This is a genomic window from Pseudarthrobacter sp. CCNWLW207 (assembly GCF_037203945.1).
In the GTDB taxonomy this organism is placed as follows: Bacteria; Actinomycetota; Actinomycetes; order Actinomycetales; family Micrococcaceae; genus Arthrobacter.
Genome location: NZ_JBBCBS010000011.1, coordinates 55,974 through 111,224, shown reverse-complemented (window position 1 = coordinate 111,224; position 55,251 = coordinate 55,974). Strand labels below are relative to the sequence as shown.

General features: G+C 64.7%; 58 protein-coding genes (2 of these 58 running past the window's edge). 31 read left to right on the top strand and 27 right to left on the bottom strand.

The window, feature by feature from the left end; all coding sequences use genetic code 11:
• The 4 genes from V9L17_RS17635 to V9L17_RS17620 all read right to left on the bottom strand — a co-directional run.
• Positions 1-441: the 5' portion of an FAD binding domain-containing protein gene (locus tag V9L17_RS17635; RefSeq protein ID WP_337352306.1), read on the bottom strand. 513 nt of this gene lie to the left of the window's left edge; the window shows 441 of its 954 coding nt (coding positions 1-441); it begins with the start codon at positions 439-441; its stop codon lies beyond the left edge, outside the window.
• Positions 432-1,676, bottom strand: coding sequence for an XdhC family protein (locus V9L17_RS17630; RefSeq protein ID WP_337352305.1), 1,245 nt, complete (start codon positions 1,674-1,676; stop codon positions 432-434). Before V9L17_RS17630 ends, V9L17_RS17635 begins: the two co-directional genes overlap by 10 nt.
• A 113-nt stretch (positions 1,677-1,789) precedes the next feature.
• Positions 1,790-3,292: an NCS2 family permease gene (locus V9L17_RS17625; RefSeq protein ID WP_337352304.1), complete on the bottom strand. Its 1,503-nt coding sequence runs from the start codon at positions 3,290-3,292 to the stop codon at positions 1,790-1,792.
• A 15-nt stretch (positions 3,293-3,307) separates the two neighbouring features.
• A complete protein-coding gene (locus V9L17_RS17620; protein WP_337352303.1) occupies positions 3,308-3,802 on the bottom strand; it encodes a nucleoside deaminase in 495 nt (164 codons plus the stop codon).
• A gap of 408 nt (positions 3,803-4,210) precedes the next feature.
• Between V9L17_RS17620 and V9L17_RS17615 the strand changes: the two genes are divergently transcribed.
• Together V9L17_RS17615 and ligD are read left to right on the top strand one after the other, a co-directional pair.
• Complete coding sequence (locus tag V9L17_RS17615) at positions 4,211-5,581, top strand: 8-oxoguanine deaminase (protein WP_337352302.1); 1,371 nt, start codon at positions 4,211-4,213, stop codon at positions 5,579-5,581.
• 64 nt (positions 5,582-5,645) lie between these two features.
• Positions 5,646-6,890: a non-homologous end-joining DNA ligase gene (gene ligD / locus V9L17_RS17610; protein ID WP_337352301.1), complete on the top strand. Its 1,245-nt coding sequence runs from the start codon at positions 5,646-5,648 to the stop codon at positions 6,888-6,890.
• A 123-nt stretch (positions 6,891-7,013) separates the two neighbouring features.
• Here the strand turns inward: ligD and V9L17_RS17605 are convergent, their stop codons facing one another.
• On the bottom strand, positions 7,014-7,193 hold the full coding sequence (locus V9L17_RS17605) for a hypothetical protein (RefSeq protein WP_337352300.1): 180 nt from the start codon (positions 7,191-7,193) through the stop codon (positions 7,014-7,016).
• A 360-nt stretch (positions 7,194-7,553) separates the two neighbouring features.
• On the opposite strand from V9L17_RS17605, the gene pucL reads away from it, so the two are divergent.
• Both pucL and V9L17_RS17595 read left to right on the top strand, forming a co-directional pair.
• Positions 7,554-8,462, top strand: a complete 909-nt coding sequence (gene pucL / locus V9L17_RS17600) for a factor-independent urate hydroxylase (protein ID WP_337348868.1) — start codon at positions 7,554-7,556, stop codon at positions 8,460-8,462.
• A 178-nt stretch (positions 8,463-8,640) separates the two neighbouring features.
• Entirely contained in the window at positions 8,641-10,140 is a 1,500-nt protein-coding gene (locus V9L17_RS17595; RefSeq protein ID WP_337352299.1) for a nucleobase:cation symporter-2 family protein, read from the top strand.
• A 58-nt stretch (positions 10,141-10,198) separates the two neighbouring features.
• On the opposite strand, the gene V9L17_RS17590 is transcribed toward V9L17_RS17595, so the two are convergent.
• Both V9L17_RS17590 and V9L17_RS17585 read right to left on the bottom strand, forming a co-directional pair.
• A complete protein-coding gene (locus V9L17_RS17590) occupies positions 10,199-10,435 on the bottom strand; it encodes an SCO4226 family nickel-binding protein (RefSeq protein WP_197497113.1) in 237 nt (78 codons plus the stop codon).
• Positions 10,436-10,581: 146 nt separating this feature from the next.
• Positions 10,582-11,337, bottom strand: a complete 756-nt coding sequence (locus tag V9L17_RS17585; protein WP_337348866.1) for an IclR family transcriptional regulator — start codon at positions 11,335-11,337, stop codon at positions 10,582-10,584.
• A 208-nt stretch (positions 11,338-11,545) separates the two neighbouring features.
• On the opposite strand from V9L17_RS17585, the gene V9L17_RS17580 reads away from it, so the two are divergent.
• From V9L17_RS17580 to V9L17_RS17550, 7 genes are all read left to right on the top strand, one after another.
• Positions 11,546-13,009: an NAD-dependent malic enzyme gene (locus V9L17_RS17580; protein WP_337348865.1), complete on the top strand. Its 1,464-nt coding sequence runs from the start codon at positions 11,546-11,548 to the stop codon at positions 13,007-13,009.
• A 25-nt stretch (positions 13,010-13,034) separates the two neighbouring features.
• A complete protein-coding gene (gene aceB / locus V9L17_RS17575; protein WP_337348864.1) occupies positions 13,035-14,633 on the top strand; it encodes a malate synthase A in 1,599 nt (532 codons plus the stop codon).
• 3 nt (positions 14,634-14,636) lie between these two features.
• Positions 14,637-15,914 carry a DUF6986 family protein gene (locus tag V9L17_RS17570; RefSeq protein ID WP_337352298.1) on the top strand — a complete coding sequence of 426 codons (1,278 nt, stop codon included), beginning with the start codon at positions 14,637-14,639 and terminating at the stop codon, positions 15,912-15,914.
• A 14-nt stretch (positions 15,915-15,928) separates the two neighbouring features.
• Positions 15,929-16,741: a bifunctional allantoicase/(S)-ureidoglycine aminohydrolase gene (locus V9L17_RS17565; RefSeq protein ID WP_337348862.1), complete on the top strand. Its 813-nt coding sequence runs from the start codon at positions 15,929-15,931 to the stop codon at positions 16,739-16,741.
• 319 nt (positions 16,742-17,060) lie between these two features.
• Positions 17,061-17,531, top strand: a complete 471-nt coding sequence (locus V9L17_RS17560) for a hypothetical protein (RefSeq protein ID WP_337352297.1) — start codon at positions 17,061-17,063, stop codon at positions 17,529-17,531.
• A 128-nt stretch (positions 17,532-17,659) separates the two neighbouring features.
• Positions 17,660-18,817: a serine hydrolase domain-containing protein gene (locus V9L17_RS17555; protein ID WP_337352296.1), complete on the top strand. Its 1,158-nt coding sequence runs from the start codon at positions 17,660-17,662 to the stop codon at positions 18,815-18,817.
• A gap of 66 nt (positions 18,818-18,883) precedes the next feature.
• Positions 18,884-19,246 carry a VOC family protein gene (locus V9L17_RS17550; protein ID WP_337348859.1) on the top strand — a complete coding sequence of 121 codons (363 nt, stop codon included), beginning with the start codon at positions 18,884-18,886 and terminating at the stop codon, positions 19,244-19,246.
• Positions 19,247-19,265: 19 nt separating this feature from the next.
• Here V9L17_RS17550 and V9L17_RS17545 read toward each other — a convergent pair whose 3' ends face one another.
• Positions 19,266-20,447, bottom strand: coding sequence for a zinc-dependent alcohol dehydrogenase (locus V9L17_RS17545; RefSeq protein WP_337352295.1), 1,182 nt, complete (start codon positions 20,445-20,447; stop codon positions 19,266-19,268).
• Between the two features lie 170 nt (positions 20,448-20,617).
• Here V9L17_RS17545 and V9L17_RS17540 point away from each other — a divergent pair, with 170 nt between their 5' ends.
• The gene (locus V9L17_RS17540; protein WP_337348857.1) at positions 20,618-20,863 is read left to right on the top strand and encodes a hypothetical protein; all 246 of its coding nucleotides are present in this window, start codon (positions 20,618-20,620) and stop codon (positions 20,861-20,863) included.
• Between the two features lie 55 nt (positions 20,864-20,918).
• On the opposite strand, the gene V9L17_RS17535 is transcribed toward V9L17_RS17540, so the two are convergent.
• The 3 genes from V9L17_RS17535 to V9L17_RS17525 form a co-directional block, all read right to left on the bottom strand.
• Positions 20,919-21,644: an HAD family hydrolase gene (locus V9L17_RS17535; RefSeq protein WP_337348856.1), complete on the bottom strand. Its 726-nt coding sequence runs from the start codon at positions 21,642-21,644 to the stop codon at positions 20,919-20,921.
• Positions 21,644-21,937: a hypothetical protein gene (locus V9L17_RS17530; protein ID WP_337348855.1), complete on the bottom strand. Its 294-nt coding sequence runs from the start codon at positions 21,935-21,937 to the stop codon at positions 21,644-21,646. Before V9L17_RS17530 ends, V9L17_RS17535 begins: the two co-directional genes overlap by 1 nt.
• A 117-nt stretch (positions 21,938-22,054) precedes the next feature.
• On the bottom strand, positions 22,055-23,863 hold the full coding sequence (locus tag V9L17_RS17525) for a glycoside hydrolase family 15 protein (protein WP_337352294.1): 1,809 nt from the start codon (positions 23,861-23,863) through the stop codon (positions 22,055-22,057).
• 147 nt (positions 23,864-24,010) lie between these two features.
• Between V9L17_RS17525 and V9L17_RS17520 the strand changes: the two genes are divergently transcribed.
• Genes V9L17_RS17520 through V9L17_RS17510 form a run of 3 tightly spaced genes read left to right on the top strand, consistent with a single transcriptional unit; the run spans position 24,011 to position 26,582 of the window.
• A complete protein-coding gene (locus tag V9L17_RS17520) occupies positions 24,011-24,745 on the top strand; it encodes a GAF and ANTAR domain-containing protein (RefSeq protein WP_337352313.1) in 735 nt (244 codons plus the stop codon).
• A 1-nt stretch (position 24,746) separates the two neighbouring features.
• Entirely contained in the window at positions 24,747-25,478 is a 732-nt protein-coding gene (locus tag V9L17_RS17515) for a DUF72 domain-containing protein (RefSeq protein WP_337348853.1), read from the top strand.
• 45 nt (positions 25,479-25,523) lie between these two features.
• Positions 25,524-26,582, top strand: coding sequence for an App1 family protein (locus V9L17_RS17510; protein WP_337352293.1), 1,059 nt, complete (start codon positions 25,524-25,526; stop codon positions 26,580-26,582).
• 11 nt (positions 26,583-26,593) lie between these two features.
• Here the strand turns inward: V9L17_RS17510 and V9L17_RS17505 are convergent, their stop codons facing one another.
• A complete protein-coding gene (locus V9L17_RS17505; RefSeq protein WP_337348851.1) occupies positions 26,594-28,141 on the bottom strand; it encodes a GH1 family beta-glucosidase in 1,548 nt (515 codons plus the stop codon).
• A 140-nt stretch (positions 28,142-28,281) separates the two neighbouring features.
• Between V9L17_RS17505 and V9L17_RS17500 the strand changes: the two genes are divergently transcribed.
• Positions 28,282-29,670 carry an ATP-binding protein gene (locus tag V9L17_RS17500; protein WP_337348850.1) on the top strand — a complete coding sequence of 463 codons (1,389 nt, stop codon included), beginning with the start codon at positions 28,282-28,284 and terminating at the stop codon, positions 29,668-29,670.
• Here V9L17_RS17500 and V9L17_RS17495 read toward each other — a convergent pair.
• The 3 genes from V9L17_RS17495 to V9L17_RS17485 form a co-directional block, all read right to left on the bottom strand.
• On the bottom strand, positions 29,662-30,039 hold the full coding sequence (locus V9L17_RS17495) for a hypothetical protein (RefSeq protein ID WP_337348849.1): 378 nt from the start codon (positions 30,037-30,039) through the stop codon (positions 29,662-29,664). The genes V9L17_RS17500 and V9L17_RS17495 overlap by 9 nt on opposite strands.
• A 30-nt stretch (positions 30,040-30,069) precedes the next feature.
• Positions 30,070-30,465, bottom strand: coding sequence for a J domain-containing protein (locus V9L17_RS17490; RefSeq protein ID WP_337348848.1), 396 nt, complete (start codon positions 30,463-30,465; stop codon positions 30,070-30,072).
• Positions 30,466-30,553: 88 nt separating this feature from the next.
• Positions 30,554-30,976 (bottom strand): Hsp20/alpha crystallin family protein, encoded by a 423-nt coding sequence (locus V9L17_RS17485; protein WP_337348883.1) that lies wholly within the window; start codon positions 30,974-30,976, stop codon positions 30,554-30,556.
• Positions 30,977-31,128: 152 nt separating this feature from the next.
• Between V9L17_RS17485 and V9L17_RS17480 the strand changes: the two genes are divergently transcribed.
• Positions 31,129-31,449, top strand: coding sequence for a MerR family transcriptional regulator (locus V9L17_RS17480; protein ID WP_337348847.1), 321 nt, complete (start codon positions 31,129-31,131; stop codon positions 31,447-31,449).
• A gap of 144 nt (positions 31,450-31,593) precedes the next feature.
• Here the strand turns inward: V9L17_RS17480 and V9L17_RS17475 are convergent, their stop codons facing one another.
• Together V9L17_RS17475 and V9L17_RS17470 are read right to left on the bottom strand one after the other, a co-directional pair.
• Positions 31,594-31,818, bottom strand: coding sequence for an MmcQ/YjbR family DNA-binding protein (locus V9L17_RS17475; protein WP_337352292.1), 225 nt, complete (start codon positions 31,816-31,818; stop codon positions 31,594-31,596).
• Positions 31,819-31,820: 2 nt separating this feature from the next.
• Positions 31,821-32,525: a phosphatase PAP2 family protein gene (locus tag V9L17_RS17470; protein WP_443197979.1), complete on the bottom strand. Its 705-nt coding sequence runs from the start codon at positions 32,523-32,525 to the stop codon at positions 31,821-31,823.
• A 233-nt stretch (positions 32,526-32,758) separates the two neighbouring features.
• Between V9L17_RS17470 and V9L17_RS17465 the strand changes: the two genes are divergently transcribed.
• The 6 genes from V9L17_RS17465 to V9L17_RS17440 all read left to right on the top strand — a co-directional run bounded on the left by V9L17_RS17465 (position 32,759) and on the right by V9L17_RS17440 (position 38,657).
• Entirely contained in the window at positions 32,759-33,889 is a 1,131-nt protein-coding gene (locus tag V9L17_RS17465; RefSeq protein WP_337348844.1) for a DNA alkylation repair protein, read from the top strand.
• 231 nt (positions 33,890-34,120) lie between these two features.
• Positions 34,121-35,245, top strand: coding sequence for a multiple monosaccharide ABC transporter substrate-binding protein (gene chvE, locus V9L17_RS17460; protein WP_337348843.1), 1,125 nt, complete (start codon positions 34,121-34,123; stop codon positions 35,243-35,245).
• A 108-nt stretch (positions 35,246-35,353) separates the two neighbouring features.
• Positions 35,354-36,883, top strand: coding sequence for a multiple monosaccharide ABC transporter ATP-binding protein (gene mmsA / locus V9L17_RS17455; protein WP_337348842.1), 1,530 nt, complete (start codon positions 35,354-35,356; stop codon positions 36,881-36,883).
• A 4-nt stretch (positions 36,884-36,887) separates the two neighbouring features.
• Positions 36,888-38,198 (top strand): multiple monosaccharide ABC transporter permease, encoded by a 1,311-nt coding sequence (gene mmsB / locus V9L17_RS17450; protein ID WP_337348841.1) that lies wholly within the window; start codon positions 36,888-36,890, stop codon positions 38,196-38,198.
• A gap of 37 nt (positions 38,199-38,235) precedes the next feature.
• Positions 38,236-38,445, top strand: coding sequence for a hypothetical protein (locus tag V9L17_RS17445; protein WP_337348840.1), 210 nt, complete (start codon positions 38,236-38,238; stop codon positions 38,443-38,445).
• A gap of 14 nt (positions 38,446-38,459) precedes the next feature.
• A complete protein-coding gene (locus V9L17_RS17440; RefSeq protein ID WP_337348839.1) occupies positions 38,460-38,657 on the top strand; it encodes a hypothetical protein in 198 nt (65 codons plus the stop codon).
• Between the two features lie 94 nt (positions 38,658-38,751).
• On the opposite strand, the gene V9L17_RS17435 is transcribed toward V9L17_RS17440, so the two are convergent.
• From V9L17_RS17435 to V9L17_RS17425, 3 genes are all read right to left on the bottom strand, one after another.
• Complete coding sequence (locus V9L17_RS17435) at positions 38,752-40,575, bottom strand: S8 family serine peptidase (RefSeq protein ID WP_337352291.1); 1,824 nt, start codon at positions 40,573-40,575, stop codon at positions 38,752-38,754.
• 243 nt (positions 40,576-40,818) lie between these two features.
• Positions 40,819-41,691: an NAD-dependent epimerase/dehydratase family protein gene (locus V9L17_RS17430; RefSeq protein ID WP_337352290.1), complete on the bottom strand. Its 873-nt coding sequence runs from the start codon at positions 41,689-41,691 to the stop codon at positions 40,819-40,821.
• 15 nt (positions 41,692-41,706) lie between these two features.
• The gene (locus tag V9L17_RS17425) at positions 41,707-42,285 is read right to left on the bottom strand and encodes an adenylate kinase (protein WP_337352289.1); all 579 of its coding nucleotides are present in this window, start codon (positions 42,283-42,285) and stop codon (positions 41,707-41,709) included.
• Between the two features lie 551 nt (positions 42,286-42,836).
• On the opposite strand from V9L17_RS17425, the gene V9L17_RS17420 reads away from it, so the two are divergent.
• Positions 42,837-43,580 (top strand): GAF and ANTAR domain-containing protein, encoded by a 744-nt coding sequence (locus tag V9L17_RS17420; RefSeq protein WP_337348882.1) that lies wholly within the window; start codon positions 42,837-42,839, stop codon positions 43,578-43,580.
• A gap of 62 nt (positions 43,581-43,642) precedes the next feature.
• Here the strand turns inward: V9L17_RS17420 and V9L17_RS17415 are convergent, their stop codons facing one another.
• Positions 43,643-44,839, bottom strand: coding sequence for an MFS transporter (locus tag V9L17_RS17415; protein ID WP_337352288.1), 1,197 nt, complete (start codon positions 44,837-44,839; stop codon positions 43,643-43,645).
• Positions 44,836-45,678, bottom strand: a complete 843-nt coding sequence (locus tag V9L17_RS17410) for a MurR/RpiR family transcriptional regulator (RefSeq protein WP_337352287.1) — start codon at positions 45,676-45,678, stop codon at positions 44,836-44,838. The genes V9L17_RS17415 and V9L17_RS17410 overlap by 4 nt, the downstream gene beginning before the upstream one ends.
• Before the next feature lie 153 nt (positions 45,679-45,831).
• Here V9L17_RS17410 and V9L17_RS17405 point away from each other — a divergent pair, with 153 nt between their 5' ends.
• From V9L17_RS17405 to V9L17_RS17390, 4 genes are read left to right on the top strand one after another with little or no spacing between them, the layout of a single operon-like run.
• On the top strand, positions 45,832-46,428 hold the full coding sequence (locus V9L17_RS17405) for a tripartite tricarboxylate transporter TctB family protein (RefSeq protein WP_337348833.1): 597 nt from the start codon (positions 45,832-45,834) through the stop codon (positions 46,426-46,428).
• A gap of 2 nt (positions 46,429-46,430) precedes the next feature.
• Positions 46,431-47,954, top strand: a complete 1,524-nt coding sequence (locus V9L17_RS17400; RefSeq protein ID WP_337348832.1) for a tripartite tricarboxylate transporter permease — start codon at positions 46,431-46,433, stop codon at positions 47,952-47,954.
• The gene (locus tag V9L17_RS17395) at positions 47,951-48,961 is read left to right on the top strand and encodes a Bug family tripartite tricarboxylate transporter substrate binding protein (protein ID WP_337352286.1); all 1,011 of its coding nucleotides are present in this window, start codon (positions 47,951-47,953) and stop codon (positions 48,959-48,961) included. Before V9L17_RS17400 ends, V9L17_RS17395 begins: the two co-directional genes overlap by 4 nt.
• A 2-nt stretch (positions 48,962-48,963) precedes the next feature.
• Positions 48,964-49,599 (top strand): methyltransferase, encoded by a 636-nt coding sequence (locus V9L17_RS17390; protein ID WP_443198047.1) that lies wholly within the window; start codon positions 48,964-48,966, stop codon positions 49,597-49,599.
• A gap of 88 nt (positions 49,600-49,687) precedes the next feature.
• Here the strand turns inward: V9L17_RS17390 and V9L17_RS17385 are convergent, their stop codons facing one another.
• Positions 49,688-49,903 carry a hypothetical protein gene (locus V9L17_RS17385; protein ID WP_337352285.1) on the bottom strand — a complete coding sequence of 72 codons (216 nt, stop codon included), beginning with the start codon at positions 49,901-49,903 and terminating at the stop codon, positions 49,688-49,690.
• A gap of 150 nt (positions 49,904-50,053) precedes the next feature.
• Between V9L17_RS17385 and V9L17_RS17380 the strand changes: the two genes are divergently transcribed.
• A complete protein-coding gene (locus V9L17_RS17380; RefSeq protein WP_337348829.1) occupies positions 50,054-50,251 on the top strand; it encodes a hypothetical protein in 198 nt (65 codons plus the stop codon).
• Between the two features lie 107 nt (positions 50,252-50,358).
• Positions 50,359-51,195, top strand: a complete 837-nt coding sequence (locus tag V9L17_RS17375) for an alpha/beta fold hydrolase (RefSeq protein ID WP_337352284.1) — start codon at positions 50,359-50,361, stop codon at positions 51,193-51,195.
• A gap of 80 nt (positions 51,196-51,275) precedes the next feature.
• Here V9L17_RS17375 and V9L17_RS17370 read toward each other — a convergent pair whose 3' ends face one another.
• The 4 genes from V9L17_RS17370 to V9L17_RS17355 all read right to left on the bottom strand — a co-directional run bounded on the left by V9L17_RS17370 (position 51,276) and on the right by V9L17_RS17355 (position 55,116).
• Positions 51,276-52,445 (bottom strand): fatty acid desaturase family protein, encoded by a 1,170-nt coding sequence (locus tag V9L17_RS17370; RefSeq protein ID WP_337348827.1) that lies wholly within the window; start codon positions 52,443-52,445, stop codon positions 51,276-51,278.
• A gap of 13 nt (positions 52,446-52,458) precedes the next feature.
• Positions 52,459-53,556, bottom strand: a complete 1,098-nt coding sequence (locus V9L17_RS17365) for a ferredoxin reductase (RefSeq protein ID WP_337348826.1) — start codon at positions 53,554-53,556, stop codon at positions 52,459-52,461.
• 221 nt (positions 53,557-53,777) lie between these two features.
• Positions 53,778-53,981 carry a hypothetical protein gene (locus V9L17_RS17360; protein ID WP_337348825.1) on the bottom strand — a complete coding sequence of 68 codons (204 nt, stop codon included), beginning with the start codon at positions 53,979-53,981 and terminating at the stop codon, positions 53,778-53,780.
• Positions 53,982-54,081: 100 nt separating this feature from the next.
• Entirely contained in the window at positions 54,082-55,116 is a 1,035-nt protein-coding gene (locus V9L17_RS17355; RefSeq protein ID WP_337352312.1) for an LLM class flavin-dependent oxidoreductase, read from the bottom strand.
• 54 nt (positions 55,117-55,170) lie between these two features.
• Here V9L17_RS17355 and V9L17_RS17350 point away from each other — a divergent pair, with 54 nt between their 5' ends.
• Positions 55,171-55,251, top strand: the beginning of a protein-coding gene (locus V9L17_RS17350) for a YnfA family protein (protein WP_337352283.1). The gene runs 279 nt beyond the window's last position; only the first 81 of its 360 coding nucleotides appear in the window; the start codon lies at positions 55,171-55,173; its stop codon lies beyond the right edge, outside the window.

Here is a 55,251-nt window from a genome sequence, read left to right as displayed (position 1 = left end):
AGTGCCGCCGGGCCCCAGGATGGTGGCCACGGCATCGAGCCCGGCGCAGAGGGATGTCATAGGCCCTGCTGGAAGTGCCGTGCAGACGTTCCCGCCCACCGTGGACATGTTCCAGACCTTGAACGAGGCCACGAAGGAGTCGCAACAGGGCCGGAAGAGATCCAGCGCGGGCCAGCCCCGGCGGGCCAAGTCCGGCGCATCCGGGAGGGCGTAAAGTTCCGCGACCGTGCACGTCGCGGCCAGCTCGATGCCGTCGTCGGTGAGGGTCACGGGTGTCCAGCCGGCCGAACCCAGGTCCAGGAGTCGCTTGAGCGGTTCGGGTCCGAAGGCGTAGCTGCCGTAGGAAAACAGGACGGTGCCGCCGGCCAGCCAGGCATCGCCGTCGCGCCAGTCGGCGGGGTCGGTAGTGCGGACCACCGCCTCGATGGTGTTCATGTCCATGCGATCTCCTGCTGGCTGATGGTGGTGGGCGCCGGGCGCCCGGCGGCCCGGGCGGCGGGCTGGCGGATGGGTCCGGAGGTCTCCCGCAGCGGCGTGCACGAGGACTTCCTGTTGCGGGATGCGATGAGCTCCGCGGTGACGGACACGGCAACCTCGGCCGGGGTCACGGCACCGAGGTCCAGCCCGATCGGCGAGTGCAACTGCGCGATCCGTTCCGGCCGCACGCCCGCGTCCAAGAGGTCATCGACGCGCTGGAGGTGGCTGCGGCGCGACCCCATGGCACCGACATAGGCAAGGTCCAGGGCCAGCGCCGCTTCCAGCAGCGGGATGTCGAACTTGGGATCGTGGGTGAGCACGCAGGCCACTGTGCGCTGGTCCAGCCGGCCTGCTGCGGCTTCTGCTGCGAGATACCGGTGCGGCCAGTCAGCGACCACCTCGTCGGCGCAGGCAAACCGTGCCTGCGCAGCGAAGGCGGGACGGGCGTCTATTAGGGTGACCCGGTAACCGAGGAGTTTGGCTGCCGGCACCAGGGCCGCACCAAAGTCATTGGCGCCGAACACCAGCATCCGGGGCGGGGCGATCCTGCTCTCGACCAGGAGTGTGACGGGTTCGCTGCCACAGATGCCCGGCGCGGCCAGATGCAGCACCCCAGTGGATCCGCTCCACAGGAATGACTCAAGCTGCCCAACGCGGGTCCGGTCCAGGCCAGGTTCCCCGTCCAGGCCCAGGAGCGCTGTGACTTCCGGAGTCCCGGCCACGCTGAACGTGGCCGGGTCCGGAATGACCACGGCGCCGCTGCCGCCGGCATCCAGCCGGCGGACCAATGCCACAGGCTCCCCCGGCGGGAGGGAGGCGAGCTGCCCGAGGGTTTCCCGCAACTTGTTGCCAGACCCCGCGTCAGACCCAGTGCCAGGCCCTGCGTCGGCGGCCTCGATGTGGATCGTCAGCTCGCCGCCGCAGGTGAGCCCTGCCGCGAAGGCATCGGCGGCACTGTAGCCGAACGTCCCCTGGCGCGTGCCGCCGTCGTGCATTGCCTCCAGGGCGAGCGCCACCACGGCGCCTTCCACACAACCGCCGGACAGGCTGCCCAGGACGGCCCCGGATTCGGCGATCAGCATGGACGTTCCCACCGGGCGCGGCACCGAGCCGGTGGCCGCCACAACGGTGGCCACAGCGTACCGTTCGCCGGCCAGGGCGGGCGGCCAGGAACTGAGTGAAGGGATCAGGTCCAGCATGGCGGCACTCCTTCTTCCGGCGTGGCGGTGGTTTCCATATTGTCGTTCCTATCGGGAGCCGGACAAAGCACCGGTCCGGCGGTTGTGCGTTGAATGTGCTGGGCGGAGGGCGGTCAGGCGCCCAGCAGCAGGTTGATCGGGCCGCGGGCGAAGTACACCAGGAAGCCGGCGCTGACCACCCACATGAGCGGATGGATCTTCTTCGCTTTTCCTGAGGCCGCACCGATGATGGCCCAGGACACAAAGCCCACGCCGATGCCGTTGGCGATCGAGTAGCTCAGCGGCATGGTGACGATCGTGAGGAAGGCCGGCAGGGCCACGGAGAACTTGCTGAACTTGATCTCGCGGATCTGCGCCATCATCATCGCGCCCACCACCACCAGGGCTGCAGCCGCCACTTCGAGCGGGACCACGCTGGTCAGGGGGGTGAGGAACATGGAGCCCAGAAAAAGCACACCCGTGACCACCGATGCCAGGCCGGTGCGGGCGCCTTCGCCAATCCCGGCCGCGGAGTCGATGTACACCGTGTTGGAAGAACCCGAGGTGGCGCCGCCCGCCACAGCCCCGAAGCCTTCGACGATGAAGGCGGACTTGAGCCGCGGGAACGTGCCGTCCTTGTGGGCCACTCCGGCACTCTTCGCCAGGCCCGTCATGGTGCCCATCGCGTCGAAGAAGTTGGTGAAGACCAGGGTGAACACCAGCATGGTGGCTGCGAGCCCACCGATCCTGCCGAAGGCGCCGAACATATCGAACTGTCCCACCAGGCCCAGGTCCGGGGCGGAGACGAGCTGGCCGGAGAGGACCGGGGGGTTCAGGTGCCAGCCGCCGGGGTTCGTGGCGCTGGCCGGGCCGATCTTCATCACGGCCTCAACGACGGCCGCCAGCACGGTGGTGGCAACGATGCCGATCAGCAGGCCGCCCTGTACCTTGCGGGCCACGAGGATGCCCATGGCCAGCAGGCCCACCACAAAGACCAGCGTGGGGATGGAGGTGATGGAGCCGCCGTCGCCCAACTGCACGGGCGGGCCGCCCGCCGTGGCGCGGATGAAGCCGGAGTCCACAAAACCGATGAAGGCGATGAACAGGCCGATTCCCACCGTGATGGCGGCTTTGAGTTCCTTGGGGACGGCCCGGAAAATCGCTGTGCGGGCTCCGGTGATGCCGAACAGGACTATCAGGATGCCGTTGATCACCACGAGCCCCATGGCCTCGGCCCAGGTGACTTCCTGGATGACCGAGACGGCCAGGAACGAGTTGATGCCCAACCCGGCGGCCAGGCCGAACGGGAGGTTTGCGACGAGTCCGAAGAGGATGGTCATGACGCCGGCGGTGAGCCCGGTGACCGCACCCACCTGGGCCGCAGACAGCCAGCCGCCCGCCACGTCGGTGGGAGCGTTGTCCGCCGCGAACCCGCCCAAGATCAGCGGGTTGAGGATCACGATGTACGCCATGGTGAAGAAGGTGACCAGGCCGCCGCGGAATTCGCGGGCCAGCGTGGAGCCCCGCTCGGTGATCTGGAAGAAGCGGTCCAGGAATGAATCCGGCACCGGAGGCTTGGGCCTGGGTGCGGGCTTCGGAGCCGAATGCTCCTCGTGGGAATGATCCAGGATGGTCATGTCTGCCACCGGGCCCTAGTAGTCGATCCTGGATTCGAGCGTGTTCCAGGTGTTGAACGGCTCCAGTGGCGTGGGTGCCTGCGGATCGTCCAACCCGAGCTTGGCCACCGGCATCAGGACATCCCTGTCGCGGTTCTCAAAGTATTCGTAAAAGACTGCGTCGTCGAAGCCGACGGAAGCGGCGTCGTGCCGGTCCGCGGCGAAGACGACCCGCTGGACGCGCGCCCACAGTGCGGAGGCCAGGCACATGGGGCATGGTTCGCAACTGGTGTAGAGGACGGCGCCGGTGAGGTCGAACGTGCCCAGTTCCTTGCAGGCGGTGCGGATCGCGGTGACCTCGGCGTGCGCGGTGGGATCGTTGTCGGCGGTGACGCGATTGACGCCGTCGAACGTCTGGCCATCAGCCGTGACGATCATGGCCCCGAACGGGCCCCCGCTGTTCAGGACGTTGGCTGTCGCCAACTGGATGGATCGGGCCAAATACTGTTCGGCCGTGACGGTGGTACTCATGATGCGACTTCCTTATTGCCGGGAAGCCTGTTGCCGCTTGCAGGACCAGTAGAACCAGGTGCGACGGTTACCAGGCTTCAGCATGTGCTGTGAAGGTTAAGTTGCGCCTGGTAGATAGCTTCCCGACAGTCCGGGTGCCCGCCTTTGGCAAGATCGAGGTTAGCACCGCTGTGTGGCCTGCGCCATAGTTTTCTGGAAATTTGATTTCGCAATGTGAAATCCTTGTTACGGGGCCATCACCACCCGGCAGTCACATTTAGCTGCGCGCCTGGTGCCATTGACGGGCCGCCTGCAGCGCCCCTACGCTGATCCCCAGCCGCAGCTGCCCTCCGCCGCGGCCACCTGGATCAGCAGACAGGGCTTCACTGAGCTGGCATCGCCATATTGACTCCCAGCCAAAGGAATCCCATGACCCTCGTCCCCCACAGTCCAGCCTCCCGCCTCTGGATCAGGAATCCGCAGGCCGCTTTCACCGCCAATGCTCTCGACGCCTCGGGCGGCCTGGTGGTCAGCGAAGGCATCATCGTGGAGGTTCTTGCTGCGGGCCAGCAGCCCTCGGCACCATGCCAAAACACCTTCGACGCCGGCAACCACGTCCTGCTGCCCGGCCTGATCAACACCCACCACCACTTCTACCAGACCCTCACCCGCGCTTGGGGCCCGGTTGCTAATGCGCCCCTCTTCCCCTGGCTGCAGAACCTCTATCCGGTTTGGGCCCGGCTCACTCCCAAGGACCTGGAACTGGCCACCACCGTGGCACTTGCCGAACTCCTGCTCTCCGGCTGCACCACCGCAGCCGACCACCACTACCTCTTCCCGGACGGATTGGAACACGCCATCGATATTGAAGTGGACGTGGTGCGCGGGCTGGGCATGCGGGCCACTTTGACCCGCGGTTCCATGACGCTGGGAACGGACGACGGCGGCCTGCCGCCCCAGTCCACGGTGCAGGCTCCGGAGGTGGTGCTGGAGGACAGCGAACGGCTGATCGGCCAGTACCACGAGCGCGGCGCCGATGCCGTAATCCAGATTGCGCTGGCCCCGTGCTCTCCCTTCTCCGTGACCAAGGAAATCATGGCCGAAAGCGCCCTGCTGGCGGAGCGGCTGGACGTCCGGCTGCACACCCACCTCGCCGAAACCCTGGACGAGGAGGAATTCTGCAAGGAGATGTTCGGCCTGCGCACCGTCGACTACCTGGACAGCGTGGGCTGGTTGACCGACCGCACCTGGCTGGGCCACGGCATCCACTTCAGCGATGCCGAGATCGCCAGGCTGGGAGCCGCGGGCACCGCCGTCGCGCATTGCCCTACCTCAAACATGCGGCTGGCATCCGGCACCGCGCGGGTCCTGGAACTGGAGGATGCGGGAGTCCCCGTGGGGCTGGGAGTGGACGGGTCGGCGTCGAACGATGCCTCCAACATGATCCTCGAAGCCCGGCAGGCGTTGTACCTGCAGCGGCTTCGCTACGGGGCCGACGTCCCCGTGGAGCGCGCGCTTGCGTGGGCAACGCGCGGCTCCGCGGCCGTCCTGGGCCGGGACGGACTGGGGCAGCTGGCACCCGGGATGCAGGCAGACCTGGCCCTGTTCCGGCTGGACGATCTTCGCTTCTCGGGCAGCCACGATCCCATCGCCGCACTTCTGCTGTGCGCGGCGGAACGGGCAGACCGGGTGATGGTGGGTGGCCAATGGCGCGTGGTGGACGGGCAGATTCCGGGACTGGACATCGCAGGGCTCATCGCGGAGCACTCCGCCGCAGCCCGGAGGCTGGTAAACGGCTAGGCCCTGGGCACTTCGGTACCTGCTCGCTCTGGCTGCGACATCCGATCGTTGCTAGCGTGGCGGCATGAGCCCGTCGAAGACTCCGGCCGAAATCCTTGACATTGATGGTGCCGAGGTCCGGATCTCGAGTCCGGACAAGGTAGTGTTCCCCGAGCCCGGGCTGACGAAGCTCGACCTCGTGCGCTACTACCTCGCCGTTGCCGACGGCGCTCTGCGCGGTGCCGGCGGCAGGCCCATGGTGCTCAAGCGCTTCCCGAAGGGCATCGACGCCGAGGCGTTCTTCCAGAAGCGCGTGCCTGAGAACCACCCCGACTTCATCGACACAGCCACCCTGCACTACGCGTCCGGCACTTCGGCTGAAGAAGCCGTCATCCGGAATGCTGCGGGGCTGGCGTGGGTAGTGAATCTTGGCTGCCTGGACCTCAACCCGCACCCCGTGCGCGCCGAGGACCTTGAGCATCCCGACGAGCTCCGCGTGGACCTGGATCCAATGCCCGGCGTCGACTGGTCCCAGATCGTCGACGTTGCGTATGTGGCGCGGGAGGTGCTCGTCGATATGGGACTGGCTGGGTGGCCCAAGACGAGCGGGTCCCGAGGGCTGCACATCCTGGTACGCATCGCACCCAAGTGGTCCTACCGCGACGTGCGGCTCGCAGCCGAGACCCTCGCCCGGGAGGTGGAGAACCGCGCGCCGGGCCTGGCCACCGCGCGGTGGTGGAAGGAGGAGCGCGGCGAGAGCGTCTTCGTGGACTTCAACCAGAATGCCAAGGACCGCACCGTGGCATCGGCATACTCAATCCGGCCGCTGCCCGACGCCAGGGTCTCCACGCCGCTCACCTGGGACGAGGTCCGCTCCGCCCGGCCGGAACAGTTCACGGTACTGACCGTGCCCGAACGCTTCGCAGAAAAGGGCGATCCACATGAAGGCATTGACGACGCGGTCGGCTCACTCGAGAGCCTCCTCGCGCTGGCGAAGGAGCTCGGGCCCGCCGAGAAGCCACCACGCGGCGGCGACGGCTCGGGCCGCCGGCAGTCGGTGATGCCGCTCATCGAGGTGGCCCGCACCAAGACCAAACCCGAGGCGCTCGCGGCGCTGGATGAGTGGAAGAGCCGGCATACCGACGTCGTATCTGAACTTCATCCCGCCGACGTGCTCGTTGACGGCATGCGCGGATCAAGTTCGCTCTGGTACCGGGTGCGGGTGAACCTGCAGCACGTGCCCGAAGCCAAGCGTCCGCCGCAGGAGGAACTCATCGCTGACTACGACCCCTGGGCCGGCAAGGAATGGCCCGGGCGGCCTGGTTCCTGACACCGGCGACGCGCACTCGGCCTGGCGACACACAAAATACCTGAGGACACAGAAATGGCCTGGCGACACCCGAATTCGGGTGTCGCCAGGCCATTTCTGTGTCCTCAGTGAACATGCGAGTCGTCAGCGGCGGCCGAAGCCCGGAAGGGCGTGGACCCAGCGTGAGAACCGGCCCTGAACATGCTCACGGTCTGCCGGCAGATAGAAGTCCGGATCCGTTCCGCCTCCGAGGGGGAGGTAGAACTCCTGGACTGAGGGTGCCGCCGTCTGTGCCGGTGCAACCGGCGTGTCCTGCTGGTACATCTGATCCTCCTCCGAGGGGTTGGCGGGTTCGTGTAACTTCCGCAAAGTGGAAAGTAACTTCTGCTATGTGAAATAGCTTAGGCTCCAGGCGCAGGGTTCGTCAACGGCCTCGCAGGCCGTCAGTCACAAACTGAATTTTCAGATTGTGATGTACACCACCGCACTGCTGGGCTATTCTGGAAACCAACTCGTGGCGCAAGTCACGTAACCTGGGAGCAGCAGGCAGGGTCGTAATGAGCTGGCATCAATTGATGTCGGCTCATTTTTTGTTGGGCCGACGGTACTAGAAACGCGTGGGAAACGCGCGCTTAATTTCTATGTGGAACTTTGTCCCACATACCTGAAGTTGGGAATCAGACCATGAGCAGCAACATCATCCTCGGCCACAACCAGTACGGAAAGGCCGAAGTCCGGGTCGTCAAGATCACCCGCGACACCGACCGCCACGAGATCGAAGACCTGAACGTCACCTCGCAGTTGCGCGGCGACTTCGAGGCCGCCCACCGGGAAGGCGACAACGCCCACGTGGTGGCAACCGACACCCAGAAGAACACGATTTACGCCTTTGCCCGTCAAGGCGTTGGCTCCCCCGAAGCCTTCCTCCTGCGCCTCGGAGAGCACTTCACCTCCAGCTTCGACTGGGTCACCGGCGGCCGCTGGGAAGCCGAGTCCTACAGCTGGGACCGGATTCAGGCCCACGGCAGCGAACACGACCACTCCTTCGTGCGCAATGGCCAGGAAGTCCGCACCGCCGTCCTGGTCCGCGACGGCGCCGCAACCCACCTGATCTCAGGGCTCAAGGACCTTACCGTCCTGAAGTCCACGCAGTCCGGCTTCGTGGGCTACCCCAAGGACAAATACACCACGCTCCCTGAAACCACGGACCGCATCCTGGCCACCGACGTTTCCGCCCGCTGGCGCTTCAAGACCGGAACTGACTTCAGCGCCCTGGACTTCAACAAGAGCTACGAGGACGTCAAGGGCCTCCTGCTCGAGGGCTTCACGGAGAAGTACTCCCATGCCCTGCAGCAGACCCTGTTCGATATGGGCACCAAGGTCCTTCAAGCCCACAGCGAGATCGATGAGATCAAGTTCTCCATGCCCAACAAGCATCACTTCCTGGTGGACCTCTCGCCGTTCGGCCTCGACAACCCCAACGAGGTCTTCTTCGCCGCCGACCGCCCCTACGGCCTGATCGAGGCCACCGTCCAGCGCGACGACGCCACCCCGGCGGACATCGCCTGGTCCGGCATCGCCGGTTTCTGCTAGGCCACGCGAACACCATCCACATCAGCCCCGCCCCCGGAGATTTTGTCCACTTTAAGCGCCTTCCGGACTCCCACCTTTGTGGACAAGAACTCCAGGGCGGGGCACTCCTAAGCCCCACATTTATAGCCAGACCACGTTAGCCAGACAAAGACGTCTGCCATGAACCAGAAAGTCTGCCGTGAACTTCAAAAAACCAAGCCTGGCCGCCAAATCCGGCCGCAAGCCCTCTGACCGCCCCGAAGACCAGCGCCTCTCCATTGGCAGCAGCTTCGCCTACGGCTTCCAGCATGTCCTCACCATGTACGGCGGCATCATCGCCCCGCCATTGATCATTGGCGCCGCGGCCGGCATGTCCTCCCAGGACATCGGCCTGCTCATTGCCGCGTGCCTCTTCGTGGGCGGCCTCGCCACCGTCCTGCAGACCGTCGGCATCCCGTTCTTCGGCTCAAAGCTGCCGCTCGTCCAGGGCGTCTCATTTGCCGGCGTCTCCACGATGGTGGCGATCGTCCACGGCGGCGGGGGCATCCAGTCAGTCTTCGGCTCGGTGATCGTTGCCTCGCTGATCGGCCTGGCCATCACCCCGTTGTTCTCCAAGATCATTCGGTTCTTCCCACCAGTGGTCACCGGAACAGTCATCACCACCATCGGCCTGACGCTGATGCCGGTCGCCGCCAACTGGGCGATGGGCGGCAACAGCAAGGCACCGAACTACGGCAGCATGGCGAACATCGGCCTCGCCGCCGCCACCATGGCCATTGTGCTGCTGCTCAGCAAGGTGGGCAGCGCCACCATCTCGCGGCTCTCCATCCTGCTGGCCATGATCATCGGAACGGTCATCGCGTTTGTTACCGGCATGGCAGATTTCTCCAAAGTGGGACAGGGCGAGATCGTCGCATTTCCCACGCCGTTCGCCTTCGGCCCGCCGACGTTCCATATCGCGGCCATCATCTCCATGCTCATCGTCATCCTGGTGACGCTGACCGAGACTTCGGCTGACATCATCGCCGTCGGCGAGATCGTGGGCACCAAGGTTGATTCCCGGCGCATCGGCGACGGCCTGCGGGCCGATATGCTCTCCAGCGCCATCTCGCCGCTCTTTGGCTCGTTCACGCAGAGCGCCTTTGCCCAGAACGTTGGCCTGGTAGCCATCACCGGCATCAAGAGCCGCTTCGTGGTCACCGCCGGCGGCATCATCCTGGTGATTCTCGGCCTGCTGCCCGTACTGGGCCGGGTGGTCGCAGCGGTGCCCACACCCGTCCTGGGCGGGGCCGGCGTCGTACTCTTCGGAACAGTGGCCGCGAGCGGCATCCGCACCCTGTCCAAAGTGGAGTACCGGAACAACATGAACCTGATCATCGTGGCGGCGTCCATCGGCTTCGGCATGATTCCCATCGCCGCACCGGCCTTCTACGACCAGTTCCCGTCCTGGTTCGGCACGATCTTCCACTCCGGCATCAGCTCCGCCGCCGTGATGGCCATTCTGCTGAACCTGCTCTTCAACCACCTCAAGGCCGGCAACTCGGAAAACCAGTCGGTCTTTGTCGCGGGCACGGGACGCGTGGTCCGCGAGGAGGATCTCAAGTGCTTGGCCGACGGCGACCGTTACGAAGGCGGCAAGCTGATCGACTGCGACGGCAAGGAAGTCCCGGTGGAATCGTCGTCAAAGTCTGACCACTAGCTGGCAGGAGAAACCCCCGGCACCTCAGGTGCCGGGGGTTTCAACGGGGTGGGCGCCCTCAGACGGCCAGCGGTACAGGATGAATTTCATCCGCAGGATGGCCGGAGCGTTCGTGGATAATCCTGACCGCATCCGCTGAAGGGGCTTCGGACAGGCAATAGACCAGGCCCGATTCCGGATCCGCCCACGCCTGCTTGAAGTCAACATGCTCGTCGTCCTGGATTGCCAGGTCCGCGTTATGGGCTTCCCGCAGTTGCTCCGCAGTGATTCCCACCATGTTGTGATGAACGTCCATAAATTGCGCCATGATAGCCTCCGCCGGGTCCAAATCCTATGGGATGGGGCTGATGCTACGCCCACCCCTGAACCCGGTCAACGGCTCCGGAAATACCCTTCCTCCGAGGCCTCACCTGTACGTTGACGCGCCCGTAGGGGGTGGGGTCAGTTGCGGTTGAACTCGTCCGAAATTGCCTGGGCCGCCTCGCGCAGCATGGGCACCGCCCGCTCGCCGAAGGACGCGTCCACGCGGGATACCGGCCCGGACACGGAGATGGCTGTGGGGGTGGGAGCATTAGGCACGGCCATGGCAAAGCAGCGCACGCCAAGCTCCTGTTCTTCCTCATCGATGGAGTAGCCGCGTTCCCGGATTTTGCCCAGGTCCGCCAGCAGGGACTCGATGTCGCCGATGCTCTTCGAGGTGGGGGTGGGCATCCCCGTGCGGGCCACTATGCCGCGGACAACGTCGTCGTCGAGCTGGGCCAGGATCGCCTTGCCCACGCCGGTGTCATGCGTGTGGGCCCGGCGACCCACCTCGGTGAACATGCGCATGGAATGCAGGGACGGCACCTGGGCGACGTAAATGACCATGTCCGAATCGAGGACAGCCATGTTGGAGGTCTCCCCCAGCCGGTCCACCAGGGTCTTCAGTTGCGGCCGAGCCACGGCGCCTAACTGCTTATTGGCGCCTTCGCCAAGCCGGATGAGCCGTGGGCCCAGTGCGTACCGGCGGTTAGGCAGCTGGCGGATATACCCCAGCGTGACCAGGGTGCGCAGCAGCCTGTGAATCGTGGGAAGCGGCAAATCAGTGGAGGACGAGAGTTCGCTGAGCGTCACTTCTCCGCCGGCATCCGTGATCAGTTCCAAGAGTTCGAAGACGCGCTCTACGGACTGCACGCCTCCAGAGGCTTTTTCAGCCATGTACCAGTCTCCTGAGGACTCGATTTCCGACAACTCTTATCCGCATCGTGAAAAGAATTGCCCTAGATCTCCCAAGATACATCACGGCTGGACCCGAGTCGACGAACCTCATAGGCTTGTAATTCCACAAAGTAGATAATAATATCCATAATACGAAATCTTTAGATCAGCACCGAGCCCGGCGACGGGCCTACCAGGAGGACATTCAATGGCGAACCCGAGCCCCGGAAATTCGATCACCCTGCGTGTGGAAGCACCGTCCAGCTTCTCCGCCACCAGCGAACTGGCTGCAGCCGTTGGAGCGGCCGGCGCAGCCATCACCGCCCTGGACGTCACCGAGTCCCACCACGAGACGCTCGTTGTTGACGTCACCTGCAACACCACCGACGACGAACACGCCAACCGCGTCAAGGACGCACTGAACGCCCTCGACGGCGTCACGGTCCAGCACGTCTCTGACCGAACCTTCCTGATGCACCTGGGCGGCAAGCTCGAAGTCGTCCCCAAAGTAGCCCTGCGCAACCGTGACGACCTCTCCCGCGCCTACACTCCCGGCGTCGCCCGCGTCTGCCTGGCCATCGCCGAGGACCCTGCCGCTGCCCGCAACCTCACCGTCAAGCGGAACACGATCGCCGTCCTCACCGACGGCTCCGCGGTCCTCGGCCTGGGCAACATCGGCCCCGCCGCCGCCCTCCCGGTCATGGAGGGCAAGGCCGCCCTGTTCAAGCAGTTCGCCAACGTGGACGCCTGGCCGGTGTGCCTGGACACCCAGGACACCGAGGAAATCATCATGATTGCCAAGGCCATGGCCCCCGTCTACGGCGGCATCAACCTGGAGGACATTGCGGCTCCGCGCTGCTTCGAGATCGAGAACCGCCTCCGCGAGGAACTGGACATTCCGGTCTTCCACGACGACCAGCACGGAACGGCCATCGTCACGCTGGCCGCCCTGGTCAACGCCCTGCGCGTAGTGGGCAAGAAGCTTGCAGAAGTGAAGATTGTGGTCTCGGGCGTCGGTGCCGCCGGCTCGGCGATCATCCAGCTGCTGAAGGCACAGGGCGCCAGGCACATCATCGCCGCAGGCCGCTCCGGCGCCATCCACTCGGGCGAAAGGTACGACGACGAACACCGCGCCTGGATCGCCGCGAACACCAACGAGGATGGCTTCTCTGGCACCCTGCACGAGGCCCTGGCGGGAGCGGACGTGTTCATCGGCGTCAGCGCCCCGCACGTCATCGGCGAGGAGCAGGTTGCGTCCATGGCCGATAAGGCGATCGTTTTCGCCATGGCCAATCCGACGCCGGAAATCGATCCGGCCATCGCGTCCAAGTACGCCGCCGTGGTGGCCACCGGCCGCAGCGACTTCCCCAACCAGATCAACAATGTCCTGGCGTTCCCCGGGTTCTTCCGCGGACTCCTGGACGCCGGAGCGTCGGACATCACCCCGGAAATGCTGGTGGCCGCCGCAGAGGCTATCGCCAACCGGGTGGCTGATGATGAACTGAATGCCAGTTACATTATCCCCAGCGTCTTCGATCCCCATGTCGCCGCAGACGTCGCTAGTGCAGTATCACAAGCAGCGCACGCCGCGGCGGCAACCGCAGCAGCCAGTACAGCTCCGGATGCGGCAAAGGTTTCAGCTGAAACCCAAGCCGCCTTCGCCAACGCCTGATTCGCAGCCAACGAAAGGACCAGAAATGGCCATCACAGTCACAGACCCCCGGCCGATCGAACGCGCGGAGGAGATCCTCACCCCCAAGGCCCTGGCGTTCATCGAAGAGCTGCACAAGCGCTTCGCCGGAACCCGCAACGAGCTGCTTGCCGCCCGGGGCGCCAAGCGCCAGCGGGTCGCAGAGACAGGCAAGCTGGACTTCCTGCCGGAAACCCAGGACGTGCGCGACGGCGACTGGAAGGTTGCGGAGGCTCCGGCAGCACTGCAGGACCGCCGGGTTGAAATGACCGGACCGGCCTCGCCGGCCAAAATGGCCATCAACGCCCTGAATTCCGGCGCCAAGGTGTGGCTGGCGGACCTCGAGGATGCCAGCACGCCCACCTGGGGCAACGTGATCGACTCCATCCTGAACCTCCGCGATGCCGCCCAGGGAACCCTGAGCTACACCTCGGCCGAAGGCAAGGAATACACGCTCCGCACCGACGCGCCCCTGGCCGTTGTAGTGGCCCGTCCGCGCGGCTGGCACATGCCCGAAAAGCACCTGCTGATCGACGGCGAACCTGCCGTTGGTGCGCTCGTGGACTTCGGCCTGCACTTCTTCCACGTGGCCAAGCAGCTGGTCCTCAACGGCCACGGCCCGTACTACTACCTGCCCAAGATGGAAAGCCACCTTGAGGCGCGGCTCTGGAACGAGGTCTTTGTCTTCGCCCAGGACTTCCTGGGCCTCGGCCAGGGAACCATTCGCGCCACAGTGCTGATCGAGACCATCCCGGCCGCCTTCGAGATGGATGAGATCCTCTACGAACTGCGCGATCACGCCTCGGGCCTGAACGCCGGCCGATGGGACTACCTGTTCAGCATCATCAAGTACTTCCGCGACGCCGGCGAGGAATTTGTGCTTCCGGACCGCGCCTCGGTGGTCATGACGGCTCCGTTTATGCGCGCCTACACCGAGCTGCTGGTCAAGACCTGCCACAAGCGGGGCGCCTTCGCGATGGGCGGGATGGCCGCCGTCATCCCCAACCGCCGGCACCCCGAGGTCACCGAGGCAGCCTTCGCCAAGGTCCGGGCTGACAAGACCCGTGAGGCCAACGACGGTTTCGACGGTTCGTGGGTGGCCCACCCGGACCTGGTCCCCACCTGCCGCGAGGTGTTCGACGCCGTGCTCGGCGATAAGCCCAACCAGCTGGACAAGCAGCGCCCCGAAGTCTCAGTTACTGCAGACCAGCTGCTGGACATTGCCTCTGCTGACGGCCAGGTCACCGAGGCCGGGCTGCGCCTGAACCTGTATGTCGCCGTCGCCTACACCGCTGTATGGCTGTCCGGCAACGGCGCGGTGGCCATCCACAACCTCATGGAGGACGCCGCCACAGCTGAGATCTCCCGCTCGCAGGTGTGGCAGCAGATCCGCAACAAGTCCGTCCTGGCCGACACCGGAAACACTGTCACCCGGGAGCTGGTGGAGCGGATCCTGGGCGAGGAAACCGAACGGCTCCGCACCGAGTTCGGCGACGAAGCCTTCCGCCTCTACTACAAGCCGGCCAGCAACCTGATCGCGGACATCTGCCTCTCCGAGGACTACACGGACTTCCTCACCACCCCGGCCTACGAACTGGTGGGCTGAGGCATGGCGGTTTCCCCCACGCCGTCGCTCTCTGCGGCGGACACCGCCCACATCGACACCCAGCTGGCCGCCACCGACCGGCTGCTGGACCGGAACTACCCGGGCGACGACGGCTCACGCCAGCCCGTGCACACGGTCTACGTCCCTGCTGACCGGTTCACGCCGTCGTTCGCCGCTGACTGGGGCTCCCAGGCCCTGGCGACGACCGCTGCCCACGGCGGGCTGGAACGTCTGGGTCAGTTGCTGGGCCAGGAGGCCGACCTCGCCGGGGCAGTCGCGTCCCGGGTCCAGGCGAAACTGGACAGCGAACCGATCGAGGACCTCCGCCTCGACTTCGAAGACGGCTTCGGGGACAGGGGCGACGACGCCGAGGACGCCGCCGCTGTTGCTGCGGCCGCCGCCGTGGCCACCGCCGTCGCGGCTGGGTCTGCGCCCCCGTTCATCGGGATACGGTTCAAATGCTTCGAGGCTCCCACTCGGGCCCGCGGCCTGCGCACCCTCGACCTGTTCATCTCCGGGCTGGCGGCGGCCGGCGAACTGCCCGCAGGACTCATCCTGACACTGCCCAAGGTCACCACCATTGCGCAGGTGCAGGCCATGGATTACGCCGTCTCGCGGCTGGAGGAAGTCCATGGGCTGCCGGCCGGCCGGCTGCGGTTCGAGGTCCAGGTCGAAACCCCGCAGCTGATCCTCGGCCCTGAGGGAACCTCCCCCGTGGCGCAGCTGCCGCACGCGGTTCCTGGCCGGATCAGCGGCCTGCACTACGGCACGTACGACTACTCTGCATCGCTGCAGATTTCGGCCGAGTACCAGTCCATGGAGCACCCCGTGGCGGACTTCGCCAAGGAAGTCATGCAGCTGGCCGTGGCCGGGACGGGCATACGCCTCTCCGACGGTTCCACCAATATCATCCCGGTGGGCGACAACGTCCTGCACGCCTGGCAGCTGCACGGCCGGCTGGTCCGGCGGTCGCTGGAACGCGGGTACTACCAGGGCTGGGACCTGCACCCGGCGCAGTTGCCCAGCCGCTTTGCCGCTACCTATGCGTTCTACCGGCAGGGCCTCCCAGCCGCCGCCGCGCGCCTGCGCAACTACGTCGAACGCACGGAAGGCGGGGTCATGGATGAACCCGCCACCGCGCGTGCGCTGGCCGCATTCGTCCTGCGCGGCGTGCAGTGCGGCGCCGTTGGTACCGATGAAGTCCAGTCGCTGGCCGGCGTCGGACTTTCCCAGCTGACGGCACTGGCGCACCCACGGCTGGCACAACCAACTTCCCACTGATTAGGAGCATTCACATGGGCAAGTACTACTACCCACAGGGCGGCCTGCCGCCGCAGACCCACCTCACCACGGAACGGGCCATCGTCACGGAGGCTTACACGGTCATTCCCAAGGGCGTCATGACCGACATCGTCACCTCCAACCTGCCGGGGTTCTCCAAAACGCGGTCCTGGATCATCGCCCGTCCCATCTCAGGCTTCGCTACCACGTTCTCGCAGCTGATCGTGGAGATCGGCCCGGGCGGCGGTGCCCCTAAAGCCGAGTTCGAGGCCGGCGTCGAAGGCGTCATCTTCGTCACCAAGGGCAAGGTCAACCTGACCCTGGACGGCGAGCTGCATCCGCTCGAAGAGGGCGGTTATGCGTACCTTGCGGCCGGTTCGGAGTGGGGCGTGGAGAATGTCTCGGACGACATCGTCTCCTTCCACTGGATCCGGAAGGCGTACGAGCGGCTTGAGGGTTACGAAGCCAAGTCCTTCGTGACCAACGAGAAGAACGTGGAACCAACTCCGATGCCTGACACGGACGGCGCCTGGAAGACCACCCGCTTCACGGACTCCAGCGACCTCGCCCATGACATGCAGGTCAACATCGTCACCTTCCAGCCCGGCGGTGTGATCCCGTTCCCGGAAACCCACGTCATGGAACATGGCCTGTATGTCCTGGAGGGCAAGGCCATGTACCTGCTCAACAACGACTGGGTGGAGGTGGAGGCGGGCGACTTCATGTGGCTGCGCGCCTTCTGCCCGCAGGCCTGTTACGCGGGTGGTCCGGGCGAGTTCCGTTACTTGCTGTACAAGGACATGAACCGCCAGGTCCGCCTGACCTAGCCACCCTGTCCCAACTAGGTAGCAGTAGATGTCGTTTTGAGGGCTCAAAACAGCATCTGCTGCTACCTAGTTGGGTTAAAAGGGGGGACTCGTGGCATTGACTTCCACACCCGGCACGGCCAATATCTTTACTAGCCAGCCCCGGGGCGCTGCCCACACCGCCGAGGGAACCGGCCCTTGTGGCCTACCCCGCTGCTGGCGCTGCTCGTCCGGAAGAAGGTATTCCGTGGCGCGGGTCACTAAAGCTGGGCGATCGTACACCGCACCTAAATTGAAGCCAGGCCGGCACAGCCCGCCTGCAGGTGAAGAGGTACCCACCATGAAGTGGAAGAAGACCACTCTTGCCGCCGCAACCTTCGTTGCGGTTGGCACCTTGGCAACAAGCAGCATCGCAACCGCCACTCCGGGATCAGGCTCGGCACCGTCCACGCCGCTTGTCATCGGCACGCTGGACGGACCGCAGAAGACCGAAGCGGACGGCATCGAATTCAAGACAAAGGGTGATGTCGCCGTCGTCGATTTCGAGCTGACGTACAACCCATTGGGCTATTCGGGATGGCATGCGCACCCCGGAATCGTGATTGCCACAGTCAAGTCAGGCCAAGTCCAGCGCCGGTTGGGTTGCGAACCCGCCCAGACCTTCAACGTTGGCGATACATTCACCGAGGTCGGACCCCACTTCGTGAGCAACCCCAGCAACACGACGCCGGCCGTGCTTTCGATCACCCAGATCGTTCCCGCCAGCGACGTGGGTGCCAGGAGGATAGACCTGCCGGATCCTGGCTGCTAGGCCTGCAACGCAGCGGAAGGCCGGTGCAGGCTTCAGGCGGCCTTGCCCCGCCTGCGGCCGGCGAGGAGCATTGAGGTACCGGCGTTGCGGTTCCGCGCCGCAGCGCCGGCCCGGAAGGTCAGCGCAGCATGGACGGAACCAGGCTCGGTTGCACAGTAAAGAAGATCGCGGCGGCCATGACCGCAGCGATGATGATCCTCGTCTTTGGCGCGTGCACAGGCGAACCCCCTCCTCCTGACCGCAGGGAAACACCGGGACGCTATGCAGCCTTGGAGGAGTTCAGCCGACGGATGATCGAGGACGGAGCCCCGGCCGTACTCATCGAAGCCAAGCACGGCGGCGAGACGTGGAACCACGCGGCCGGCGTCCGAAACCTGGAAACCCGCGAAGCCGCCACGGTCTCAGACGCGTACAGGGTGGGGAGCATCACCAAGTCCATGGTTGCCGTCTCGGTCATGAAGCTGGTGGAGGAAGGCAAAGTGGACCTGGACGAACAGGTCAGCACCTACCTCCCGGAGTTCGGAAGTGTCCTCCATCCGCCCGGCCCCGTGACGGTACGCCAACTCCTGATCCACGAATCCGGGATGCCCGAATTTTTCTTTCCGCTGCTGGCCTCAGGACCGCTGCAGGATCTCATGAACAGGCCACTCAGCCTAGAACAGCAATTGGCATTCGCGGCCACGGTTCCCTGGGAACGCAAACTCGCACAGGGTTTCGAATACTCCAGTTCAAATTACGCAGCGCTCGGCCTGATGGTCCAGCGGCTCCGTGGCAAAAGCATCAGCTCGGTGTTGGATGAGGACATTGCCGGTCCCCTGGGGCTTGAGTCGACCGGCCTCCCCCGGCCCGGAGAGGAACCCGCCACCATGGTCCATGGCTACATCACCATCAACGGCGAGCGCCTGGACGTGACCCGGCCGGCCTGGCTATCAGAACTGGCTTCCGGCGGCGCAGTATCCACGGTGTCGGAGGTCAACGCCTTTTACGCGGCCCTGCTGCAGGGCAGGCTCGTGAGCAGCGAGAGCCGGACCGAGATGCTGCGGCAGGACAGCGATTTTTATGGCTTCGGCCTCTTCAAATGGAACGACACCTGCATCAACCGGCTGTACCACGGCCATACCGGCGACATCGACGGCTATGGAACAGTTTCCATGACGAGCGAAGACGGTTCCCGGCAGCTCACCATTGCCGTGGCCTACCCGCCGGAACCACCCACTGTGTCGGTCAATCCGCTGATTGAAGAGCTGCAGGCCCTGGCCGAACAGGTGCTGAACTCCCTCTGCTGAACCCGACCGGGTTTCTGGCAGCAGAAGGGCTTGCCTGCCGCTCCCAATGAGGGAAGCATTCAAAACATGCTGACGATCGGAACCACAGTTATTGGAGTGCAGGACGTTGCCCGTTCCACCGCTTTCTGGTGCGACGCGCTGGGGTACGTCCCTCGGGAGGACGGCGATGACACGTGGGTTGTACTGATACCGCACGGTGGTGGCGGCGGTGCGCGGATTGCCCTGATGCTCAGCGAAACCCCCGTGCAGGAACACCCCCGGATCCATCTGGACCTCTACGCGGACAACCAAACTGCCGAGGTTGCCCGCCTGCTGGACCTTGGCGCCTCACGTGCGGACTGGGACCTGTACCCCGAGGATCCTGACTTCGTTGTGCTGGAGGATCCGGACGGGAACCGGTTCTGCGTGGTGGATGTGGCCCGGTCCTGAGCCCTCCGGACCCGGAAGATCATCCCCCCGGGTTGAGGACCACTTTGATGCAGCCGTCTTCTTTCTTCTGGAACTTCTCATACAACGCCGGCGCGCCGTCCAGGCCCGAACGGTGGGTGACCAGATCCATCACACCCAGCGGATCGGCGTCGTCCTCCACCAAGGGAAGAAGGTCATCCGTCCAGCGTCGGACATTGCACTGGCCCATGCGCAGCTGGATCTGCTTGTCGAACATGCTCAGCAGGGGCATCGGGCTCGCCTGGCCGCCATAGACTCCGCTGAGCGAGACGGTACCACCGCGGCGGACAGCGTCCAGGGCCGTATGCAGGGCGGCAAGCCGGTCCACGCCCGCGGTTTCCATGGCCTTCTGCGCAAGCTTGTCCGGCAGGAGCCCCAAGGCCTGGTGGGCGAACCCGGCAACGGGTGAACCGTGCGCCTCCATGCCGACGGCGTCCACCACAGCGTCGGGGCCCCGCCCCTCCGTCATGTCCCGCAGCTCCTCGGCGAGGTCCTTGCCGTAGTCGAGGGTGTCCACGCCGTGCCGTGCTGCCATGGCGCGCCGCTCCGGAACCGGATCAACGCCAATGACGCGCAGGCCCTTGTGCACACCGATCCGGGCCGCGAACTGGCCGACCGGGCCCAAACCGAAGACGGCCAACGTGCCGCCGGGGTGGACATCGGCATACTCCACCCCCTGCCAGGCTGTGGGAAGGATATCGGAGAGGAAGAGGTAGCGTTCATCGGGCAGTTCCTGGCCCACTGTGACCGGTCCGTAGTCGGCATGCGGCACGCGAAGGTATTCGGCTTGGCCCCCTGGTACCGAGCCGTACAGTTCGGAGTAGCCGAACAGGGCGGCTCCGGAGCCCTTCTCCTTGACCTGCGTGGTCTCGCATTGCGACTGCAGGCCCCGGCGGCACATGTAGCAGTGGCCGCAGGAAATATTGAAGGGAATGACCACCCGGTCTCCCTTCCGGAGATGGGCGACGGCGCTTCCCACTTCCTCCACGACGCCCATGGGTTCGTGCCCGATCACGTCACCCTTGTGCATGTACGGCCCCAGGACTTCATACAGGTGCAGGTCCGAGCCGCAGATCGCCGTGGAGGTAATTCTCACAATGGCGTCTGTTGGGTCCTGGATCACAGGGTCCGGCACGTCTTCCACGCTCACGGAGCGCTTGCCTTGCCACGTCAATGCCCTCATCTTCTGCCTTCCTCTGGGTGCCGGGTCTCCGGCCGATCATCCGACGCTAGCCCTTTTTGCAAAATAAAGTAAGCAGACTGACTAAATTTCCTTGTGGTGGGACGGCAAGCCTCCTAGCGTAAGAAGCACATGGATTTTTGCATCACACGAACGAGCGGGAAAGGACCGTCATGTCGCTGTACCAGCCGGAACCTGTTGAGATTTCCACCCGGATGCGTCCTGGAGAGTGGACCGAATCCAGCCTGGAGGAACTGGTCACCACGTACCGCGCAAAAATCCTGGCCATGGGCGCCAGCGTCGCCGAAGTGGTGACTGACGTGGACCGCAACGACGACGGCTCCGTCAAAGTTGTTGTGTCCTGGGCGAAGCCGGCGGTAGCCGACGACACCGCCGCCGAAGGAACGCCAACGGGCTAAAAGCATCGCCAAGCGGGCCACGAAAGCGGTCAGGAAAGCGGGTCAACCCACCGGGTCAACCCACCGGCGAGGACGCCGTCAGCAGGCTGCCGATGGCACTGTCCTGAAGGTTTTCCAGAAGGTCGCGCGGGCCGGCGTAGACCTGGACCGCACCGGCATCCCTGAGTTCCGCGGCACTTGTTCCGCCGCAGGTCACGGCAATGGCCGGGATGCCGAGGGCTGCTGCGGCCTGCATGTCCCACACCGCATCACCGACATATACGGCGTCGGCTGGCCTGACCCCCAACGCCTCCAGCGCGGCGATCAGGATATCCGGCGCAGGCTTACTTGCCTTGGCATCATTGGCACTGGTTGCTGCATGAATATGGGCGTCAGCTCCCAAGGCCCGCCGTGTCGCCAGGAGGTCCTGGGTTCGGGCGGAGGATGCGAGGGCCACAGCCAAGCCTCCGGCGTGGCATTGCGCCAGGAGGTCCCTGGCTCCGTCAAAGGCGCGCAGGGCTGGCCAGTTGGATGCAAAGATCGCTGCATGGCTGGCGAGGATCTCGGCGTCGGAATCCTTATCCCGGCCTGAGGGCAGGAGGCTGTCCACCAAGCGGTCGCCACCCATGCCGACGCAATGGTGGATAGAGGCCATTGGCACGTCGTAGCCCTGCTGCCGGAATGCCTGCCACCAGGCGAGCGTATGGAAGTAGGAGGAGTCCACCAAGGTTCCGTCCACATCGAACAGGACGCCCCGGCGGCGCCCCCTTGAGGCCGCCGGGCCAAGGTGCTGGGAGTCCATCAGCCAGCTGCAGCCCGCGTAGCCCCCGAAACCCTCCTGGTCCGCGCGGAAGTTTCCTCCTTGGCGGAGTTCACCGGCCGAACGCGTTCACGGATCACCGTACCGGCACCGTCACGGCTGCGGTCCCGGATCAGCCCGGTCCCGGCAATCTCGCGCGCCATGGCAACACCGGCCACCGCGGCACGCTTTGTGGGAAACGTCACTGAAATAGCCATCAGGTCCCCCGCCCCGTCCAACATCCTGACTCTATAGCCACCGTCAGGTGCATCCACCAGTTCAAAATAACCGGCCATTCCAATCACCCCTCCGTCAGTCACTGCGCTGTGCTGGGAGCGCGCTGTGCTTATCTTAGTAAGTATACTTACTGATTCCTTCGGGGAGAAGTGCTGCAATCCCCCCATTGCAAGCAGTCACGCCACATTCTCCGTTTCCGGCGGTATGGGCGTATCACTCCGGCGAACCGTATCCTGATGCAGCTCAAGCGCGCTAGTCACAAGCCCAAAGTGGCTGAAGGCCTGGGGAGTGTTTCCGAGCTGGCGCCCTGCCCTGACGGCCCACTCCTCACTGAGCAGCCCCACGTCATTGCGCAGTCCGAGGAGCCGCTCAAACAGCTGGGTAGCCTCGCTGCGGCGGCCGGCGCCCAGGAGCGCCTCCACCATCCAGAACGAACACGCCAGGAACACGCCCTCGTCCCCGGGAAGGCCGTCGTCGCTCTCCGCCGGGCGGTAGCGGAGCACGAATCCGTCTTCGGTCAGCTCGCTCAGGATCGCATCGATGGTGCCCACCACCCGGGGATCGTCCGGTGGCAGGAACCCCACGCGCGGGATGAGCAGGAGGCTCGCATCAAGTTCCGGACGGCCGTAGGACTGGGTGAACGTGTTCCGTCCAGCATCGAAGCCGTTGGCCATGACGTCTTGGTGGATAGTGTCCCGCAGCGCCTCCCAGCGCTCCGCGGGCCCGGGCAAGCCGGACTCCCGGACTCCCTTCACCATGCGGTCTGCGGCCACCCAGGCCATGACTTTCGAATGCGTAAAGTGGCGGCGGGGGCCGCGCATCTCCCAAAGACCGTTGTCCGGCTGGTCCCAGATGGTCTCCAGGTGCTGCATGAGGGCCACTTGGACATCCCACGCCTCGTCGGTGTGTTTCAGCAGCGAATTCCTGGTCAGTGACAGGCAGTCCAGCACCTCGCCCCACACGTCCAGCTGGAGCTGCTCCGCGGCGCCGTTCCCGATCCGCACCGGGCTGGAGCCTTCATAACCGGCCAGCCAGGGCAGTTCCATTTCCGGAAGCCGCCGCTCGCCATGGATTCCGTACATGATCTGAAGGTCAGCGGGGTCGCCGGCGACTGCCCTGAGCAGCCAGTCCCGCCAGTCTGCGGCCTCCGCGGTGTATCCCGCAGCCAGCAGTGCCTGCAGCGTCATGGTCGCGTCCCGCAGCCAGCAATAGCGGTAGTCCCAGTTACGGGGGCCGCCCAGCTGTTCCGGCAGCGATGTGGTCACGGCGGCAACAATCCCGCCGGTCGGCGCATAGGTCAGGGCCTTGAGGGTCACCAGCGAGCGCACGACGGCTTCCCGATACTTCCCCGTGACTGTGCACTGGCTGGTCCAGCCACGCCAGAACGCGGTGGTGGTGCTCAATACTTCCTCGGCATCGACGGTCATGGGCCGCTGGACGTGGCTCGGTGCCCACGTCAGCACGAAGGGAACCTTCTGGCCTTCATCGACCGTGAAGTCGCTGACGGTGTGCATATTCTCGCCGCGCACGGGCGCCCCGGTCACAAAATAGACGGCGTCCGGTCCGGCGATGGCGTGGATGCCGTGCTCGTCCTTGCGGACCCAGGGCACAATGTGCCCGTAGTCGAAGCGCAACGCCAGCTCGCTGTGCATCCTGACGCTGCCGCTGACACCCTCCACGATGCGCACGATGTCAGCCACCTCGTCGCGGGGTGGCATGAAGTCAATCACCCGGACGGTGCCTTCGGGGGTTTCCCACACGGTTTCCAGGACTAGGGTTCCCTCGCGATAGCTGCGCCGGGTGCAGGTCCCGCCGGCCGCAGGCGCCAGCAGCCAACGGCCGGCTTCCGGCGTGTCCAGGAGTGCATTGAAGCAGGCCGGAGAGTCAAACCGCGGCAAGCACAGCCAGTCGATGGATCCGGAAGTGCTCACCAGCGCTCCGGTGTGAAGGTCCCCGACCACCGCATAATCTTCAATTCGCGCCATTCCCATACACTGCCACACGTACCTCCGCGGCCGAAGGTTCAAGGGGTGTAGCCTGAAATCAAGGTAAAGCAGCTGCCTGTGGCCACCCGTGGTGGCCGCCAGCAGGCCAGGTTCTTCAGTACCAGCCAGCAACAGCGGAGGCATACCTTGGAACAGCCAGCTACGCACAGCCTCGTCATCGAGAAAATACAGGATCTCCTCCTGGACACCCAGGACGTGGAGGACTTCCTGAACGAACTGGCGAATTTCTCGGCAGAGAACCTCTCCGGTCCACGGGGCGAAGTCCTGTGCGGCATTACATTGCTCCGCCACCGGACAGCGGCCACCGTGGCGAGCAGTGGCCCTAGGGCCCGCCTGCTTGACGAACTGCAGTACGAGTATGGCGACGGGCCGTGCCTCCAATGCGCCAGGGAAGGGGTGGTGGTGCACATCAGGGACTTCACGACAGAAACGCTGTGGCCGGACTACGCTGCCAGCGTGCTGAACCACGGGATCCGGTCCGTCCTGGCCATCCCATTCGAGCTCTCCGGCGACGACGCCAAGGCAGGTATCAACCTCTACTCCGACCGCGCGGGCGTCTTCGATTCCAGCGCCGTTGAGCATGCACTCGGCTACGTGTCCCAGGCTTCCAAGGGAATGCGCCTTGCCGTCCGGCTGGCCCAGCATACGGATACTGCTGCCAACCTGAAGGCGGCACTGGACTCACGCACGGTGATCGATACAGCGGTGGGGATCATCATCGGACAGAACCGCTGCACCCAGGACGAGGCGATGGAACTGATCAAATCTGCCTCCAGCACGCGCAACATGAAACTGCGCGACGTGGCCCTGGCCATAGTGGAATCCGCAGGCGGCGGCACGCTCAAGACCCATTTCAGCTGACATGGCCATCCACATTGGAACATCCGGCTGGAGCTATGACCACTGGGAGAACGTGCTGTACCCGCCAGGGCTGCCCGCCCGCGACAGGCTTCAGTACTACGTGTCCCGCTTCAGCACGGTTGAGCTGAACGCGAGCTTTTACCGCTGGCCCCGCGACACATCTTTCGCAAGCTGGCGGCGCAGGCTTCCCGACGGCTTCGCCATGTCGGTGAAGGCCCCTCGCGGGCTCACGCACGGCAAGAAGCTGTACGCGCCGGAGGTTTGGCTGGAGCGGATCGCCAAATGCTGGCATGAACTCGGTGACAAACGCGCGGTCCTCCTGGTCCAGCTCCCGCCCCAGCAGGCGCGGGATGACGCCCGGCTGGACTTCTTCCTCTCCGCAGTTCCGTGGTGGATCCGGGTCACAGTGGAGTTCCGGCACCCAAGCTGGGACCATCCGGATGTCTATGGGCTCTTGGAGCGGCATAAGGCCGCCTATTGCATCATGAGCGGGGCCAACCTGCCATGCATCCTGCGGGCCACGGCGCCGTTTGTGTACGTCCGGATGCACGGCCCGGATCACCAGCATCTCTATGGGGGCTCGTATTCGGACGCCGACCTGGGCTGGTGGGCGGATCGCATCCGGGAATGGGATGGCGGAGGGCGGGACGTGTTTGTGTATTTCAATAACGACGGCGGCGGGAACGCTGTGCGGAACGCCGACACCCTGCGTTGGATCCTGGGCGCGGGCTGAGGTCACGCTGGACGGTCACCGCATCGCCTGTGGCAGAGTGGAGGCATGGACACGGCTCCCCAGAGAACATCATTGGCCGGCAAGCGCGCTTTCAGGCTTGCCCACCGGCTTTCGGACAGCGTTAACGGTGTCCGGCTGCAGCTGGCAAAGCGCTGGAAGTTCGTGCCAAAGACCATCGCGTACCAGGGGTACGGATCCACCGAGTGGGTCAGGGTACTGGGCCGGGTGCTGCTCACGCAGGAGCCCGCTCCCGGCAGCAGGGCCGACCACGCGGCCCGCAACGGAACCCAGAACGTGCGCGGCTGGCGGGCTTTCACGAGTGTTCCCGTGCAGTTCACCGATGTCGAAGTCACCATCGAAGACGTGGTCACGCACGTTAAGGCGGACCGCGGCGGCCTGATCGACACGGTGGTGGACATAAAGCTGTCCCCTGGCTGGCATACCGCTGTCCTGCGGGCCGAAGGCACCGAGCCGGTGGAGGCGCTCATCCAGGTGATCGCACCGGACACCAAGTTTGGCATCGTCTCTGACATTGACGACACCGTAATGGTCACGGCACTCCCCCGCCCGTTCCTTGCGCTGTGGAACACGTTTGTGCTGAGCGAGCGGGCGCGCATGGCAACGCCGGGAATGGCTGTTCTCCTGGACCGGCTCACGATCGAGCATCCCGACGCCCCCGTGATTTACCTGTCCACCGGACCGTGGAACGCAGCCCCCACGCTGGCGCGTTTCCTGAGCCGCAATATGTACCCGGCCGGTGCCCTGCTGCTCACGGACTGGGGACTGACCCAGGACAGGTGGTTCCGCAGCGGTCAGGAGCATAAGCACCGCAACCTCGAACGCCTCGCGAAGGAATTCCCCGACATGCGCTGGCTCCTGATCGGCGACAACGGCCAGCATGACGAACAGATCTACTCAGGCTTCGCCCAGGAGCACGCGGACAAGGTGGCCGCCATAGCGATCCGGCAGCTTTCGGTCAGCGAGGCCGTGTTTGCGGGCGGACACTCCGAAGACGGCGACCACAGCGCTTCGGCGGTGCCATGGATCTACTCCACGGACGGCGCCGGTATGGCCAAGCAGCTCAGGGCCCTGGACCTGCTTTAGCACCCCCGGAGCTACGCGGTGGCACCCAAGGTGGTCACGTCGTCGTCGTTCTCCTCTGTCACAGCCGGTTCCGGTCCGGCGGCCTTCGCGACGGCGGTGTCAGCCGCGGCCACAAGGTTCCGCTCTTCGAGCAGCTCCTGGAACCAGAAGTAGGACGCCTTTGGCGTGCGCTCCAGGGTCTCAAAATCGACATGGAGCAGCCCGAACGGCTGGTTGTAGCCGGCGGACCACTCGAAGTTGTCCATCAGCGACCACACGTAGTAACCGCGGAGGTCAACGGCTTCCGCCTCACCGCCCGGGGCGGTGGCCTTGAGCGCCGCTTCCAGGTGGTCCGAGAGGTATTTCAGGCGCCGTTCGTCCGGGATGAATCTGATGTTGGTGGATTTGTCCCGGACGATGATGTCCTCGAAACTTGCCCCGCCCTCGGTGATGATCACCGGCGGCAGGTTCGGGTAGCGCTCCGCCATCTCCTTCAGCGCCACGCGCATGTATTCGGGTTTGACGGGCCAGCCGTAGGACGTGATGTCCGCTTCGGGCCAGGTCTCGACGTGGAAGGGGGTGCCGCCGTTGCCCATCGCACTCAGGTCGCTGCCCATGGCTTCGGCCATGCTGGCGGGAACAGCGCCCTGTCCCGGGCCAACAGCCACTTTGGTGGGCATGTAGTAGTTCAGGCCATAGAAATCCAGCGGCTGGGAGATGAGCTTCATGTCCTCCTCCGGGTGGTCGAAGGAGCTGAAGAACTTCGCGGCACGGATAAGGTCCGGGTACTTGCCCAAAAGAACGGGGTCCGCGTACAGCCGGTTCTGGGCGAGGTCCATCAGGCCGGCACTGATGTAGTCCAGGGGATTGATTGAGTTCGGAACCATGGGCGAGTAGACATTGGTCATGCCAATCTCGCCCGGCACTCCTGCTGCGCGCAGCGCCTGCACCGCGAGCCCATGGCCCAGCAATTGGTGGTGCACGGTGGGGAAAGCGTTGAGCATGAGGGCCTCACCGGGCGAATGTAGTCCCAAGGTGTAGCCGTTGGTGGAGACGGTGGCGGGTTCGTTGATCGTTGCCCAGCGCGCCACCCTGTCCCCGAAGGCGTCGGCGGCGATCGCCGCGAACTCCCCCAGGCGGTAGGCGGTGTCCCGGTTCATCCACCCGCCGGCGTCGTCCAGTGCTTTCGGGGTGTCCCAGTGGTAGAGGGTGGCCATGGGGGAAATCCCGTTGGCCAGCAGCTCATCAAGGAGGCGGTCGTAGAAATCAAGTCCTGCGCGGTTCACCGCTCCGCTGCCGGTGGGCTGGATCCGGGGCCACGCCAGGGAGAAACGGTAGGAGTCCACGCCCAACTGCTTCATGAGCGCGACGTCCTGCGGCATCCGGTGGTAGTGGTCGCAGGAGACCGCGGGGCTGTGACCGTCAACGATTGCTCCGGGCCTGGACGCAAAGCCATCCCATCCGGCCGGTCCGCGGCCATCCTCCTCAAGCGCTCCCTCGATTTGGAAGGCCGCAGTGGCCACGCCCAGGGTGAACCCGGATGGGATGAGCGCGGCCAGGTCCTTGGCGGTGATATGCACTGTAGTGCCAACTTCCTTAGCTGGGTTCGGAAACTGTACCCCTTAGGATGGCACACGGCCGGGCCGCTGACGAGCGTCAGCCACGCTGCCCTGGCCACGGGTCCCGGGCCTGGCTGGCTGCCGCCTGCTAGGGTCTGGGGATGGATGAAAAACTGGGGAAATTCATCGACGATTTTGCGGCGCTGGTCCAGCTGGCGCAATCCGGAAACCATCGGGAGCAAGCGGGAAAACAGCTGCTTCAAGCCCTGACCGAACATCTTGGCACGCCAGCTTCGGACCTTTCGGTGGTGGTGGAGGAAATTCCGCCGCACCGCTTTGTGGACGCCGATATTGTGATGGCGCAACTCGTTGAACAGGACCCTGGGGCCCGGCTGGTGGGCATCGGAGGCGGCGGCCAGCGGCACCACCAGTCCTTGAGTGACATGGTCCAGCAATCGCAGCTCTTTCCGCAGTTTCCACTCGCCCAGCCCGACTATGCCAACCTCGCGGTGGGCCCGGACAGCCACCGGCAGGCCGTGGCCCTGGGCCTGTGGCTCTTCAGCTTCGCCGGGAACCCATTGGCCGTCCTGCAGCGAGATGCCGAGCCCCAATCCGGGCGCCAGGCCGCTTGCCTGGAAGTCCTCGCAGCCGGGCAGGAAACCGCCACCGCGTTCCTGGCAGAGTTCCGCCTGCGGATGGACAACAACAGTGTCCTCAAGGGACAGGTCATCTCCCTCGTGATGTCCGCGTATGGGCCCAGCGCTGCGGGCGTGACCTTTCACCACCGGCCCAGCCTCCCGGCGTCGGACGTCATCCTGCCCGCCGGGCTGCTGCGGAAGGTGGCAGACCACACCGTGGGCATTGCCACGCACCGCGCCTCGCTCAAGGACCACGGCCAGCACCTCAAACGCGGCATCCTGCTTTACGGCAGGCCGGGGACAGGCAAGACCCACACCGTGCGGCACCTGCTGAGCCAGAGTGTTGGGTCGACGGCGATCCTCCTCTCCGGCGGTTCGCTCGCCCGGATCTCGGACGCGGCTCGAATGGCCCGGGCGCTGCAGCCGTCCATCGTGGTGTTGGAGGACTGCGACCTCATCGCCGAGGACCGGAGCTTCGGGCATGGTCCGCAGCCGCTGCTGTTTGAGGTGCTGGACGCCATGGACGGCCTGGACAACGATGCCGACGTCGCATTCGTCCTGACAACCAACCGGCCGGACATGCTGGAACGGGCCCTGGCGCAGCGTCCGGGCCGGGTGGACCTGGCCGTCGAGATTCCGCTCCCGAAAAACGCCGAGAGGGTCCGGCTGCTGGAACTCTATGGCCGCCGGGTGTCCTTCAGCCCGGAGGCGTTGGAGTTGGCAGCGGAACGGACAGAGGGCACCACTGCTTCCTTCGCCCGCGAACTGGTGCGTCGGGCCGTGGTGGCCGGCGCCCTGGACGAGGCGCCGGTGTCCGACGCCCACCTCGCTGCTGCGGTGGAGGACCTGATGGCCGACGCCGAAGCCCTCACCCGCAGCCTGTTGGGGAGCGGCCCGGACAACTCACTGTGAGCCAAACAGGAACTCCTTGGCGTGGGCCACGGCCTTCCGGTAGGCGTCATTCCGGAGGGTAACCAGGTGTTCTGTTTCGCCGTCGGAAGGTTCCAGGTACCCGGTGTATCCGGGACGCAACACCCAGATGCCTCCCGCCGGGGGCAGATAGAACACACCAAAGGAACGGTGCTGGCCATCGTCGGCGGTCCAGACGGGCACTACCGCCAGCGCCGCGCCGGTGGCCGGATTGATCCACTGGGCCCGCGGAATTGGCTCTTCGTGCGCCTCCGGATCAAGGAAAGGGGCCGTACCCTTGCCCCAGCGTTCTTCGAACCGCTCGTGGAAAACCGGCATCAACTGTGAATCGTAGCGGCGCCACTCGCTCATGTACTGCTCCTTCGTTGGGTTGGAAGGGGGTCATGCCCACGGTCCGCTTTCCCAGCGGACGGGCGTAATTCTGATCGTGGCCCCTGCGCGGTTCTCGCGGCTGCGGACACGCCGGACGGGGATGCTTTGCGGTCCCGTCTCCGGACGGGAAACCGTCTGCCGTTCGGCAAGACTGCGGTCGTAAGCAGCCCGGCGGGCTGGATCACGAAGCACTGCGAAGGCCTGCATGATGCGCAACAGCTCATTTTTGCGGGCCGCGGCATTCCCATCGGCCCCGCCGGGAATGCGCGGGCCGACGTCGACGTCGGGATGAAGACTGCGCATGCGGGCACGGTAGGCGCGGGCGATTTCCTGCTGGCTGGCCGAAGCCTCCACCCGCAGGGCTGCGTAGTGGTCTGGCAGCTCAACCTTGTCCGGCGTGTCCATGGGCGCCGCCTTCTTTCGAACTGCTTGGGCGCGGGCAGGGCGGCCCCATGCCCGCGCCTAAGCCGGATATCCGCCGCTTAAGGATGGACTAGCTTCCGATCTCGTGCATCTGGCCCTTCGTTTCGATCTCGATCTTGCGCGGCTTGGCCTGCTCGGCAACCGGGATCCGCAAGGTCAGGACACCACGGTCGTAACTGGCCTTGATGTTTTCCGTGTCCAGGGTCTCACCCAGTATCAACTGGCGGCTGAACACGCCGCGGGGCCGTTCGGAGGCTACCAACTCCACGTTTGGCTGGGTGGGGTCACGCCGCTCTGCCCGCACTGTCAGGACGTTCCGCTCAACATTCAAATCTACGGAGTCCACATCAACGCCCGGCAGATCGAAGGCGACAACAAACTCGCCGTCTTCCTGCCACGCGTCCATCGGCATCGCCGCCGGCCGGGCCGCGGTTCCAAAGACCTGCTGGGTAAGCCGGTCCAGCTCACGGAACGGGTCCGTACGCATCAACATCATTTCCCACTCCTTCAGCATGCATTTGTTTGGTTTTGGTCTATACCCATCACACCGATCTATGGTGGTGGATATAGATTTTTTATAGCACTCGTGCCAAACTGAAGCAAGGGATTCGTTCAGGATTTTTGAGCAGGGATTTTGGAGCAGACATGACAGAGGCGGCATCCGGCCAAACGCCCCAGTCCGGGGCCGCACGGGCGCTATATGCGATCTCGGTGGCGGCACAGCTGACAGGCACGGGGCAGCAGAATATCCGGCTCTATGAGACGCGGGGGCTACTCACGCCGGTCCGGACGGCCGGCGGCACACGGCAATACAGTGACACAGACATCGCCATCCTCCTGCGCATTGGGGAACTGCTTCAAGAGGGGCTCAACCTCGCCGGCGTGGCGAAGGTCCTTGAGCTGGAGGCAGCCAACGCAAAGCTGCGCAGGGCGCTCCAACGCGCCCGCTCCCGCCCCGACGCCTAGCGCCTCGTGCCGGGTACGCGTCTGCGCATCGCGTCCGCCTGCCGTGCCGGACAGACCGCAGTCAGGGCCTGCGGCCGCCTGCCAGCCGGTAAGACTCCTCCAGCAGTTCGGCAAGCTCCTCGGTACCAATGCGGTCCAGCCTGATCAGCACAAGCTGCGGTGAACGGTCGTGGTGCGGCGTCCAGAAGTAGGTGTCCGGTTCCGTGCCCGCAAGGCCTCGCGCTCGTCGGTCTTGACCGTCAGCACGCCCTCTTCCCAGATGCGTGCCATCAAAGTCTTGGCGAACCAGGCCGGCTGGCCCCAGCTGCTGCGCTCAGAAACGCCGGGCAGTGCCAGGCACATCCTGCGGACGTCCATCGCGGTCGCCATGGCTAGTCACCCGGAGCGTCGGCTTTGGACAGTTCCCCGGTAATCCGTTCGCCGGGGATCCGGGCGGTGCGCCAGGTATCCAGGGCGATCACCGCACCCAGGATGATCAGCGAGAGGGAAAGTGATGCCAGGGCATCACTAAGCCAGTGGTATCCCAAATACAGCCTGCTGAGCGCAGCCAACACAATTCCGACGCCGGCCCCAACAAAACCGAGGACCGCCGCCCTGGTGTTTTCGCGTCGCGAGAATATCAGGAAGGTTCCTACCAGCAGGAAGTCGCAGGCGCCCAGGACGTGGCCGGAGGGGAACGAGAACGTGTGGTCGGCGCCAAACAGCATCAGCTCCACCGGCGGGCGGGACCTCTTGACGATCTGCAAGATGATCTGCGATATCACCACGCCGGTGATCATGCCGCCGGCCAGCAGCATGGGCCGCCAAGCATGCTTGGCCGCAAATCCCCATACGAGGATGACTACCAGGACGATAATCGGCAGGGCTATGGGCCCGAAGACCACCGCCAGGAAGATCATCACAACGGTAAGCAGCTCCGAACGGATGGCGAGCAGCCAGTTCCGTGCATCCTCATCGGCCGAGGCAAGCCCGTCGCCCTGCAGGACGCCCATGAGAGTGGCAACGAAGAGGAGCGCACCGACCGCCGCCAACAGTACGGACCAGCGATAGAGGCTTCTCCGCGCCGCCGGCTCCATGTATCGCTCTTCCACGACGAATTTGTCATGGAACCTGCGCCACCATTGCGGCGCCTTGCTGGATGCCTGCTGCCCTGACTGCTTTGCCACGTGTCTATTTCCGTCCCTGCGCCGTGAAGACTTTCCTCAGGTGAAGATTATCCCCGTTCTTCCGCCGATGGTGGGCGGATCGCGCGGCCGGCTCCCCCTGCACTGGTTCCGCATGGAGCCCCAGCCGCGGGTAGCCTGACGTCATGGGTGCGATGAATGAGCTGATCAACAGGCAAGGCGTGGAGTCGCTGGCTGACATTCTTGCCACGGCAGCACCCGGTACGGTGTGGCCCAACCTCGCCGTCGCCGCCACCACGCTGGACGAGCTCAGCCTGCGCGGACGTACGGACAGCGTCAGCGGGGCGCTGCTGCACGATCTCCAACGCATCCCGGGTTCCGGCTACACGACGGCGGCAGGCATCTTCCGCGGCGCCCTGGAGAACCCCGCTTTCACCGGATGGATCCTCTGGCCGGTCTCCGAAGCCGCTGTCACCCTCGCTCTCGAATCAGGCTCCGTGCCGGACTTCGAGGACTGCCTGGCGCTGCTGGCTGAACTGACGCCCCGGCTGACCGGCGAGTTTGCCATCCGGCGCCTGCTCGCCCACCATCCGGAGGCAGCCCTCGAGGCCATCCTGCAGTGGACGCGGCACCCGGACGAGCACGTCCGCCGCCTGGCGAGTGAAGGGACGCGGGCCTACCTTCCGTGGGCTGTCCGGGTCCCGGCCCTGGTGAAGCTGCCGGAGGCAACCCTGCCCATCCTCAATGCCCTCTACCGCGACCCCTCCGACTACGTGCGGCGGTCGGTGGCAAACCACCTCAATGACCTCGCCCGCCATGCGCCGGAGATTGTGGTTGCGACGGCGGCCCGCTGGCTAGCCGCGCCGGACACCAATACAGCGTGGGTGGTCAGGCACGGCCTCCGGACACTGGTCAAGAAGGGGCACCCAGGTGCGCTGGCGCTGCAGGGGTTCGCCCCGGCGTCGGTAGCTGTCACAGAACTTCGGCTCGACCGGCAGGTGGTGGCCATGCCCGAGGACCTGGGATTCGAGTTCAGGGTCTCAAATATGGGCACCGACGGCGCGCGGCTGGCAGTGGATTATGCCATCCACTACCGGAAGGCCAACGGCAGCCAGTCCGTGAAGGTCTTTAAGCTCACGGCCCTGACGCTCGCTGCGGGTGAGTCCAGGATCCTCACCAAGCGCCACGCCTTCAGGCCGATGACCACTCGCGTCCACCACCCCGGGATGCATGTCCTGGAACTCCAGATCAACGGCGTCCGCCACGGCCGTGCGGAGTTTCAAGTGGACACAAGTCCGATTGAAACGGCCCTATAAAAAGTGATTTGACTCACATGTAACTCTCCAGTAACCTGTCTGTTAGCGCTAACACGAACACGGTCGAACCTTATTTTGGCACACAACTGATCCCCGTCCCCGGCCGGTTCACAGCTCTTAGATGTCAAAGGCCCTGGCCTTGGCATCCAGCCAGTACCGCTTCACCGGCAAGCGCAGACGCTTGCCGCCCCAGCACCACTTCGCGGACAAGCTTCCGCGGAAGGAGAAATCGTGAGAATAAGGAAATTCCTGGGCGCCGTAGCCGTCGTCCTCGCCGTCACTGTGGGTGCCACAGGGTGCGGAAGCCGGGGTGGCACATCCACCCCGGACGCCACTGCGAATCCCAGTGAATCCCTAGTGGGTATCTCCATGCCCACCCAGACATCCGAGCGTTGGATCGCCGACGGCGGAAACGTGGAAAAGTCCCTGAAGGACCTTGGTTACAAGACTGACCTCCAGTTCGCCAACGATGACATTCCCACGCAGGTTTCCCAGATCGAGAACATGCTGACCAAGGGTGCCAAAGCACTCATCATCGCGGCCATCGATGGTACAACCCTGACCGATGTCCTCGCGAAGGCGAAGGAACAGAACGTCAAGGTCATCGCTTACGACCGGCTCATCAACGGCACCCCCAACGTTGATTTCTACACCACGTTCGATAACTACACGGTAGGCGTGCAGCAGGCAACGTCACTGCTGACCGGCCTGGGCCTGGTTGACGCGAGCGGCAAGAAGGTGGAGGGCAAGGGCCCGTTCAACGTTGAGCTTTTCGCCGGCAGTCCGGATGACAACAACGCCAACTTCTTCTGGACCGGCGCCATGGACACCCTGAAGCCGTACATGGATGCCGGAACCCTCAAGGTTCCCAGCGGCCAGACCAAGTTCGAGCAGGCAGCCATCCTGCGTTGGCAGGCCCCCGTTGCCCAGAAGCGGATGGAGGACATCCTCACTGCCGCCTACAGCTCCGGAACGAAGCTTGACGGCGTGCTCTCCCCCTACGACGGGCTCTCCATCGGCATCATCTCCGCACTGACCAGCACCGGTGGCTACGCCAAGGGCGATCTGCCGGTTGTCACCGGCCAGGACGCTGAGAAGGGCTCCGTGAAGTCCATCATCGCCGGTGAGCAGTACTCCACCATCTTCAAGGACACCCGCCAGCTGGGTTCCCAGGCAGTGAAGATGGTCGATGCCCTGCTGAAGGGCCAAGAGCCCGAGGTCAACGACACCAAGACCTACAACAACAAGGTCAAGGTGGTTCCGGCCTACCTGCTCAAATCCGTGATCATTACTGCGGACAACTACAAGAAGGAACTCATCGACTCCGGCTACTACACAGACGCCGACGTCAAGTAACTTTCTTGTGGGGTTGCGGCCGGCCACAAGGCCGCGCCGCAACCCCTTCCACGTAGGCCCCTGCAGCCGCAGGCTTGCCCAGTTTCAACCAGTCAGTGGGAATTGACGATGAACACACCCATTCTTCAAATGCGAGGAATCACCAAGACTTTTCCGGGCGTCAAAGCCCTCCAGGATGTCACTTTGGACGTGAACCGGGGCGAGGTCCACGCCATCTGCGGCGAGAACGGGGCGGGCAAGTCCACGCTCATGAAAGTCCTGTCCGGCGTCTACCCGCACAACTCCTTCGACGGGGAAATCCTCTTCGAAAACGAGCCCTGCAACTTCTCCAGCATCAACGACAGCGAGAAGCGCGGGATTGTCATCATCCACCAGGAGCTCGCCCTGAGCCCGTATCTTTCGATCGCCGAAAACATCTACCTCGGAAACGAGCAGGCCAAGAACGGCTGGGTGGACTGGCGCAAAACAAACCTGGAGGCCGCAAAACTGCTGGCCCGGGTGGGCCTGAGCGAAAATCCCATCACTCCGGTCCAACACATCAGCGTGGGCAAGCAGCAACTGGTGGAAATCGCCAAAGCGCTGTCGAAGGAAGTCAAGCTCCTCATCCTCGACGAACCCACAGCAGCGCTCAACGACGAGGACTCCGGCCACCTCCTGGACCTGATCCTGCACCTAAAGGGCCAGGGAATCACCAGCATCATCATCAGCCACAAACTGAACGAAATCCGCAAGGTCGCTGACGCCGTCACCATCATCCGCGACGGCAAAACCATTGAGACCCTGCGGCTCGATGAAGGCCAGATCACACAGGAACGGATCATCCGCGGCATGGTGGGCCGGGACCTGGAAAGCCTCTACCCGGACAGGGAACCCAAGATCGGCGAGGAAGTCCTGCGGATCGAGGACTGGTCCGTCCGGCATCCCCAGGACCACACACGCATGGTGGTGCACAACGCCAGCCTGAACGTCCGCCAGGGCGAAGTGGTGGGCCTTGCCGGCCTGATGGGAGCCGGCCGGACCGAGCTGGCCATGAGCGTCTTCGGGCGCACCTACGGCACGGCGATGTCCGGGAAGGTGTACAAGCGCGGCAAGGAAATCAACACGTCCACGGTGTCCCAGGCGATCGGACACGGCATCGCGTATGCCACAGAAGACCGGAAGCACTACGGCCTGAACCTCATCGAGGATATCCAGCGGAATATCTCCATGGCTGCGCTCCGCAAGCTGGTCAAGGGCGGCTGGGTGGACAAAAACCGGGAGACTGTGGTGGCGAACGGCTACCGCAAGAGCATGAACATCAAGGCGCCGTCAGTTGCCGCCATCACCGGCAAGCTGTCCGGCGGCAACCAGCAAAAGGTGGTGCTGAGCAAATGGATGTTCTCGGACCCGGACGTGCTGATCCTCGATGAACCCACCCGTGGGATCGACGTCGGCGCCAAGTTCGAAATCTATACGATCATTGCCAACCTCGCGGCGGAGGGAAAGGCGGTCATCGTCATCTCCTCAGAGTTGCCCGAACTCCTCGGCATCTGCGACCGGATCTATACCCTGTCCGCGGGCCACGTCACCGGCGAGGTGCCCATCGCCGAAGCATCCCAGGAAAAACTCATGCACTACATGACCAAAGAGAAGGAATAGGACCATGTCCGCCCTACGAGAATCCCTCGGCTTCCTGACAAGCCGCCTCCGGCAGGTTGGCATCTTCGTTGCCCTGATCCTGATCGTCCTGCTGTTCCAGGTATTGACCAACGGCATCCTCCTGGAGCCCCAGAACGTTACCAACCTGGTGGTCCAGAACAGCTACATCCTCATCCTTGCCATCGGCATGGTGATGGTGATTATCGCCGGCCACATCGACCTCTCGGTGGGATCAATCGCCGGCTTTATCGGTGCCGTCGCCGGCGTCATGATGGTCCATTGGGGGTGGGCCTGGTGGCTGGCTATCCCCGCCTGCCTCCTGGTGGGAGCGCTTGTCGGCGCCTGGCAGGGATACTGGATCGCCTATGTGGGCATTCCCGCGTTCATCGTCACGCTGGCAGGCATGCTGATCTTCCGCGGCCTGACCCTGATCACGCTGAAGAACCAGCAGATCACCCCGTTCCCGGCCGAACTCCGTGCCCTGGGCGGAGGATTCCTCCCGGACATCTCCGGGGGAACATCCGTGCTGGAATGGCTGACTGTCATCCTGGGTGTGGGAGCCACTGTTGCGCTGCTCATCCAGGCACTCAAGGAGCGCCGTATCCGCAAGAAGTTCGACCTCGAAAACGAACCCATGGCCTGGTTCGCCACCAAGACCACGTTCGTGGCCCTGCTCATGCTGATCATCACGTTCCTCCTCGCGAGCTACCGTGGCACCCCGATCGTCCTGATCGTGCTGGCCGTCCTGGTGATCGTTTACACGGCGCTCATGAACAACAGCGTCTTTGGCCGCCACACCTACGCGATCGGCGGCAACCTGCATGCTGCGGAGCTGTCCGGTGTCAAGACCAAGGCCGTCACCTTCCGGCTCTTCGTTAACATGGGCGTCTTGGCGGCCCTGGCAGGGCTGGTGTTCACGGCGAGGCTCAACTCGGCACAGCCAGCCGGCGGCACCGGCTTCGAACTCGACTCCATCGCTGCTGCATTCATCGGCGGCGCCGCTGTCCAGGGCGGCATCGGCACGGTGGCCGGCGCCATGATCGGTGGCCTGATCATGGGCGTGCTGAACAACGGCATGTCCATCCTGGGCCTTGGCACTGACTACCAGCAACTCATCAAGGGCCTGGTCCTCCTACTGGCTGTCGGCTTCGACATCTTCAACAAGAACCGCAGCGGTGGCGGGGGCAGCACCATCGGGAAGCGCTTCAAGCTCAGGACTTCCCCGCCGGCGACGTCGGAATCCCAGGCACCCGCGGGAACGAAGGACCAGGCAAAGGATCGCCCCGTCCCCGTTTCCGCAGCGAAGCCTAAATAACCAGGAAACCTACCCCAACACTTCACAAGGAGCCGCTTTGTCTACCCCCATGGACCGCATTGAGATAGATGTCGCCAGCCGGCATCTTCTGGACGAAGAACTTGAGGCTGCCGTCAGGCGCCTTCAGGAAGCCGCCCTCCTGACAGGCACGCACGGCATCCTGGTGACCCGGGTCGCCCCTGGCCGCTACACCGCAGCACTGTCAGACCAGGTTCCTTTCGGAATGACCCGCGAACTGATTTCCTGAGGGCTGCCGGGACTGTGGACGAAGCAACCGAAGACTGGCATCAGCTCGTGGGCAGCTGGGTGGAACTGCGCTCTGGGGGGCGCGTGGTCCGTACCGGCGAAGTTGAGGCCGTTGCAGCCGACTCGTCTGTCATGTGGCTGAAGTTCAACGGCAACCACGGCCGGCAGATGGTGGCAAAGACGGACGGCTACGAGGTCCTGCCGATTCGTTAAGGTGCTTCGGAGTGCCCGGGAGATCAACGAAGGGAGGCCGACGGCGGCACGCGCGTGCCGCCGTCGGTCTCCCTTCTTTGTGTTGGAAAACCAGTCAGAAGGAACCTGTGGTGAACTGCCAGGTTTTGGTGCCCAACTGGTTCCCGGCAAGGTCGCGGATGGCTGCTTCCCCGCCGGAGACTGTCACCGTGTATTTGGTCTTGGCGGCGAGGGCCGCTTGCGGATCAAGGATCCACTGGTTGGTGCTGCCGTTGCGGAAGACCGTAGCGGCAACGACCGCGCCGGTAGTGGCATTCTTCACCGTGAAGGTGGACGTGGTGACGCCTTGAACGGCTTCGCTGAACGTCACGGAAACGTTGTTGGAGCGCCGGACCAGGATGGCGTTGCTGCCGGGGGTGAATCCGGTAACGGTGGGCGCCGGCCCGGTGGTGAAAGTCCAGCCGGTGGTGGCCAGCGGGGTGCCGGCGGCGTCACGGATGGCGGTGGTTCCGCCCACCAGCGTCGCCGTGAACTTTGAGTCTGCCGCCAGGTTCGACACCGGGTCAAGGGTGGCAGTCATCGTCGTGGCGTTGTAGGTGATCGTGGCTGGGATAAGGGAACCCGCGGCGTTCTTGAGGATGAAAGTTCCGCTGCCCACGCCCTGGACAGCGCCGCTGAAGGTGGCAGTGACATTGCTGCCCGGAGCCACCGCCGTCGAACTTGCAGCGGGTGATTTGGCCGTGACTGTTGGGGCAGGAGCCGCCGGGGTAGTAACCACGGGGGCCGGCGCAGGTGAGGGGGTCGGAGCGGGCGCTGTGCCGGCTGAGTACAGCAGGCGGTTTGGCGTGCCGGCGCCGGTCCCGATCACGACGCCGGCAGTCGAGTTGGAGGCCAGCGTCGCCGCAACCTGCGCCGGAGTGAGTGCCGGATTCTGGGCGAGCAGTACCGCCCCCGCTCCCGCAGCGTGGGGCGCTGCCATGGAAGTGCCGGACATCGAGGCGGATGCGTTGGTGGAGGTGTAGGACGCTGAGGTGATGCCCACCCCGGGCGCGTAGAGATCGACGCAGGATCCGTAGTTCGAGAAGCTGGCTTGCCGGTCGGCGGAATCGCTGGCGGCGATGGTGACGGCGGCGGGGACACGGGCGGGTGAAGTGCCGCAGGCATCAACGGCGGAGTTACCGGCGGCCACGAAGGCGGCAACGCCGTCGTTAATGACGCTTTGGAGCGCCGCGTCCACGGCCGAGCTGGCGGCACCGCCGAGGCTCATGTTGACCACGGCCGGCGTGCCGGCAGTGTGGTTGCCTGCAATCCAGTCCAGGCCGGCAACCACATCGGAGTTGTACCCGGAACCGTTGCAATCCAGGACCCTGACGGGGACCACAGTCGCGGACTTTGCCACACCGTAAGTGGTCCCTGCCACTGTTCCGGCCACGTGCGTTCCGTGGCCGTTGCAGTCCGTGGAGCCGCGGCCGTCGGCCACGGCCGTCCAGCCCGCCGTGATGCGGCCAGCGAACTCGTTATGCGATGCGAGCACGCCGGTGTCCACCACATAGGCGCTGACCCCGGCGCCCGCCGAGGTCCAGTTGTAGGAGCCCGACAGGGGCAGGGCCCGCTGGTCCACCCGGTCCAGCCCCCAGGGCGCAGGCTGCTGCGTTTCGGAAAGGGTGACCGGAGCGTCCGCCTCCACCGAAACGACGCGCCCTGAGCGGGACAGTGCCTCGACCTGACCGGGGGTTGCTGTCACGACGGCGCCGCGCACCGCGTGCGAAAACGTTCGGCCCACCCCGAGGCCCTGGGAACGGATGGCCGCAGTCTCGGCGGCGACGTCGGCGTCTGCGGCGTAGCGGACGATGTAGCGGACGCTGGCCTCGTGGGCGGCGGGTGCAACGGCTGCGGCGGGAAGGCCGGGGACGGTCAGTGCGACGGCGGAAACAAGCATCGCTGTGGCGGCGGGCCGGAGCAGGCGTGAAAGTGGAATTTTGGGGTCCTTGCGGGGCGCTGGGGCTTGGTATTGGCGGGCGGGGAAGCCCCGCCCACCACCAGAATAGGAGCCCGCGGCATGCCGTTGCCCGGAACTTCGCCGATCCTGCGCCAAGCCTTAATCAGCTGCGCAAACCTGTGGTTTGTCCTGAGGAAAACGCCCCTCGCGCCGGCCAATCCCCAGGGCCGGGTCCCGCCGGTTTCAGTCTTCCGTGGGCGTGGTCCTGCTGGGGTGGTAGGTCCGCCAGCTGTGCTCGGGTTCGAAGCCCAGCAGCCTCCTGGCTTTGCCAATGCCGAGCAGGGTCTCGTGTTCACCCAGTTCCCTGGTCACCGCGACATTCGGGAACACCTCCGCGGCGAGGCTGGCGCTGGAACGGTTCATCACGGTGTCAGCGTTCGCGATGATGAAGGCCTCAAAGCCAGGCGTGCCGTTCTCCAGCGCCCGCGCCACGGCCTGGGCGCCATCACGGCCATCGATGTAGCCCCACAGGTTCCACTTGCGGAGCATGGCGTCGGAATCGAACGACGGGAAGCGTTCGTAGTCCTCGGCATCCATCACGTTGGAGAACCGCAAAGCCACAATGCTCAATTCAGGGTCCCAGCGCGTCAGTTCGATGGCCATCTGCTCTTCGAGATGCTTCACCAACGAATATGTGCTCTCCGGGCGGGCGGGGTATTCCTCGTCCACGGGGATGTAGGGCGGGTCGACGTCGAACGGCAGCCCCAACACCGTTTCACTGGAGGCATACACCACCTTCTTGATGCCCGCCCGGCGGGCCGCCTGGAAGACGTTGTAGGTGGAGAGCATGTTGTTCTCGAACGTCGCAGCGTCCGGCAGGATGCCCGGCGCGGGGATGGCACCGAGATGGACGACGGCGTCAAAACCGGTGTGCCTGTCATCCAGTCCCAGCAGCACATCCAGGACCTGGCCATAGTCACGCAGGTCCACAATGGCCAGCCCCGGGCTCCGGTCCCCGGCACGGTCCAGGTTCAGCACCTGGTGCCCGTCCGCTGTGAGCCTGCGGACAACATGCCGCCCCAACTTCCCGCTACCGCCGGTCACTGCAATTCTCATGGGGATCTTCCTATCCTAGGTCGCGAGGAATTTCTCGACGGCGGCGATGGCCGCTTCGGTGATTTCGTCCGGGCTTCCGCTGCCGTCAACGGAGACAACCAGCCCCCGGCCTGCGTAAACGGACACTACCTCATGCGTTTCGCGATGGTACAGATCCAGCCTTCGGCGGAACACATCCACCGTGTCGTCCTTGCGGCCCTGGTCCTGGGCGCGCTTGAGCATCCGCTGTTCCAGTTCGGAGTCGGGCGCCCGGAGTTCGATGACTGCGTCCACGCGCTGGTCCCGGGCCGCCAGCATGTTGTCCAGCTCCGTGACCTGCGGCGCCGTCCGGGGGTAGCCGTCCAGCAGGAAACCATCCTGCACGTCGGCTGCCAGCAAGCGGTCCTTGACCAGGGCGTTGGTCAGGTGGTCGGGAACAAAGAGTCCGTCGTCCAGGTATTTGGAGGCTTCCTTGCCCAGCGGTGTTTCCCGGCTGGCATTGTCACGGAAGATCTCGCCGGTTGAGACGGCAGGGATCTTGAAATGCCGCGCGATGTGCACGGCCTGGGTGCCTTTGCCGGAGCCGGGCGGACCGATGATGAGCAGTCTGGTCATGTTCTACGTCCCTCCGCGGCGCCATCGCCGCTGGTTTCGGGTCCGTCGCCGGCAACGCCAACGCGTGCTTCATTCTGCCCATAAGAGGCAACACAATGCCAGCCTCCGGTAGGCGATCCGGGGCCTGGCTTTGCGTTGAGGGGAGCCTAGCACCAGGCCGGAAGACAACCCGCAACGTTTGAGGTGACACCGGCGGCCGCTGCTTGGACTACAGGCCGAGTACTCAGTATTACTCGCAAACCGCAGGATTATTTCAGCGGACGCCCCAGGTCCGTGGGACCTCACAAATTCCTTGTAACTTCAAGCCAACAAGCCTGAGCCTGGCTTGCGGGGTCACATTCGGGCACATACCCAAGGACTGCCTACCAGGGCGGTGCGCAGGCCCAATGTGACGTTTTCAGGGGCCGGAGCGTGTATATACTTCTGGATATCGGTTTAGCAGCAGGCCGTTGGAAAGTTCGTCGATCCAGCGACCCTTACCGCCAGGTCCCCTTGAGGGTTGGCGGAACGTTGCCGGCTCGTTTTGACCTGAGCGAATGGCACCAAGAATCGTGGCCAGCGAGTCAACAGCAAAATCCGATACATCCATCACCGAGCACCTCCATGAACTCGTCCTCAACAGCTCCGATGTTGAGGACTTCCTCAACGAGCTCGCCCGCGTGTCCGTACGCGGCCTCTCGGACCTTGACGACGAGGTCTTCTGCACCATCACCCTGCTGCGCGAGCGCAAGACTGCCACGGTTGCCAGCAGCGGGCCGGAGGCCCAGGCCATCGGCCAGATCGAGTACCAGTTCAGCGACAGCCCTGGCATGGCCGCGTCCCTTGAGCAGGCAACCATACACATTCCTGATGTGACCGAGGATGACCGCTGGCCGGATTACGCCGCAGCTGTCCTGGGCCAGGGGGTCCGCTCCGTGCTCTCCTTGCCGTTCGAACTGGAGGGTGAAACGAAAGCCGCCCTGCAGCTGTATTCACGGCGGCCCCACCGGTTCGACGGCCGTGTCCTTGAATTCGCGGCGAACTTCGTCAGCCAGACGTCCCTTGCCCTCCGGCTCGCCGTGCGGTTCGCCCACTACAGCGAGACGGCAAAGAACCTGAGGGCAACGCTGGAATCCCGCACTGTCATCGACATGGCCGTGGGAATCATCATGGCGCAGAACCGCTGCAGCCAGCTGGACGCCTTCGAAATCCTGAAGACTGCCTCCAGCACCCGCAATTCCAAGCTTCACGATGTGGCGGCGGCCGTGGTCAACTCCTTGGGGCAGGGACCGGCGCGCACCCACTACGACGGGTAACCCACCAACGGCGGCAGGCCGACGTCGGGCGTTCCGGCGGTTGGTGCCGCAGGCGCCCTGCGTCAGGTGACGGTATCCGCCCCAGGCGGCTTCCCGGCGTCGGATCCTGCCACCACCGCGATGGCTCCCAGGAGCAGCGCGGCATTGGCCCAGAAAATCCCCAGCACGCCAAGGGGCGCCGCAAAGGAGCCGACGGCGATGGGCAGCGTGATCTGCGCCAGCCGGTTGACGGTCATCCTCAGTCCCAGGACTGCGCCGTGGCTCGATGATGCGGTCAGTGACACCACCCAAGCCATGGTGAGCGGCTGCGGGATGCCGAGCCCGAGCCCCAGCCCGATCATCACGGCTATGGCGCCCAAAGGGCCCACCAGCGGCAGGGCGGCGAGTGAGAGGACCGCCGCACCAATGGAGGCGATCAGCATCGCCTTGCGTCCGAAGCGCGCGATCAGGCGGGTGAGGCCCACCCTGCTCGCGACCGAGACGGCGGCCCGGAGCGCCAGAAGCATACCCACGACGGCGGCACTGACGTTTTGTTCGGTGGCCCAGACCGGGACGAATGCGTACATCAGGTCCACCGTCACCAGCACCGCCCCGCTGACCACCAGCGAGCGCCACAGTCCTGGAGCCTTCAGGACCCCTGCCACGCTGACGGGTTCAGCCGCTGTTTTACGCCGGCCCTTGCGCAGCCCGGCGTCCGTCCGCCGCAGGAAGAAGTAGGCGGGTGTGGCCAGGGCGCTGAATCCGAGGCACACCAGGAGCCCCAGCGTAGTGTCCGGCGCGGCCCCGTCCCGGATGCCCAGCGAAGCCACGAGCGTGACGGCGGGCGGGCCGATGAGCTGGCCGATCGAAGCGGCGGCGGTCAGCGTGCCGAACGCGCTGTCAGTGGATCCTTCACTGCTGACGTGTGCCACAAATGCCTGCTGGCCCACCATCACCATGAGATGACCCAGGCCGATGAGGGCACTGGCCGCCAGCAGGATGGGAAGCCCCCTGACCGCCAGCATGGTCAGGGTCCCGGCAGCGGCCGTCAGCAGTCCGATAAAGGCCATGGCGGTGCCCCCGAACCTGTCAGCCAGGCGCCCTGCAGGCAGGGCGGTCAGCAGAGCGGGCAGCGCAAAGCTCGAAGCCAGGACGCCCAGGAAAACGGGGTCGGCACCTTCAGCAAGCGCCCGATAGCCGATGATGAGCCGGATACCCACCCAGGCAGCCTGGGCGAGGACTGCCTGCGCGCTGAGTGCTGTCCGCCAGCCGGGGTTCACGCCCGCAGCGGAATTTCGTCCGCCCCGCCCAAGAGGCGGGTCAGATCCTCGATGCTGTCCCTGGCTGCCCGGTACCGGGCCGGGTCCAAGTGGAAGATCGCCAGCTGCAGGGCATAGGCCAGGAGAACGGGAATCAGCTGGGTCCGGTACTCGCCGTCGTCACCGCGCCTGGCGGTGATGAGATGGTCGGGGCTGGGGCGGAAGCGGTAGCCCGGCACATCAGAGATCAGGATGCTCTTGCCTCCCCTCCGGGCTGCCTCGGTCACCAGTGCGGCAAGCTGGCGTGGCGCCTCGCGCAGCGCAAAACCAATGAGGGTGCTGTTTTCATCGAAGCTGACGAAGCGCTCGGCCAGGTCTTTCGGTGTTGTCCCCAGCGATACTGTCGTCAGGCCCAACCGCCGCAGGCGGCGTGCCATCAGGTCACGCGTGGGCTTTTCGTCGTCCCTTGAGAACAGGTAAATCGTCCGTGATCCATGCAGCGTCCTGGCGGCGGCGTCCAAATCGTCCTGTGAAACAAAATGCGGCAGCCGCTTCAGCGCGACGATTTCATCGGCGACGAAAGCGGCCAGGTCGTAGCCTGTGTCCCCGCGCATGATTCCACCGTGGTGGTCATGGATCTCGGTTTCGTCCTTGCGCAGGTCATTGCGCAGGTCCGGATAGCCGCGGTAGCCCAGCTTCTTTGCCAGCCGCACCACCGTTGATTCGTGGGTCTTGGCCCGGTCCGCAACTTCGGCCGCTGGAATTCCGGACATGTCGTCCCCCATGAGGACGTTCATGACGCGCTCTTCGGAGGCACTGAGCCTGACCGTACTGCTGGCCACTACTGCTTTGAAACTCACTCTGGCTCTCCTTTGAGATTCCTCTACGGAATAACTGTGATGCTTGACACTCTCTCACGAACATGCAATCCTGTGCAAGATTGCAAGTGAGGTTTTGACCCATCCTGCTTTCCCTATTTTCTCCACTTTGCCGCAGAGAGGCGGACAACGAAGATGCAAACCCTCAACGCACCAGTTGCGCTTGAATGGACGGTGGCCGCAGCGGCTGTTGGCGGGGGCCTGACCATGGCAGTGGTGGGCGCCGGCTACGGGCTGACGAACACCTCCGGTGTGGGGGCCGGATTCTTCCCCACGGTGGCTGGGACGCTAATGGCTTTGGCCGGAGTCCTGTGGGCCTTCCAGCTCGTGGCCGCCCGCCGGACTTCGGCGCCGGCACACGTCACGGGCGACACCGTCGAATCGCTGCCGCCGCACCACGAGTCAGAATCGGCACTGGTTTCCCTGCTCGATGACGACAACAGCGACGAGCCTGACGCCCCGGATTTCCCGGACCGCCAAGGGTGGGCCCGGGTGGGGATCATCTCAGGAGCAATCCTCCTGGCCGCCCTGCTCCTCCCCTTGCTGGGTTACACCATCGTCATGACGCTGATGCTTGGAACCATCCTCTTCTTCGTCAGCAAGCGCAAACTCTGGATGGCCGCCCTGGTGGCCGTTGGCTCCGCGTTGGCTTCACGCCTGGTCTTTGAGGTCTGGCTGGGAACGGCCCTGCCGACCGCCAGCATCGACTTCCTCGCAGGACTGGGGCTGTAGCCATGGGATTCGATCAGCTCCTCGGTGGCCTGGCTACCGTATTTACGCCCGAACACCTCCTCTTCGCGCTGCTCGGTTGTGTCCTGGGCATGCTGGTGGGTGTGCTCCCCGGCTTCGGCCCGGCTGCCGCCGTGTCACTCCTTATCCCGGTAACCTTCGGCCTGGATGCCACCTCCGCCATCATCATGCTGGCCGCCATCCTCTACGGCGCAGCGTACGGCGGAACCACGACGGCGGTCCTGCTCAGGATTCCCGGTGAGGCATCCTCCATCGCCACCACGCTCGACGGCTACCAGATGGCCAAAAGGGGACGCGGCGGCCCGGCGCTGGTGATCGCGGCGCTCGCCTCGTTCGTGGGCGGCCTGATCGGCGTCATCGGCTTCGTGGTGGTGGCACCCTTCAGCAGGCTCGCCCTGGAATTCGGTGCCCCCGAACTGTTCCTGGTGTCCCTCCTCGGTTTCGCCCTGATCACCAGCTTCGCCGGCAACAACCCGGCCAAGGCCCTGCTCAGCGCGGCAGCCGGCCTGGCGATCGCCACCGTGGGAGTGGATTCCGGCGTCGGCATTGCCCGCTTCACCTTCGACATGCCGGAACTGTTCGACGGCCTCGGACTAGTAGCGATCGTGATGGGCGTCTTTGGCCTCAGCGAAGTCCTGGGCCAGGCCCAGAAGGGCCCATTGGGGGTCCCTTCTCCGCTCAAGGTCGCCAGGCTCCTGCCCACCCGCACGGACCTGCAGCGCTCAGCCTTTCCGTCGCTACGCGGATCAGTGATCGGCTTCTTCATGGGCCTCCTGCCGGGCTCCCCCGGCGCCGCAACGTCGCTGGCCTCCTACGCCGCCGAAAAGCGGATCTCCAAGCGCAGCAAGGAATTCGGCAAGGGCGCAGTGGAAGGCATCGCCGGACCGGAGGCGGCGAACAATGCCCTGGCCGTCTCGTCCATGATCCCGTTGTTCACCCTGGGCATCCCCACCTCCGCCACCGTGGCCATCATGGCCGGCGCGTTCACCATGAACGGCCTCATCCCCGGACCCCTGCTGTTCCGTGACAACCCCGACGTTGCGTGGGCCATCATCGCCAGCCTGATCGTGGGCAACCTGATCCTGCTGGTCCTGAACGTCCCGCTGGCCCGGGTCTGGATCGCTGTGCTGAAGGTTCCGTTCCATTACCTCATGGCCGCCATCCTGGCGTTTATGTTCCTGGGCACCTACTCCATCAACGGCAGCGCGTTCGACATCCTGATCATGCTGGGCGCCGGCATCCTCGGCTACATTTTCCAGCTGGTCAAGGTGCCGCTCACCCCGCTGGTTTTGGGACTCATCCTGGGCCCTCTGCTGGAAGAGAATTTTCAGCGGTCCCTGGCGCTCTCCCGCGGCGACTACAACGTATTCCTGCAAGGCCCCATCAGCCTCACGTTGATCGGCGTGATTGTCCTGGCCATCCTGTTCGGCGCAGTCCGCCCCCTCATTGCTTCAATGCTGAAGAAAAAGACCCCCACCCCCATCGCACCAAAGGAGCTTGCGAAATGAAAAAAATGACCGCACTGACCACCACCGCCCTCGCTGCATCAGTTGCCCTGGCCCTCACAGGCTGCGGCGGCCAGGCCGGCAGCAGCACCACCACTGCCGCCGCGGACTTCCCCAAGGCAGGCTCCACTATCGAGTGGATCGTCCCCTCCGCAGCCGGCGCCGGCAACGACATCCTGGCCCGCATCGTTGCACCGGCCATGCAGGAGGACCTGGGCGCCACCATCAAAGTGGTCAACAAGGAAGGCGGCAGCCAGGTGGTAGGCCTGAACTACGTCGCCCAGTCCAAGGCGGACGGCCTGACTTTCGGAAACACCAACATCCCGTCCATCCTGGGCCGCTACCTGGATCCCAGCAAGAAGGCAGCCTTCGACCGCAGCAGCTTCACCCCGATCGGCTCCTTCGCCACCAACTCGGTAGTGATCGGCGTGAACAAGGACAGCAAGTACAAGACCCTCAAGGAACTGTTCGACGCCGTCAAGGCGGAGCCCGGGAAGATCACCGTGGGCACCGACTCACGCGCCGGTGACGACCACATCAACCTGCGCCTCCTGGAAGACCAGCTGGGCCTGGACTTCAACATCGTGCATTACAACAGCGGTGCGGACAAGGTGGCAGCCATTGTCTCGGGCGAGGTGGACTTCGCGCTGGGCGGCGTGTCCAGCTTCTTCGGCCAGTACAAGTCCGGCGACATCAAGCTCCTGACCGTGATCGAGGACAACCCAAGCCCCTTCGTCCCGGAAGTCCCCACCATGAAGAGCGCCGGCTACGACGTCAAGCCAATGGCCAGCAACTTCGCCCTGTCAGTCCCGTCCAAGACCCCCAAGGAAGTTGTGGCGAAGCTCGAGGCCTCACTGAAGACCGCGGCCGAGACTCCCGCCGTGCAGGAAAAGCTCAAGGGTGCGGCCACGCAGCCTACGTGGGTTCCGGCAGCCGAGGTCAGCAAGATGTGGGAAGAACGCGAAACCCTGATCAAGCCTGTCATCGACGAACTCCTCAAGCAGCAGTAGCCATGGACACGCCCAGAAAGGCCGGCGACACTATGCAGGCACAAGACCCTACTCTCTCCACCGCTGAGCTCGTGCGCCGCCTGGGAGCCATTCCGGCAGCCAACATCGGCGACGCCCAGGAACGCATCGGCGTGGCATCGGCCCTGTCACCCAGTTGGCCTGGCGCCAAGCTCGCCGGGCCCGCATATACGGTGTGGACGCGCCCTGGAGACAACCTTTACATCCACAAGGCCCTCGACGAAGCGCAGCCGGGCGACGTGATCGTGGTCAACGGCGGCGGGGACCAGTCCCGTGCCCTGATCGGGGACATGATCGGGCTTCGCGCCAAGAACCTGGGGCTGGCGGGCTTTGTGATCGACGGCGCCGTCCGGGATGCCGATGCCCTCGCGGACTGCGGCCTGCCGGTCTTCGCCCGCTCGGTCACCCCGGCAGGACCCTACAAGTTCGGCCCCGGCCGGCTGCAGCTCCCGGTGGCGATCGACGGCGTCGTGGTTGCCCCAGGCGACATCATCGTGGCAGATGCTGACGGCGTAGTTGTGGTACGTCGCGAGGAAGCGGAACAGGTCCTGGCGGAGGCAGGGAAAATCGAGGCACGCGAAGCCGCCAAGCGCATCGCTTTCGAGGGCGCCTCCGTCTGACCCGCACTGCCCTCACTTGCCAGAAGGCTGTGGGAACACTGGTAGAACGGTGCTCCCACAGCCTTCCGGCGCGAACTCGGCGCCATAGCTACACCTGGTCGTAGACGAGCCCGTTCCCGGCGACGCGCACGCCAGAGGTCCGCTGGTGATGAGCCAGTCTCCCGCCGGGCATCAGGTGCTGGACGTCCACAAGGGCCTGGACTCCTGCACCGGCCAACAGTTCCCCGAATTCATCCTGGCTTGCGGTTCCGTGGCCCACCGTCAGCAACCGCGGCACGCCGCCCGCCACGCCCGTGTCCTCCATGGGCCCAGCCTTTCACAGGCTCAGCACCTACTCGGCAAATCGAAGCGCTAGCTTGGCTGCCTGGAAATGATGGATTTGACCGGCGCTGTCTGGATTCCGGTTAACGGCGCATAATTGAATGCACAGGCGGCGATGCCAACGGAGGACACCATGAAGTTTCTCGGAGCACTGATCATTATCTGGCTGATCATCGGAGGAATCGCCGCCTGGCAGCGAGGTTACTTCGGCGGAGCTCCGGGGTCCTGCGCCCAGGTTGGGACGGTGGCCGTGACCATCGTGGCGGGGCCCCTGAACTACATGGGGGTCAACCCGCAGGTTGCGTGCGAGCTGCCCCAGCCATCCCAGTAACCCGGTCCTTGGTGCCGCGTCGGGCGTTCCCTAGAGTAGGGAATGCTTGGCGCGGCCTTTTGGTTGCGCCCTGAACCTGATTCCGAAGCCTCGAAAGGACTGCCAAGATGGCATTCGTCACCGTTGGAACCGAGAACAGCACCAATATCGATCTCTACTACGAAGACCACGGGAGCGGCCAGCCTGTTGTCCTGATCCATGGCTACCCGCTGGACGGTTCCTCCTGGGAAAAGCAGACGGCCGCCCTCCTGGAGGCAGGCTACCGCGTCATCACCTACGACCGCCGCGGTTTCGGCAAGTCCAGCAAGCCCACCGGAGGCTACGACTACGTCACGTTCGCCGCCGACCTCAATACCCTCCTGAACACGCTGGACCTCAACAACGCGGTGCTGGTGGGCTTTTCCATGGGTACCGGCGAAATTGCCCGCTACCTCAGCACCTACGGTTCGGCCCGGGTGGCCAGGGCCGCGTTCCTGGGTTCCCTGGAACCGTTCCTCCTGAAGACGGACGACAACCCCGACGGCGTTCCGCAGGAGGTCTTCGACGGACTCACGGAGGCGGTTACGGCGGACCGCTACGCGTTCTTCACGGAATTCTTCAAGAACTTCTACAACACCGATACGTTCCTGGGCACGCCTCGACTCAGCCAGGAAGCCCTGACCGCCAGCTGGAACCTTGCCGCCGGAGCAGGAGCCACCGCATCGGTGGCTGCCCAGCCCACCTGGCTCACCGATTTCCGCGCCGACATCCCGCGCATCGATGTTCCCGCCCTGATTGTCCACGGCACGGCGGACAACATCCTGCCGATTGACTCCACCGGGCGCCTGTTTGCCAAGGCCCTGCCCAGCGCCGACTACGTGGAGATCGACGGCGCCCCGCACGGCCTTCTATGGACCCACGCTGCGGAAGTCAACGAAGCCCTGCTCGCCTTCCTTAAGAAGTAAAGGCCGGTTGTAAACAGCACAGCGGAGGGGCCAGGCATCACGCCTGGCCCCTCAGCTGTGCTGTACGGATACCGCCTGGGTCAGGCCCTGGCAGCCTTGCCCGGCAGGGCCAGCTTGAAGACCTTGGCCCAGGACGATCCCACCTGCTTCAGCAGCGGCCCCGTGGTGTACTTCAGGCCGTAGCGCTGGCAGATCTCGCGGACCCGCGGAGCAACCTCGGCGTACCGGTTCGACGGCAGGTCCGGGAAGAGGTGATGCTCGATCTGGTGCGACAGGTTGCCGGTCATGAGGTGCATGAACTTTGAACCGGAGATGTTGGCGGAGCCGATCATCTGGCGGACGTACCAGTCGCCGCGGGTTTCGCCTTCCACCATTTCCTCGGTGAAGGTGTCGGTGCCCTCGGGGAAGTGACCGCAGAAGATGACAGCGTGCGCCCAGACGTTGCGTACGGCGTTGGCGGCCAGGGTGCCGTAGAGGGCTTGCTTGCCGGAGCCGGTGAGCATGGCGACGGCGGGGGTAGCAGCATAGTCCTTGGTGAACTGGGTGATGACCTTGCGGCCCAGGGCCTTGAGGTCCTTGTTCAACGCCTCCTTGGACTTCTTGCCTTCCTTATACTCGGTCAGCTCGAGGTCATAGATGGCAATGCCCCACTCGAAGATGGGCGCCAGGATGGCATTGAACAGCGGGTTGGCCAGGTTGATGGGCTTCCACGGCTGGTTCTCGTCCATGCGCAGGAGGTTGTACCCGACGTCGTTGTCCTTGCCCACCACGTTAGTCCAGCGGTGGTGCAGGTCGTTGTGGGTGTGCTGCCAGGAGCGCGAGGGCGTGACGAAGTCCCATTCCCAGGTGGTGGAGTGGATGTCCGGGTCCCGCATCCAGTCCCACTGGCCGTGCAGGATGTTGTGGCCCAGTTCCATGTTTTCCAGGATCTTGGCGAGGCTCAGGAGCGTAGTGCCCGTAACCCAGGCCGCCTTATTCTTGCTGACCAGCAGTGCCGCGCGGCCCGAGATCTCCAGCCCGCGCTGGATCTTGATCATGCGCCGGATATAGGCAGCGTCTGAGGCGCCGCGCTTGGCCAGGATCTCGTCGCGGATCGCATCGAGTTCACGGCCCAGCTCCGCCACCTGTTCGTCGGACAGGTGGGCTGCGGCGGGCGGACGGACCAACGGGCTGCCGGATTCCGCCAGTGCGCCGGGGCGCGTCTTTGCCGCTCCAGTGGGGGCGGTTTTGGTTTCTGAAACTACTGACATGCGGTATTGCTCCTCAGAGTTCGAGGTTGACGGGTCCGGCGGCTGCCGAGACACACGTTTGGATCAGTTGGCCGGGTTCACCATGGACTTCGTTCGTGCGGAGGTCGCGGACCTGACCGGCAAGGAGCGGGGTCAGGCAGCTGTGGCAGATACCCATGCGGCAGCCGCTGGGCATCAGCACCCCGGCGTCCTCGCCCACATCGAGCAGGGGGGTGTCGCCGTCGGCGTCCACTTCCCGGTCCGACGCTTCAAAGGTGACGAGGCCGCCGTCGTGTCCCAGCCCGCCGGCAAAGGTGGTGTTGAACCGTTCAATCATGAGGTTGCCGGGATCGCCGGCAATCGCGACGGCGGTGCCCGGGGCCCCGGCGGTGAGTGCAGCCTGCTTCCAGAGCGCCTCGGCATCGTCCAGGAAGCTGTCCGGACCGCAGGCGTAGGCCGCGCGTTCCTTCCAGTCCGGGCAGAGGTCGTCCAGCTCGGCGGTGGTGGTGAAGTCCAGGCGGCCCTGCTGGCCGGTGAACCAGTGCGCCAGCCGGAAGTTGGGGAACTGGTCTGCCAGCTCGTCGAGTTCCTCGCGGAAGAGGCTGTCCGAGGGGGTGCGGGCCGAGTGGATGAGTACGACGTCGGCATCCCGGCGACGCGGCACCAGCGTACGGATCATGGACATCACCGGGGTGATGCCGCTCCCGGCGGTGACCATCAGCAGCGGGCGCGGGTGCTCCGGCAGGACGAAGTCGCCCTGCGGCGGGGCCAGGAACAGGACGTCGCCGGGCCGGGTGGTGCGTACCAGTGTCCCGGAAACAGCTCCGACGTCGGTGACCGTGATGGCAGGGTCCTTGCCCGCGGGGGCACTGAGGGAATAGGAGCGCCAGTGGCGCACGCCATCCAGCTCAACACCGATGCGGGCCCACTGGCCTGCCAAGTGTGAATGCCAGCCGCGGCCTGGCCGGAAGAAGATCGTTGCCGACTGGGCCGTCTCCTGCACCACGCGTGTAACCACACCGCGGAGCTGCCTCGCGGAGAAGACAGGGTTGAACAGCGCCAGAATATCTTCGGGCGCCAAGGGCGTGGTTAAAACAGAGGCCGCCTGGGCCAGCTGACGTAGCCGGATCATGCGGTCAAGCCTAAAGCGGCGCGAGCCATTTTTCTCTCTCCCGTCACATGACCGTTTCCCGCAGTCACGCTTCTGATGATGGACGCTAAGCCCCCAAGCCGCTACAAGAATAACGGCTGCTGTCGTTGGATGGTTCCATGGGGATTTTAGTAAGGTTACTGATTATTAGCCAATAGGGCTGCCGCGCCAGGGTCCGGGGTCGACGGAGAGGGCCCGCATTCTCAGCGGGCGTCGCGTTCCTGGAATTCCTCATCGAGGTCGAAGTGCCTGAATTCGGTCTCCGGGTTGGGCTCACCCTCGACCACGTACTCGTAGTCCAGCTGGCGCTGGACCTGGCTGTCCAGGACCTGCAGGTCCTGGTCCGGCACCACCGAGAGATCTTCGGGGAAGTCGTCGTCCGGCGACAGGTGGAGTTTGTCAGACATGGGAGCCTCTCTGGGCTGTCAGGATGTCCGGGCTGCAGTGGCCCGCACACTCTCAGGATATTCCCTCCCGGTCAGATCACACAGCCGAATCTGCGCCGGATCAGGAACGGGCCGCGCTCCATCCGATCGCGGGGGCAATGTGACGGGCGATATTGCCCAGCATCTTGGCGTTGAAGTCGACGCCGAGCTGGTTGGGGACCGTCACCAGAAGCGTATCCGCGGCCTGGACAGCGGCGTCGGCGGCCAACTGTTGGGCAAGCAGATCAGGGGCACCGGCGTAGGTCTTCCCAAACCTCGCTGTCAGGCCGTCGATGACACCTACTTGGTCCCTGCTGTCGCGAAGGGCGCTGCCCGCAAAATACCTGTTGTCCTCTTCATCAACGATCGGCAGGATACTGCGGCTGACCGAAACCCGCGGCTGATGGCTGTGCCCGGCGGCAGCCCAGGCGTCGCGGAAGAGCTGGATCTGCTCCGCCTGCAGCTGGTCGAAGGGGACGCCGGTGTCTTCGGTCAGCAAAGTGGAGCTCATCAGGTTCATCCCCAGTCCTGCGGCCCACACCGCCGTCTTCCGGCTACCGGCTCCCCACCAGATGCGTTCCGCAAGGCCGGGCGATTGTGGCTGGACGGGCAGCAGTCCCCGCGTTCCGCCGGCGTAACGCGGATCCGCCTCCGCCACCCCGGCGCCGCTGATGGCCTGGCGAAAGAGTTCAGTGTGGCGGCGGGCCATGTCCGCGTCCGTTTCCCTTGGTTCCGGGACGTGACCGAACGCTGCGGCCCCGTTGCGGGCCGGCTCGGGTGAACCGCGGCTGATGCCCAGCTGCAACCGGCCGCCACTGATCAGGTCCGTCGCGGCGGCTTCCTCGGCCATGTAGAGCGGGTTCTCGTAGCGCATGTCGATCACGCCGGTGCCCAGCTCTAACCGACTGGTCCGGGCCGCGATGGCCGCCAGGAGCGGGAAGGGGGACGCCTGTTGACGCGCGAAGTGGTGTACCCGGAAGAAGGCGCCGTCGATTCCGAGTTCCTCTGCCGCTACCGCCAGCTCGATGCCCTGGAGCAGGGCATCCCCGGCGCTCCTGGTGCGGGAACCCTGGCCGGGGCCCCAATGGCCGAAGGAGAGGAATCCGATGCGCTGCATGTAGGGGGCAACCACCCGGCACGCGCCCGCATTCCCGGCTGGCATGATGGGGCTGTGAATGTTCCAGCTGAAACCGTCTCGATTGCGAAGACAGTAGTGCTGTTCGCCCTGGCGGCGGCCGCTGAGATCGGCGGC

Excerpts from the sequence above, each read along its gene's own strand:
- V9L17_RS17425 (WP_337352289.1), bottom strand. The coding sequence starts at position 42,285 with ATGACCAGACTGCTCATCATCGGTCCGCCCGGCTCCGGCAAAGGCACC.
- V9L17_RS17625 (WP_337352304.1), bottom strand. The coding sequence starts at position 3,292 with ATGACCATCCTGGATCATTCCCACGAGGAGCATTCGGCTCCGAAGCCC.
- V9L17_RS17580 (WP_337348865.1), top strand. The coding sequence starts at position 11,546 with ATGGCGAACCCGAGCCCCGGAAATTCGATCACCCTGCGTGTGGAAGCA.
- pucL (WP_337348868.1), top strand. The coding sequence starts at position 7,554 with ATGAGCAGCAACATCATCCTCGGCCACAACCAGTACGGAAAGGCCGAA.
- V9L17_RS17615 (WP_337352302.1), top strand. The coding sequence starts at position 4,211 with ATGACCCTCGTCCCCCACAGTCCAGCCTCCCGCCTCTGGATCAGGAAT.
- V9L17_RS17535 (WP_337348856.1), bottom strand. The coding sequence starts at position 21,644 with ATGGACTCCCAGCACCTTGGCCCGGCGGCCTCAAGGGGGCGCCGCCGG.
- V9L17_RS17605 (WP_337352300.1), bottom strand. The coding sequence starts at position 7,193 with ATGTACCAGCAGGACACGCCGGTTGCACCGGCACAGACGGCGGCACCC.
- V9L17_RS17395 (WP_337352286.1), top strand. The coding sequence starts at position 47,951 with ATGAAAAAAATGACCGCACTGACCACCACCGCCCTCGCTGCATCAGTT.
- V9L17_RS17570 (WP_337352298.1), top strand. The coding sequence starts at position 14,637 with ATGGCGGTTTCCCCCACGCCGTCGCTCTCTGCGGCGGACACCGCCCAC.
- V9L17_RS17620 (WP_337352303.1), bottom strand. The coding sequence starts at position 3,802 with ATGAGTACCACCGTCACGGCCGAACAGTATTTGGCCCGATCCATCCAG.
- V9L17_RS17360 (WP_337348825.1), bottom strand. The coding sequence starts at position 53,981 with ATGTCTGACAAACTCCACCTGTCGCCGGACGACGACTTCCCCGAAGAT.
- V9L17_RS17365 (WP_337348826.1), bottom strand. The coding sequence starts at position 53,556 with ATGATCCGGCTACGTCAGCTGGCCCAGGCGGCCTCTGTTTTAACCACG.
- V9L17_RS17545 (WP_337352295.1), bottom strand. The coding sequence starts at position 20,447 with ATGAGGGCATTGACGTGGCAAGGCAAGCGCTCCGTGAGCGTGGAAGAC.
- V9L17_RS17485 (WP_337348883.1), bottom strand. The coding sequence starts at position 30,976 with ATGTTGATGCGTACGGACCCGTTCCGTGAGCTGGACCGGCTTACCCAG.
- V9L17_RS17565 (WP_337348862.1), top strand. The coding sequence starts at position 15,929 with ATGGGCAAGTACTACTACCCACAGGGCGGCCTGCCGCCGCAGACCCAC.
- V9L17_RS17510 (WP_337352293.1), top strand. The coding sequence starts at position 25,524 with ATGGACACGGCTCCCCAGAGAACATCATTGGCCGGCAAGCGCGCTTTC.
- V9L17_RS17530 (WP_337348855.1), bottom strand. The coding sequence starts at position 21,937 with ATGGCCGGTTATTTTGAACTGGTGGATGCACCTGACGGTGGCTATAGA.
- V9L17_RS17370 (WP_337348827.1), bottom strand. The coding sequence starts at position 52,445 with ATGTCAGTAGTTTCAGAAACCAAAACCGCCCCCACTGGAGCGGCAAAG.
- V9L17_RS17490 (WP_337348848.1), bottom strand. The coding sequence starts at position 30,465 with ATGGACACGCCGGACAAGGTTGAGCTGCCAGACCACTACGCAGCCCTG.
- V9L17_RS17405 (WP_337348833.1), top strand. The coding sequence starts at position 45,832 with ATGCAAACCCTCAACGCACCAGTTGCGCTTGAATGGACGGTGGCCGCA.
- V9L17_RS17630 (WP_337352305.1), bottom strand. The coding sequence starts at position 1,676 with ATGCTGGACCTGATCCCTTCACTCAGTTCCTGGCCGCCCGCCCTGGCC.
- aceB (WP_337348864.1), top strand. The coding sequence starts at position 13,035 with ATGGCCATCACAGTCACAGACCCCCGGCCGATCGAACGCGCGGAGGAG.
- V9L17_RS17550 (WP_337348859.1), top strand. The coding sequence starts at position 18,884 with ATGCTGACGATCGGAACCACAGTTATTGGAGTGCAGGACGTTGCCCGT.
- V9L17_RS17590 (WP_197497113.1), bottom strand. The coding sequence starts at position 10,435 with ATGGACGTTCATCACAACATGGTGGGAATCACTGCGGAGCAACTGCGG.
- V9L17_RS17500 (WP_337348850.1), top strand. The coding sequence starts at position 28,282 with ATGGATGAAAAACTGGGGAAATTCATCGACGATTTTGCGGCGCTGGTC.
- V9L17_RS17390 (WP_443198047.1), top strand. The coding sequence starts at position 48,964 with ATGGACACGCCCAGAAAGGCCGGCGACACTATGCAGGCACAAGACCCT.
- ligD (WP_337352301.1), top strand. The coding sequence starts at position 5,646 with ATGAGCCCGTCGAAGACTCCGGCCGAAATCCTTGACATTGATGGTGCC.
- V9L17_RS17380 (WP_337348829.1), top strand. The coding sequence starts at position 50,054 with ATGAAGTTTCTCGGAGCACTGATCATTATCTGGCTGATCATCGGAGGA.
- V9L17_RS17385 (WP_337352285.1), bottom strand. The coding sequence starts at position 49,903 with ATGGAGGACACGGGCGTGGCGGGCGGCGTGCCGCGGTTGCTGACGGTG.
- V9L17_RS17555 (WP_337352296.1), top strand. The coding sequence starts at position 17,660 with ATGGACGGAACCAGGCTCGGTTGCACAGTAAAGAAGATCGCGGCGGCC.
- V9L17_RS17540 (WP_337348857.1), top strand. The coding sequence starts at position 20,618 with ATGTCGCTGTACCAGCCGGAACCTGTTGAGATTTCCACCCGGATGCGT.
- mmsB (WP_337348841.1), top strand. The coding sequence starts at position 36,888 with ATGTCCGCCCTACGAGAATCCCTCGGCTTCCTGACAAGCCGCCTCCGG.
- V9L17_RS17465 (WP_337348844.1), top strand. The coding sequence starts at position 32,759 with ATGGGTGCGATGAATGAGCTGATCAACAGGCAAGGCGTGGAGTCGCTG.
- V9L17_RS17375 (WP_337352284.1), top strand. The coding sequence starts at position 50,359 with ATGGCATTCGTCACCGTTGGAACCGAGAACAGCACCAATATCGATCTC.
- V9L17_RS17525 (WP_337352294.1), bottom strand. The coding sequence starts at position 23,863 with ATGGCGCGAATTGAAGATTATGCGGTGGTCGGGGACCTTCACACCGGA.
- V9L17_RS17435 (WP_337352291.1), bottom strand. The coding sequence starts at position 40,575 with ATGCTTGTTTCCGCCGTCGCACTGACCGTCCCCGGCCTTCCCGCCGCA.
- V9L17_RS17560 (WP_337352297.1), top strand. The coding sequence starts at position 17,061 with ATGAAGTGGAAGAAGACCACTCTTGCCGCCGCAACCTTCGTTGCGGTT.
- V9L17_RS17585 (WP_337348866.1), bottom strand. The coding sequence starts at position 11,337 with ATGGCTGAAAAAGCCTCTGGAGGCGTGCAGTCCGTAGAGCGCGTCTTC.
- V9L17_RS17475 (WP_337352292.1), bottom strand. The coding sequence starts at position 31,818 with ATGGCGACCGCGATGGACGTCCGCAGGATGTGCCTGGCACTGCCCGGC.
- V9L17_RS17400 (WP_337348832.1), top strand. The coding sequence starts at position 46,431 with ATGGGATTCGATCAGCTCCTCGGTGGCCTGGCTACCGTATTTACGCCC.
- V9L17_RS17355 (WP_337352312.1), bottom strand. The coding sequence starts at position 55,116 with ATGCAGCGCATCGGATTCCTCTCCTTCGGCCATTGGGGCCCCGGCCAG.
- V9L17_RS17470 (WP_443197979.1), bottom strand. The coding sequence starts at position 32,525 with ATGGAGCCGGCGGCGCGGAGAAGCCTCTATCGCTGGTCCGTACTGTTG.
- mmsA (WP_337348842.1), top strand. The coding sequence starts at position 35,354 with ATGAACACACCCATTCTTCAAATGCGAGGAATCACCAAGACTTTTCCG.
- V9L17_RS17495 (WP_337348849.1), bottom strand. The coding sequence starts at position 30,039 with ATGAGCGAGTGGCGCCGCTACGATTCACAGTTGATGCCGGTTTTCCAC.
- V9L17_RS17515 (WP_337348853.1), top strand. The coding sequence starts at position 24,747 with ATGGCCATCCACATTGGAACATCCGGCTGGAGCTATGACCACTGGGAG.
- V9L17_RS17480 (WP_337348847.1), top strand. The coding sequence starts at position 31,129 with ATGACAGAGGCGGCATCCGGCCAAACGCCCCAGTCCGGGGCCGCACGG.
- V9L17_RS17430 (WP_337352290.1), bottom strand. The coding sequence starts at position 41,691 with ATGAGAATTGCAGTGACCGGCGGTAGCGGGAAGTTGGGGCGGCATGTT.